Below are 57,671 nucleotides of genomic sequence, written 5' to 3' on the forward strand. Positions count from 1 at the left end.
CAAGGACCTCGGCGTCGTCACCGCCGACCGCGCCGACGTCAACGGCGTCAACACCAAGTGGGTCGGCGACCGCGCCGCCGGCAACGGCTGGATCGACTTCCCCCAAACCGGAACCACCGTCCACAAGAACGGCACCGAGAACCTCGGCACCGTCACCGCCGACAAGGCCGACCTCAACGGCCTCAACACCACATGGGTCGGCGACCGCGACCACGGCAACGGCTGGATCGACTTCCCCCAGGCCGGCGTCAACGTCCGCAAGGACGGCACCCAGGACTGGGGCACCGTGGCCGCCGACAAGGCCGACCTGAACGGTGTCAACACCAAGTGGGTCCAGGGCCGTGACACCTCCGACGGGTGGATCGAGTTCCCCAAGTCCGGCGTCCGCGTCTACCGTGACGGCGGGCACGACCTCGGCGCCGTCGTCGCCGACAAGGCCGACGTCAACCAGCTGCGCGCCGGCGAAGGCCACGTGAAGGGCCTCCTCACCGTCGGCGGGGGGATGAAACTCAGTCACGACGGCGAACGGCTGTTCGTCACCATGCCGGACCGGATCCTGTTCCTCGGGATCAACGAGTTCAAGAAGTGGGTGACCTTCGATCGGGGCCTCGGTGTCGCCTTCGGCAAGGCGAACTTCTCGCTGACCAAGGACTACGGCCTGCTGACCCGCGGATGCGACGTCCAGATCCAGCAGGGGAAGCTCTCCATCTCCACCGGCAACCCGCCCCACGTCAGGGAGCTCTAGGGTCTCCGGCGCGCGTGCCGGTCGCAGTGCCTCGCCGAGGACTGCGACCGGCACTCCGCCCCGTCACGGCCGGTCGGCCGGGTCGGACGTTGGGTCGCCCCGCACCGCCCGACCCCTGATCAGCCCTTCGGCTTGTTCAGACGGGACTTGAGCATCAGCGCGCGGGAGAACTGGTCGGCGGCGGTCGTCGTCCGCTTCGGGAAGTTGGCCTTCATCAGCTTGTCGTAGGCGTCCGGCCGGAACTCCGCCGTGAGCAGCCAGCCGCTGCGGACGTAGCTCGTCGGCGCGCTGTTCCCGGTGCCGTCGGTGCCGTCCACACGCCCGGCGTAGTGGCCCGAGCCGGTGCTCATCACGTCCACGAAGGTGTTCGCCAGCGGCGCCAACTGCTGGGCGGTGATGCCGTACCGGCCGGACAGATAGGCACGGTAGAGGCCCGCGCAGTCCAGGCTGCCGTGGTTGTTGTCCTCCTTGTCCCGGGTCTGCGCCGCGTACACCCAGTCGTAGGCGGTCTTCCCGGCGGGATCCCGGTAGCTGCGGGCCTCCGCGAAGAACCAGTCCACGCTGGCCTGCACCAGCCGGTCGTACCGGGCGACCCGCTTCGCGTCGTCGCCCAGCAACTGGTGGGCGACCGCCAGGTTCTGGAAGGCGTAGTCGAACATCATCTGCTGGTTCCACGGCACCGGCTTGCCGCCCTTGTATGGCGAGTCCGCGGCGAAGTACTGGCGGTCGCCCTTCGAGACGTCCAGCAGCCGGCCCAGGATGTGGCGGTCCACGGCGGTGTCGGCCTCCTTGACGAACCGCTTCGCCCGGTCGAGGTAGGTGGCACCGTAACCGTGCGGGTCGTGGTCGGGCACCTTCGTCTGCCAGAGGGCGGGCGTCCGCAGGACGAGCTGCGCGCAGTAGGCCAGGTGGCCGACCGGATCGCCCTGCTCGCCGCCGGTACCGACGGGCGCGGCCGACACGTCGTTGGGCCAGGCCGGATCGACCTTGCCGGTCCAGAGCACGTGCTGCCCGACCGGCTTCGCCGCCAGGTCGTTGCGCTCGGAGAGGACGGCATCGCAGAAGACGATCATCCGGTCGAGGACCGCCCGGTCCGCGGACACCTCGTACACCAGGCCCATCGCCTTGGTGTCCTCGCCGCTGTGTCCCTGGGCCCACTGGTTGCGGATGTTGTTCGGGGCGGGAGTGAGCGTCAGGGCGTAGGAGCGGAAGGACTCGATCTCCGCCTTCGTGACCGGACCGTCCAGACTGCTGAACGTCAGCACCGGGCGCGCGGCACCGGACGGCCGTTCCGCGGCGGACGAGGTCGGCGCGGGAGCGAGGGTGAGGATCACGGCACCCGTGGCGACGAGCGTCGTGCACCCGATCACCAGCCTCCGGACGGGGATCCGGACGGGATTTCGCTGGGCCATGGCAGTCTCCTGGGCGGGGCGTCGGGGCGTCGGGGCGTAGCGGGGCGGTCCTCCGGGGGGACCGCCGCACGCATCCTGTCGCCCGCCGACCCGGCCGGGCCGCCGATCCGGCCCCACCGGCGGGAGGTCCGCCCGAACGGGCAGCGACGGGGCCGCGTAGGGGTGGGGCCGGTGCGCGGCAGGGCACCGGCGGGCACCCGCCGACGTCGGCCCGGCCCGGGCGCGCGCGGGAAGTCGGCCCGTCCGACGTCCCGCGCGGGACGGGCGGGGGCCGGGGTCAGGGGTTGGACGGAGTGGGCGGGCTGTCGGTCTGCCGCAGGGCGAAGACGGCCTCGGTGGTACGGCAGAGGGAGTCCACGGCGCGGCGCAGGGAGCGCCAGGAGGCGAGGCCGACGAGGATCCCCACCACCGCCGAGGGCCACCACCAGAGGCCGACGACGGCGAAGGCGGCGCCCCACACCAGGCCCTCGCAGGCCGCGTCGTAGGAGTCACGGACCGCGCTCAGCGCCTCGCGGGAAGCGTCGGACGCACCGAGGAGCAGGCCCGTCCACGCCTCGGCGACGTCCGCGCCGGTCGTCGCCCTGATGCGCTCCTCCGCCGCGCGCAGCCGGTCACCCGACCAGGTGGGGCCGGTGGGAGCGGTCGGGCTCGCCCGGGCCCGGAGCGCGTCGAGCCGGGCGGCGCGCAGTTCGCGGCCGGCCGCGCGGGCCCGGACGGCCTGCCGGGCGATCTCCGCAGGCGGCGCCCAGCGGCGTGCCCGACGGCGGGTCAGCCGCTCCCCCAACGGCGTCAGCCACCAGGGCCAGGCCCCCGCCGCCAGCGCGCCCACCGCCCCGGCGGCGAAGGGCAGCAGGAACGCGGCGGCCACCGCGGCCACCGCGAGGAGGGCGAGCACCGCCGCGGTGTCGGACGCGAGTCCGCCGTCGAACCGCAGCACACCGGCGACCGCCTCCCGGGCGAGGCCGCGGTCGGCCCAGTGCCGGTGCCCGAGCCGGCCCCCGACGGCGGCGACGACGACCAGGAGGACGGCGGGCAGCAGGCGGCGCAGGAACCATCCGTCGGGGATGCGTTTCTGGAGTTCGAGGAGCAGGCCCATGCGCGTCTCAGTCCACTCGGCGCAGCGGTCCGCCGCTCAGCGCGCAGACCCGGGCGTCCGGCGGGGCGTTGTCCGGCCCGACGGCGTCCGGCGGGGCGTCGTCCGGCAGGTCGACCCGGGCGCAGCGGCCTGTGGGGCAGATCCAGCCGACCGACCGCGGCGTGGGCCCGCCCGGCCAGTCGCCGACGCCCATCGTGGTGCGCAGGCCGATCCCGCCGGGGATTCCGGCGTCCTCGGCGGCCTCGTGGAGGGCCCGGACGGCGTCGTGCCACGCGCCGGTGGCCGGGTCGCCGTCGCGGACGAGGGCGAAGGGCCCGTCCCAACGGGTCGCTCCGACGAGATCGCGCAACGCCCCGGCGTTGCGGCAGAGGTACTCGACGGCGTCCTCGAAGACCCGCCGCTCCTTGCCCCCGGCTCCCACGGTCCCCCCTTACGGTTCCCCCTCGATGCACTCCTCGCCACGATACGTCAGGTTACGCTGAATACGTGACTGACCTTCACCAACGGTTTACGGCAAGGCTGTTGAGGTACAGGGACACGGGCGACGCACTACCGCTCCGGGCTCCGGAGGTGACGGACGAGGCGTACGCGCTCCTGCGCGAGGCGACGACATGGCCCGAGAGTCCCGTCGATCTCGACAGGGTCTTCGCCGTCTTCCGGACGTTCTGGTTCCGGCACGAGGGGCCGGACGACCCGGAGGCCGCCGTCAACGTTCTCTTCATCGGCGCCACCTCCGGCTTCCTGCAATCCCGCACCCCCGGGGACATCCGGTTCCCGGCCGCGCTGGGCGAGTCCTTCGACCCCGCCGACCCGCTCCACGACGCGCGCTTCGCCCAACTCGCGGGCGCCGCCCACGGCGAGCTGATCGAAGCCCCGGATGTCGCCGAACCCGACCGACCGGCAGCGCTGGGCCGCGCGCTCGCCTGGTCCGCGTTCGCCCGGAGCCTGCTGCCGGAGGGGCCCGACGGGGACATCGGATTGACCATGCAGGCCCTCGTACTGGAGCTGGCCCGGTTCCGGCTCACCGCCGATCCGGGCGCGCTGGCCGTCGCCGGGCGGCACGGCCGGGTGGCGACCGAGGCACTGTCCTCCGTCACCCCCGGCGACCTGGACGCGGCCGGCACCGGCATGGCCGCGCTCGCCCTCGGAACCGTCCTGGATGCGGCGCGAATGCTCGGGGACCCGCCGCTCGCGGAGGTCGACCGTCTGGTCGCGGCGGCTCCGGCCGGCACCCTGCCCCCGGAAGCCCTGGAGGCCCTGCGGACGGTGCGCGAGCTCCAGGCCGATTCGACCTCCTGGCCGGGGCAGTTCGAGCTGCGGATCGGACTCGTCCTCACCGAGGCGGGCACCCGGGAGCACGACGCCTGCCGGATCGCCTGCGCCGTACACCGGCTGCGCTCGGCCCTCGCCGCCACACCCGCCGAGCACCCGGCGCATCCCGTCGTCACCGCCGCCCTGAGCGTGGCTCAGCAGGCGTTCCTCCGGGAGCGAGGTGACGGCACCGCCCCCGAACAGCTCGACCCGGGCGCGGCAGGGGAGCTCGTGAACCAGCTCCGGGAGCTGTACGACCACCAGGGCGCGCCCCCCGACATCGAGCTGGAACTCCTCGCCGTCGCGGACTCGATGAGCACGGGCACGAGGGTCCCCGACGAGCAGATCACCCGGTTCCGCGCCGCACTGGCCGCGGTCCCCCCGGAGGAGCCGCGCCGTTACGCCTACGTTGCCGTCCTGGCCGCCCTCACCGGGCTCGGGGCCGACGAATCGCGGGCGGTCGACCCGGCCGGGGCCGCCCGGGCGGATGCCGACGTGAGAACGCTGACCGAGGAGGTCGCCCGCACGTCACCGGCGGGCTCGTCGATCTGCGATCCACTGCTCGCGGGCCACTACGCGCCGGCCCTGGCCCTCGCCGTGATCGCCGCCCTCCCCTCGGAACCGGCCGACGGCCTCGACGACCCGCAGCTCGCCCGGCCGAGGTCCCTGCCGACCCGGTTCGCTGCTCTGCGGCTCGACCTCCTCGACCCCGGCGACACGGACGGCCTCGACCACGCGATCGCGGAGTTGCGCGCGATCATGGCCGAACTCACCGAGAACGAGAGCCTCCAGAGGGCCCACGTGGCCGCGACCCTCGGTACCACCCTGATGGTCCGGGCCAACACCTCCCAGGACCTCGGTGTCATCGACGAGATCATCCAGCTGCTCCGCTACGCCCGCACCCGTGCCCCTGCGGACTCCGAGGCCACCGACGAGCTCCTCGCCTACGCCCTCACGGCCGTCTCTGCCTTTCGCATCGATCCGGAGGCCGCTCGCGAGGCAGCCGCGGTCATCGCCGAAGCAGCGATCCGCCCCAGGGACCCGCGCAGGGCCACCGGCCTCGCCCAGGCGTTCGTGTCGGCCAACACCGAATACGCCACGGCCGTACAGAACTACCTGCTCGGTCACGAGCCGGACCAGCTGGCCCTGGCCCGCCGGGCGGCGCTGCGGATCAAGGAACTCGGCGCCGAAACGAGCTCGGCCAGGTGGACCGCGCAGCTGCGGCTCGACGCGGTCGGCGATGACTGCCTCAACCTGATCGACCTCCTCGGCCCGGGGGGTCGTCCGAAGGCCGTCCTCACCGACGAGCTGGTCGACCGGTGTCGGACGACGTTCGCCGCGTTCGTCCCCGGTCACCGCCGACGGCTGACGTCCGCGATGACGCTCGTCACCGTCCTCACCCAACGGGTCTGGGCGAACGGGAGCAGCGACCCCGGTCAGAATCGGCGTTTCATCGACGAGATCGAGCGGGTCATCGCCACCGTCGCGCCGGAGGCCCCCGAGGGGTGGGCCGACCTCCTGCGGATCCCCGTCTCCATAGCCGTCGGAACCCTGCGGTTCCCACCAGCGGTGGACTCGACAGGGCCGGCACCCGAGAGCTCGAACCGGCTGGAAGCCGTGGACCGTCTGCTGTTCGAGGGCCTGGTCGCCATCAACCCGCGGATTCCCGGCGGCTTCACGCCCTCCGTGGCGACCAGGGCGCACATCGAGATCTGGGGCGCGCAGGATGCCCTGCGGGCGTCGAGGTCTGGCATCCCCAGAGCCCTTGCGCACGTCGAGGTGGCCGTCGACCTGCTGGCGCAGGTCACCGACCGGGGCAGCTCACAGCCCGCGGCCGAGCACGGGCTGTCCTCGTTCGACGGGGACCTCCGGGGCATCGTCGAGCTGATCCTGTCGGTGGCTGCCGGCCGGGACACCGGCGCCCGCCGGACGGTGTCCGTGGTCGACGGGCCCGACGTCGAGCGGGCTGTCGAGCTGCTGGAGCGCGGGCGCGGGCTGCTGCTGTCGCGGCGGATCGAGGCGCGCGCCGACCTCGGTGACCTGCGGGCCGCCCACCCGGGGCCGGCGGGCGAGTTCGAGCGGCTCACCGGCCTGCTGGCCGATCTGACCACGACCGGGCCGGAGGCCGGGCCGGCCCCCCGTCCGGCCGACGCCGGGCCTCGCCGGGCCCCCGACGTCGTGCCCGAGCGGGCCCGGCTCGACGGGCTCCACGCCTCGCGGGACCTCGACGAGCTGATCGGGCACATCCGTACCCTGCCCGGATTCGACGCCTTCCTCCGGCCGCTCACCGGCGACCGGTTGCGCGAGCTGGCCGTCGACGGGCCCGTCGTCCTCCTCCTCCAGGGCCCGCACTACCTCCACGCCCTCGTGGTGACCGGCCGGACGATCGCCGCGCTGCCCCTCGCGCCGCCGACCGACGAGCTCACCGACACGGCCCACCGGCTGCGCGAAGCCGTCGGCGCCGTCAGCCTCCGGGGCTCCGCCCGGCCCTCCCCGGCCGACCTCGTCGGCGCCGGGGCCACCACGCGTCGCACCCTGTCCTGGACCTGGCACAAGATCGTCCGCCCCGTCCTCGCCCATCTGGGGGCCGACGGACCCGTGCCCGACTCCGGGGCGTGGCCCCGGATCTGGTGGATCCCCACCGGGGCCTTCCACGCCCTGCCGCTGCACGCCGCCCAGTGCACCCTGCCCGACTGCGACGAGCCCGGCTGCGGCGCCGCGCTCGACACCGTCGTCTCCTCCTACGTCCCCGGGTTCCAGACCCTGGCGTACGCCCGCTCCCGGGCCGCCCACCGCGAGGGCGGCGGCCCGGCCGCCGGAGGGACCGCCGCCCTGCTGGTCGCCGCCCCCGAGAACGAGATGCCCGGCGTCGCGGAGGCGGCCCGCTACGCCGCCGGCCTGCTCCGGGCGCCCGCGCCGCTGGTCGGCACCGCGGCGACCCGCGAGGCCGTCCTCGGCGCACTCGGCGGCACCCGGTGGGTGCACTTCGGCTGCCACGCGGCCACCGACCCGGCCGAACCGTCCGGCGCCCGGCTCCACCTGCCCGGCGGCGAGCAGCTCTCCGTCCTGGAGATCTGCCGGGCCCGGCCGCACGCCGCCAGGCTCGCCTTCCTCACGGCATGCGGCACGGCGCGCACCTCGGAGCGGCTCAGCGACGAAGCCATCCACATCACGAGTGCCTTCCTGCTCGCCGGTTTCCCCGCCGCGGTCGGCACGCTCTGGGAGATCGACAGCGCGCACGCGGACCACGTCACCCGCGACTTCTACCGCCGAGTGACGGCCGACGACACCCCGGGGAGCGCCCTCGCCCTGCACCACACCGTCCGCGAACTCCGCCGCCGGATACCCGACCGCCCCCACATCTGGGCCGCCTACGTCCACGCGGGTGCCTGAGGGCGGGCCGGGCAGTCCCGGTCAGGTGGTCGGGAGGCCGGGGAGCCCGGGGGTGAAGCCGTCGAGGGCGTGCGGGCAGGGGCAGGTGCGGGTGGCGGGGAGGGCCTCCAGGGCGGTGAAGAGGACCGTGCGCAGCCGGTCCACGTTTCGGGCGAAGACCTTCAGCACCTCGGCGTGGGTCACGCCCTCGCCGCTCTCCACGCCCGCGTCCAGGTCGGTGACCAGGTTCAGGGAGGTGTAGCAGAGGGCGAGTTCGCGGGCGAGAACGGCCTCCGGGTGGCCGGTCATGCCGACGACCGACCAGCCGTTCGCGGTGAACCAGCGGGACTCGGCGCGGGTGGAGAAGCGCGGGCCCCCGATCACCACGAGGGTGCCGCCGTCGACCGGTTCCCAGGTGGCGGCCCGGGCCGCCGCCAGGACGGCGCCGCGGCCGGCCGGGCAGTAGGGATCGGCCATCGGCGCGTGCACGACGCCCGGGACGGAGCCGTCGGGGAGCGGGACGCCGTCGTAGAAGGTCTGCTCCCGGCCGGAGGTGCGGTCGACGAACTGGTCGGGCACGAGCAGGGTGCCCGGCCCGTACGCGGGGCGCAGCCCGCCGACCGCGCAGGGGCCGAGCACCTGGCGGACCCCGAGGGAGTGCAGGGCCCAGAGGTTGGCGCGGTAGTTGATCCGGTGCGGCGGGACGGCGTGCCCGCGCCCGTGCCGGGGCAGGAACGCGACCCGTCGGCCGCCCACCTCGCCGACGAACAGCGAGTCGCTGGGCGGCCCGTACGGGGTGTCGACGGTGACTTCGGTGACGTCGTCGAGCAGCGCGTACAGGCCGGAGCCGCCGATCACGCCGAGTTCCGCGCGCGGGGCCGGATCGGGTGCGGGCCGGGTGGTCGTCACGTGGTCACCTCTCGGGGGCGGTCGGGGTTGCACCGGCCACCCTAGGAGGGCGCGACGGACGAGGGGTACCCGGCGGCGGTCCGGCCGCGTCGGGCGGGCCCGGCCGGGTCCGGTGGCGGGCCGCGTCGTCAGCGGGGCGGTCCGCCGGCGGTCAGCTCGGCCACCGCGTAGGGGCGGTGACCGAGCATCGGGACGCGCAGGACGGCGGCGGCGATCCGCTGCGCGGGGCCGATCCGTTCCATGACCGGGTGCTCGGCGACGGCCTTCCAGCCGGGTGCGGCGGCGGCGAGCCCGGCGGCGCCGCGCGCGCCGGAGCGGAACCGGGCCCCGGTGGCGCGGGAGATCGGATGGAGGCCGCTGCGGGCCACCCAGGGGTGGAAGAAGTCGGCCAGCAGGCCGGTGCCGGGTCCGAGTTGCCGGTGGACGTCGGTCAGGAAGCGGGACACCTCGGTGTCGGTGAGGTACATCAGCACGCCCTCGGCGACCACCAGGGCCGGGCCGTCCTCCCCCACCAGCGCCTCGACCCACTCCGGGTCCGTGACGGAGGCGGCGTGCAGCCGTACGGCGCTGTCGGGCAGGAGCCGTTGCCGCAGTTCGGCGACCTCGGGCACGTCGACCCCGATCCACCGGACGCCCTCGGGTACGGCGTCCCCGAGGCGGGTGTCCCGGGTGCAGAGGCCGATGCCGACCGACACGACCGCGCCGTCGGGGTGGAGCCGGGCGAACCGCCGCACCAGGGCGTCGAAGACGATCGCCCGGTGGATCGCGCCGACGGCGTTGGACCGGTCGGTCAGCACCTCCTCGGCCCGGAACCCGGTCAGTTCGAGCACGGCCGCCGCGAGCGGGTCCCGGAAGTCCGTGCCGGGGAGCAGCCGGTCGGCGTGGGCGCGGCCGTAGAGGGGGGTGAGCAGCGTACTGGCCACGCCCGAGAGGCCGTGCACCGGGAAGTCATCCGACATGAAGGTTAGCCTTACCTAAGTTTGATGTCCGGTCAAGGCTCGACCATCCGCCGGCGAACCGTCAACTCCCCTGGACGTGACGCGAGAAGGGCGGACGGGTCGAGGGAGCCGCGGTGGTCGGGCCCTACGCTGAGAGCGACTGGAGCGAAACGAGAGGTGGCCGGTGACCGGGAGCGGTGAGCGGGCGTGACGGCGGGCGCGGGGTTCGGCAGGCTGGTGCCGGTCGCGGACGGGCCGGGCGGGTTGCGGGTCTGGGGAGCGACGGAGCCGCCCCGGTGCGCGCGGGGCGGGGAGCCGGTCGAGGTCAACGTGCTGCTGGAGGCAGGCGAGGAGCCGGGGCAGGTGGATCGGACGCTTCTCGGCGAGGTGGTCGCGGAGGTGGACCGCTTCGTCGGGGCGGCGCTCGGGTTCGTCCAGCGGGTGATGGCCTCGGACCCGGGGTCGCTCGGGCTTTCCGCGGAGGAGGCGGGGCACTACCTCGCGGCGCCGGCCGCGGAGCTTCCGCTGGGCGCCCCGCAGGTCGACTTCTTCGTGGACGGGTGGCAGCTGCGGTTCACCGAAGGGAGCCTGCCGGTCTGCGACCCGTACGGCCTGGCCGTGGTGTTCGACGGGCGGCGGCCGGTGCGGGTGGAGGACCTGAGCGACGCCGAACCGGTCGAGGAGTAGGACTTCTCCGGCCGACCGGCCGGCCTGTCGCCGCCGTGGCGGCGGGCAGGGCGTAGCGGCGGGCAGGACGTAGCGAAGCGAAGCGGCCCGGTCAACAGAGTGCGTCCCAGTCGTGGAGCGCCCGCAGCCCCGCCGCGCGTTCCGCCTGCGTGGCGGAGTCCGGGGCCGGGGTGAGGAGGTAGTCGGCGACGGGGGTGAGCAGGAGCGGGCCGTCGGGCACGGGGGCCAGAAGGGCCTCGTCCCAGTCGTGGCGGATGGCCGTACGGCGCAGCAGGGTGCCGTGGCGGGCGGCGGGGCGCAGGGCGGCGGCGGCCTCGGTGCGGCGGCGGCTCTCGGGGGCGAGTTCGGCTTCGAGGGAGGCACGGACCAGGGCCAGCGGGCCGAGCGGGAGGTACGTGGCGGCGAGGTCGAGGAGGGCCGCGGCCTCGGGGGCGAGCCGGTAGGCGGCGACGACGGCGGCGGTCTCGGCGGGTTCGAAGGGTTGCCGGTCGAGGGCCGCGACGTCGAGGACGTCGGCCGGGAGGAAGGGGCGGCGGAGGCCCTCCTCGGCGAGGGCGATGAGGCATTCGACGTGGTCGTCGGCGACCAGGTAGGGGCGGACGGGGACGCCCGCGCCGTCCCCGTCGAGGGCCGCGGTGGTGACGCGGACGCGGTACCACGGGTCGACGAGCGGGTCCTCGGCCGGCCAGAGGACGGTGACGGCGGTGTGGTGGGGGCGGTCGCCGAGCAGCGTGACCTCGATGTGCTCCACCGGGTGGTCGGTGACCAGGCGGACGACGGCCTGCCAGAGGGCGGCCTCGCCGGGGGCGACCAGGTCGAGGACGTCCAGCGGCCTGAGCAGGTCGGCCGGGTAGTAGCCGGCGAGCGGGAGGCCGCGGAGGGCGCGGACGCCGGTGGAGCGCGCGAGGTCGTCGGCGAGGCGGGTGTAGCGGTCGGCTCGGTCGCGGGCCCGGCGGAGTTCGGCGCGGGCGGGCTCGCCCATCCGGACGCCGTCGCCGGCCAGGGCGGAGAGCACCAGGGCGGGCAGCCGGCGGCTGCCGCGGGCGCGGTGGAGCAGTTCGGCCGGCCCGTCGGCCGGGTCGACGTCGAGCAGGTGGTAGAGCAGAGCGGTATTCACGGACGTCCGCCTCCGAAGGTATGGTCGTGGCCCGCGCTGCGGCGACCGACGGCGGGGCCGGAGCACGGGGGTCCCGGCCGTCCGGGCGGAGGCAGGCGCGGGGTGGACCGGCCCGCGGCGGTAGCGGCCTTGGGGGGTAGGGAAGTTCGGGGAGCAGGGGGTTTCCCTGTGCCCGGCGTGCAGGGCGGGACGGGGGCCGGCCGGACCGTCTCCGGTGGCCCCCCGCACGGTCGATTCTGTACGACGGCGTTCAACGCCCGGTCACCGCAGGCTCAACGAAGTCTCGACATCGGGTGCGGCGCTGTGGTTTATAGGTGACACGAAGTCTGACATGTGCACGAGCGGGGCGGGCACTGTCCTGGGGCAGCTGGGGGCAGGATTTGGGCGATCTCCGTTTTTCCTTACTCGGTCTGATGCGGTCGTACCGGGGCGCGTCGGCGCTCAAGGTGGGCAGTCCGCAGCAGCAGGCGATGCTTGCCGTCCTCCTCCTGCGGCCCGGCCACTCGGCGAGCGCCACCGACCTGATCGCGGCGCTCTGGGGCGAGGAGCCCCCGAACGCCGCGATGACCACCGTGCGCACCTACGCGTGGCGGTGGCGGAAGATCCTCGACGGGGGAACCGTCGGCGGCGCGGACGGGCCCGCCGACGGCGGTCGGGGCGGCGACGACAAGGCACCGAGCGTCCTGGTGTCGATGGGCGACGGCTACCGCCTCGTGCTGCCCAAGCTCGCGGTGGACGCGGCCGAGGCCGAGTCGCTGGCCGCCGAGGCGGAGCGCACGGCCCGGACCGACCCGCTGCGCGCCCGCGACCTGCTCAACCAGGCCCTGGAACTGTGGCAGGGCGAGCCGCTGGCCGGCATCCCCGGTCCGTTCGCGGAGCGGCACCGGCAGCGGCTGGAGGAACTGCGGCTGACCCTCCTGGAGGAGCGGATCGGCCTGGACCTGACGCTGGGCCGTCACTCGCGCTGCATCCCGGAGCTGACCGCGCTCACCACCGAGCACCCGCTGCACGAGCGGGCCTACGAGCTGCTGATGCGCGCGCTGTACCAGGCCGGACGGCAGGCCGACGCACTCGCGGTGTTCCGCGGCGTGCGGCAGCTCTTCCTCGCGGAGCTGGGGGTCGGGCCGGGCACGGAGCTGGAGCAGCTGCACCGGCGGATCCTGGAGGGGGACCCGGCCCTGGCCGCACCCGCCGCGCCGGAGCCGGCGGGCCCGGCGGTGGCGGGGAGCACCGGGCCCGAGGCCGCCGCCGGGGCGGGCGAGCCGGAGGAGACGGGCGAGGCCCGCGCGACGGCCCGACCGGCCGCCGCGCCGCCCCGCCCCGCGCAGCTGCCGCCGGACGCCGCCGACTTCACCGGGCGGACGGCGCCGGTCCGGGTGCTGGACGAGGCCCTGGGCTCGCCCTCCCCGCAGGCCCTGGTGATCGCGACCGTGGTCGGCATGGGCGGGGTCGGCAAGACCGCGCTGGCGCTGCACGTCGCGCACCGGGTCCGGGACGCCTACCCGGACGGCCAGCTGTACGTGGACCTGCGCGGGTCCGACCCCGTCCCGGCCGATCCGGAGGCGGTGCTCAGCGGGTTCCTGGTGGCCCTCGGGGTGGCGGCGGACGCGGTGCCGGACGGGCTGGACGCCCGCTCGGCGCTGTTCCGCTCGGTGGTGGACGGACGACGGCTGCTGCTGGTGCTGGACAACGCGAAGGACGCCGCACAGATCCGGCCGCTGCTGCCGGGGGCGGTCGGCTGCGCGGTGCTCACCACCGGGCGCACCCGGCCGGCCGGACTGCCCGCCACCGTCCAGGTCGACCTGGACGTGTTCCAGCCCGCCGAGGCGTTGGACCTGCTGGGCCGCACCATCGGCGCCGAACGGCTGGCCGCCGAACAGGACGCGGCGCGGGAGCTGGTGGTGGCCTGCGGCCACCTGCCGCTGGCGGTCCGGATCGTGGCCGCCAGGCTGGCCGCCAGGCCCGGGTGGACGGTGGAGACGCTCAGCCGCCGCCTCCAGGTGGAGCGGCGGCGGATCGACGAGCTGCGGATCGGGGACCTCGCGGTGGCGGCGGCCTTCGAGCTGAGCTACCGGCAGCTGACCGCCGACCAGGCCCGGGCGTTCCGGCTGGTCGCGTCGGTGGACGGGCCGGACATCGGCCTGGCCTCGGCCGCCGCGCTGCTGGACCTCGACGAGTACGACGCCGAGGACCTGCTGGAGGCGCTGGTGGACGTGGCGATGGTCGAGTCGCCGTTCCCGGGCCGGTACCGGTACCACGACCTGCTGCGGGCGTTCGCCCGGCGGCGGCCGGCGGAGGGTGCGGAGCCGGCCCGGGACCACGGCGAGGTGGTGGCCGCCCGGGACCGCCTGCTGGACCACCTGCTGGCCACGGCGTGCACCGCGTTCCAGCACGCGGTGCCGGGCGACCCGGCGGCCGGCGCGCTCGGCCCGGCCCGCTCCCCCGGCGTTCCGCTGGCCGGCCACGACGCCGCGCGGGCGTGGGCGTCGGCGGAGCGGGCGGGCGCGGTGGCCCTGGCGGCCCAGGTCGCGGAGCAGGCGGGAGCGACCCCGGCGGGAGCGACTCCGGCGGGCGGGGCGGCTGCTTCGGACGGTGGGGCGGCCCACGGTGGGGCGGACGGGTCGGCGCTGCGGGCCGCGATCGACCTGCTGATCGCGCTCACCCCGTTCGTGCTCACCCCGCCGAGCCGCCGGCTGGCAGCCACCGCCGACGCGCTGGCCGAGGCCGCGGCCCGGCACCGGGACGTCCGGGCCGAGGGGCGCGCGCACTTCCTGCGCGGGAACGTCGCCCTCGCCGCGACCCGGCTGGACGCGGCCGAGGCGGCGGCCCGGCAGGCGGCCGGGGCCGCGCGGGCCGCCGGGGACACGGTGATCCTCCGTCAGGCGCTGAACGACCTGGGCCTGATCTGCCAGTTCCTCAGCCGCTACGACGAGGCGGTCGACCTCTACGACGAGGCGCTGCTGCTGGCCAACGCGCTGGGACACCGTTCCGGCGCCCTGGTGACGACGGTGAACGCCGCGCTGGCGCGGGTCCGCAGCGGACGGGCGGACGAGGCGGTGGCCATCTGCCACGAGGTGCTCGCCGAGCTGCGCACCCGGCAGGACGACCCGGGGCGCGCGTACACCCTCTACGTGCTGGGGCTGGCGCTGCACGCGCTGGGCCGGCACGCGGAGGCGGTCACGTGGTTCGGCGAGTGCCTGGCGGTGGCGCTGGGCGCGGGTCTGCGGGACCGGGCCGCGCACGCGCGCTACCGGTTGGCGGACAGTCTGCGCTCGCTCGGCCGGGCCGACGAGGCGTTGGACCACGCCGGGCAGGCCCTGGTGCTCTGCGAGGAGCTGGGGGCGGAACGGGACCAGGCGCAGGCGCTGGTGGTGCTGGGCCGCTCGCTCGCGGACCTCGGACGCGGGGCGGAGGCGGGGGTCAGGCTCCGGCAGGCGTTCGAGATCTTCGCCCGCCTGGGGCTGCCTGAGGCCGCCCAGGTGGCGGTGCTGCTGACGGAGCCCGCGTTCGCGCTGGTCGAGCCGTGAGCCGGCCGGCCGCCGGTGCGGCGGAGGGCTCGGGGCCGTCCGTGCCGTCCGTGCCGTGTGGGCGGGGGCGGAGCAACGGCCGTTGAAGAAACGGTTCTGCACTCGGGGAGGCGGCGGGAGCCGTGCCCGGTACGGGGGTCAGGAGCCGGTGCTGTTCCAGTCGCCGTGCCCGCCGCCGTCGGTGGGGGTCGGGGTCGGGGTCGGGGTGGTCGTGACCACCCCGCCCTGGCCTGCGCCGGTCGCACCGTCGGCCATCGCCGTGCCCGCCGCACCGAGGGCGATCGCCAGACCGAGGCCGGCGGCGGCCAGGCGGATCCGGGTGAGACGGTGGTTCGAGCGCTTCGCCATGACTGCTCCCTAGGGCGTCTTCCCTGGTGGGAAGGGGTTTTCCGGGGTGATGGAATCATCATGGCAAGGCGCGTTCAACGGCAGATCGACGCACGAGCACCGTGCGTCGATCACCGTCGTCGATCCGGTCGTTGATCCGGTCGTCGATCCTGTCCTCGATCCGGTCGCCCATCGCCGAGAGCGGGCGGGGGCGGGCGGGGGCGGGCCGGGTCCCGGTGGCCGCAGCACGCTCTAGGGGCGGATCTCCAGGGTGCAGCACTTCACGCTGCCGCCGCCCTTGAACAGCTCGGAGAGGTCCACCCCGATCGGCCGGAAGCCGCGCTCCCGCAGCCGGGCCGCCACCCCGGTCGCGGCCTCCGGCAGCACCACGTGCAGGCCGTCGCTGATCGCGTTGAGCCCGAACACCGCCGCGTCCGCCTCCTCCACCAGCACCGCGTCCGGGAACAGCCGCCGCAGCACCGCCCGGCTACCCGCGGAGAAGGCGCCCGGGTAGTACATGACCTCGTCGCCGTCGAGCACGCTCAGCGCGGTGTCGAGGTGGTAGAAGCGCGGGTCGACGAGGTCCAGGCCGATCACCGGCCGGCCGAGGAACTCCTGCGCCTCCGCGTGCCCTGCGGACTCGCTGCGGAAGCCCCGTCCGGCCAGCAGGTGGCCGCCGGTCAGCAGCAGGTCGCCCTCGCCCTCGTTGACGTGCTCCGGGTCGTGCGTCGTGAAGCCGTTCGCGCGGAACCACTCCAGGTAGGCCGGGCCCTCGGCGGCACGCTCGACGTTGCGGAACCGGGCACCGAGCACCCGGCCGTCGACGACGGTCGCACCGTTCGCCGCGTACACCATGTCGGGCAGGCCGGGCAGCGGGTCGATCAGGTCGACCCGGTGACCGAGCTCGCCGTAGAGCTCGTACAGCCGCTCCCACTGGGCGACGGCGAGGCCGGTGTCGACCGGCTTGGCCGGATCCATCCAGGGGTTGATCGCGTAGCTGACCTCGAAGTGGGTCGGACGGCACATCAGGTAGCGGCGCGGGCGGGAGGTGCGGGTCATGGCGGGGCTCCGGGAAGTGAGGGAGGTGAGGGAGGTGAGGAGACCGGGGAGACCGGGGGTGAGGGTCCGCCGGGGGCGGGTCAGGAGTCAGCGGGTCGCTCGGGGAAGTTCCGCAGGCCGCGCAGGGGGCCGGCCAGCAGCACCGCGCCGGCCGACAGCAGCACGCCCGCCATGATCCAGATGGTGGTGCGGGCACCGAGCACCTCGCCCAGCCAGCCGCCGAGCAGGGCGCCCACCGGGATGGCACTGAAGTTCACGGTCGAGGCGCTGGCCCGGATCCGGCCGATCATCTCGGGCGGGCAGTACGACTGGTAGAAGCTGCCGGCGATGACGTTCCCGGCGATCACCCCGCAGACCGCGACCGACCAGGCGACGGCGCTCGCCGCGAGCGGCAGCTGCTCGCCGGCCAACGGCAGCAGGAGGATGAACGGCGCGGCGACCAGTTCGCAGAGCAGCAGCCCGCGCGCCGTGCCGAACCGCCGGGCGATCCGCCCGGCCAGCGCCGCACCGGCCAGGCCGCCGATCGACACCACCGCGAAGACCATGCCGATCCCACCGGGCGTCACCCCCACGCTGCGGACCAGGAAGACCGTCTGCACCGCCTGGATGCCGTTCAGCCCGAGGTTGCCGACGGCACCGAAGGTCGCCAGCGTGCGGAGGTACGGGTCGTGCGCCAGGAAGCGGACGCCCTCGCCGATCTCCCGCAGGATGCCGCGCCGTTCGGAGACCGGCGGCGGCGTCTCCTCGGCCTTGATGGTGCCCACGCAGAGCGCCGACACCAGGTAGGTGACCGAGTCGGCGAGCAGCCCGCTGGCCGCGCCGAACACCTGGGAGAGCAGGCCCGCCAGACCCGGCCCGGCGATCTCCGCCGCGGAGTCCCCCGAGCGCAGCTTGACGTTGGCCTCCAGCAGGTCCTGCTTGGCGACCAGCGCGGGCAGGACGGCGCCGTAGGCGGTGGAGAAGAACACCTTGACCGCACCGGCCAGCAGCGCCACCGCCACCAGCTGGGCCATGGTCAGGGCGTCGAACCAGCCCGCCACCGGCACGCTGCCGAACAGCAGCAGCAACAGCAGGTCGCAGACCAGCATCACCTTCAGCCGGGGCCAGCGGTCCACCCAGGCGCCGGCCAGCAGACCGAGGAAGAGCCAGGGCACCCAGGCGGAGGCGGTCAGCACGCCGACCATGAACGGGGAGGCGTCGAGGGTCACGACGGCGACCAGGGCGAGCGCGACGTTGCCGACGGCGGTGCCGAGGCCGCTGGTCGTCTCGCCGATCCAGAGCTTGCGGAAGTCGCCCTGCGCCCAGAGGCCCCAGCGGCTCCTCCTCGGCGGGTCCGCCACGGGCGGCGGGACGGAGACAGTGGTGGTCATGACGGGGTCACTCTCCAAGCTTCTCGGCCAGCACGGCAGCGATCCGTGCGACGGGGTCGGGCTGTGTCATGGCGCCGTGCTCGCAGGCGATGCGGTGGAGCGTGACGCGGCCGTCCACGTACGGCCGCCAGGCCGCCTCGTAGGGCCAGTCCGCGGGCTTGTCGAGGGTGGCGCCGAAGAAGACGGCGTCGCCCCGGTAGCGGTCCGGCACGTGTTCGGCCATCAGCTTGCGGTGGTGTTCGAAGACGTCGGGCAGGACGCCGGCGGCCTCGCCGAGCAGCGCGGTGAGGTCGGCCTGCCCGCGTCCGTCGGCCGGGTCGTAGCCGAGCGAGACGAGCAGCTCGGCGAGGGTGTCGACGGGGTCGTCGGACGGCGGGGCGTCCGCGTACCCGGCGGGGTCGGCCGGCACGCCGTCGAGGAGGGCGAGCAGCGCGACCTCGGCGCCGTCGGCCTGGAGCCGGACGGCCATCGCCTGGGCGACGACCGCGCCGAAGGACCAGCCGAGCAGGTGGTACGGGCCCTCGGGCTGGACGGTGCGCAGCTCGCGCACGTAGTCCTCGGCGATCTCGGTGACGGCAGCCGGGGAGCCGCCGCGCAGGCCGCGGGCCTGGAGGCCGTAGACCGGGCGGTCGGGGCCGAGGTGGCGCAGCAGGCCCGAGTAGACCCAGCTGATGCCCGCGGCGGGGTGGACGCAGAACAGCGGGGCCCTGCTGCCGCCGGCGCGGAGCGGGAGCAGCACGTCGAGGGCGTCGGCGGGGTCCGGGGCGCCGGGGGCGCCGGCGGCGGCCGACGGGCCGTCCGCCGCGTCCAGGCGGCGGGCCAGGCCCGCGACGGTGGGGGCCTCGAAGAGGGCCCGCATCCCGAGGTCGGTGCCGAAGGCGGTGCGGATCCGGCCCAGCAGCTTCATGGCGAGCAGCGAGTGGCCGCCGAGGTCGAAGAAGCCGTCGTCGACGGAGACGCCGGGCAGTCCCAGGACCTCCGCGAAGAGGCCGCAGAGCCGTTCCTCGCGCGGGGTGCGGGGCGGGCGTCCGGTGGGCGAGGCGGCGAAGTCCGGGGCGGGCAGGGCGCGGAGGTCGACCTTGCCGGCGGCGGTCAGCGGCAGCGCGTCGAGGAGCACGACGGCGGACGGGACCATGTGGGCGGGCAGCGACTCGGCGGTGAAGGCCCGCAGCTCGGCCGGGTCGAGGGGGGTGTCGGGCGTGGCTCCCGGGCCGGTGTCCCGGCCGGTTCCCCGCGCGGCGGATCCGCCGTCGGCGACCACGTAGGCGACCAGGCGGGGGCCGGCGGCGCCGTCCTCGCGGGCCGTCACGGTGGCGGCGTGGACGCGTGGGTGACGGGAGAGCACGTGCTCGATCTCGCCGGGTTCGACGCGGAAGCCGCGGATCTTGATCTGCTGGTCGGTGCGGCCCAGGTAGGCGAGGGCGCCGTCGCGGGTGCGGCGGACCAGGTCGCCGGTGCGGTACATCCGCTCCCCCGGCGCGCCCACGCCTGCGGCGAAGGGGTCGGCGACGAAGCGCTCGGCGGTCAGGCCCGGGCGGCCGAGGTAGCCGCGGGCCAGGCCCGCCCCGGCGAGGTACAGCTCGCCGGGGACGCCGACGGGCACCGGGTTCAGGTGCTCGTCCAGCACGTACGCCCGAGTCCCGAGGACGGTCCGCCCCAGCGCGGGGCGATCGGTGTCGGCGAACGGCTGGGTGAGCGCGTCGACGGTGGACTCGGTGGGCCCGTACAGGTTGTACGCGGCCGTGGCGGGGGCCTCCCGCAGCCTGGTCCAGAGCGACTGGCCGACGGCCTCGCCGCCGAGCAGCAGCACCCGCGGCGCCGGCGCGGCCAACAGGCCCTCGTCGAGCAGCTGTTCGGCGTAGGAGGGGGTGATCTCCAGGACGTCGACGCGCTCGGCCCGGACGTGCCGGACGAGGGCGGCGGCGTCGCGGCGGACGTCGTCCCCGAGCAGGTGCAGTTCGTGGCCGGCGACCAGCCAGAGCAGGCCGTCCCAGGAGGCGTCGAAGCAGAGCGAGGCGGTGAGGGCGACGCGCAGGCGGCCGTGGGCGCGCTCGGCCGCGCCGATCGGGCCGGTCGGGGCCCGGTGCGAGGCGAGCAGGGCGGCGATCGAGCCGTGGCTCACCACCACGCCCTTGGGGCGGCCGGTGGAACCGGAGGTGTAGACGACGTACGCGGCGTCCCCGGCGGTGGCGCGGGGGGCGCGGGGGGCCGGGGTCCGGGGGGCCGGGGTGCGGGGGGCGGCCGTCCGCTCGGCGGCAGCGCGGGCGGCGGCGGGGCCGTCCGCCGGGCCGGGGCAGAGGGTGGCCAGGCCGTCCAGCAGTTCGGGCAGCGGCCAGCGGTCGTCGGTGAGGACGAGCGCGGGCGCGGCGTCGGCGAGCATGGCGGCGGTCCGGTCGGCCGGGTACTCGGCGTCCAGCGGGAGCGAGGCGGCGCCGGACCTGAGGACGGCGAGCACGGCGACCACCGTCTCGGCGGACCGCGGCAGCGCCAGGGCGACCACCGACTCGGGGCCGGCGCCCGCCGCGACCAGGCGGTCGGCCAGCCGGTCCGCGAGCGCGTCCAGCTCGGCGAAGGTCAGCCGGGTCCTCCCGGAGACCAGGGCGGTCGCGTCCGGCGTCCGGGCCGCCAGGGCCGCGAAGGCGTCCGGCAGCAGCGGCGACTCGGCCGGCGGCGCCGCCGCTCCGGTGAGGAGTTCCGCGCGCTCGGCGGCGGAGAGCAGGTCGGCGCGGCCGATGGACTGTTCGGGGCGGGCGGCCACCGCGGCCAGCAGCCGGCCGAAGCGGACGGCGATCGACTCGACGGTCTCCCGGTCGAACAGGTCGGTCGCGAAGTCGATCGCGCACTCCAGTCCGGCGGGCGCGCCGTCGGCGTCGAAGGACTCCCCCATACCGACGGAGAGGTCGAACTTCGCCTCGTACCCGCCGACCGGTTCGACGGTGGCCGGCAGGCCGGCCAGGTCGAGCGGTGCGTCCCCGGCGCCGCCCGGCGTGCCGCCCTGGAGCAGCAGCATCACCTGGAAGAGCGGGTGGCGGGCCAGCGAACGGGTGGGGTTGAGCTCCTCGACGAGTCGCTCGAACGGCACGTCCTGGTGGGCGTGGGCGTCGAGTTGGGCCTCCCGGACGCGGTGGAGCAGCTCGGCGAAGGCCGGGTCGCCGGACGTGTCGGTGCGCAGGACGAGGGTGTTGACGAAGAAGCCGACCAGGTCGTCCAGCGCCTCGTCGGTGCGGCCGGCGACGACCGAGCCGATCGGCACGTCGGTACCGGTGCCGAGCCGGGTGAGCAGCGCCGCCAGGCCCGCCTGGAGGGTCATGAACATCGTGACCCGGTGCTCGCGCGACAACGCGACCAGCGCCCGGTGCAGTTCGGCGCCCAGCGGGAGGACCACGCGGTCGCCGCGGTGGCCGCTGTCGGCGCGGCGGGGGCGGTCCACCGGGAGCGCGAGCTCCTCCGGGAGGTCCGCCAGGGTCTTGCGCCAGTAGGCGAGTTGACCGGCGGCGCGGCTCCCGGGGTCGGTCTCGTCCCCGAGCAGGGCGCGCTGCCACAGCGCGTAGTCGGCGTACTGGACGGGGAGTTGACGCCACCCGGGGGCCGAGCCGTCGCGGCGGGCGGCGTACGCCTCGGCGAGGTCGCGCAGCAGCGGGCCCATCGACCAGCCGTCCCCGGCGATGTGGTGGAGGACGAGGACGAGCAGGTGCTCGTCCGGGGCGAGCGGGAGCAGGTGGGCGCGGACCGGGAGGTCGGCGGCCAGGTCGAAGGGGATCGCGGCGCAGGCGGCCACGGCGGCGGCGGGGTCGGCGGGCGGGGCGGGGTGGCGGTCGAACGGGACGTGGGCCCCGGTGGGCGGAACGATCCACTGGTGGGGCTCGCCGTCCTGCTCGGTGACACGTGTGCGCAGGCTCTCGTGCCGGGCCGCCAGGTCGCCGAGGGCCGCTTCGAGGGCGGTCGGGTCCAGTGCTCCGGTGAGGCGCAGCGCGATCGGGAGGTTGTAGAGGGCGCTCGGGCCCTCCATCCGGTCGATCAGCCAGAGCCGTCGCTGGGCGAAGGAGAGCGGCAGCCGCTCCGGGCGCTCGCCGGCCGTCAGGGCCGGCCGGGCGTCGGAGCCGTCCAGCCGCCGGTCCAGGCCCGCCACGGTCGGGGCCTCGAAGACGTCCCGGATCCCCAGCTCGGCGCCGAGCGCCGAACGGACCCGGCTGACCAGCTTCATCGCGAGCAGCGAGTGGCCGCCGAGGGCGAAGAAGTCGTCGTCGATCGAGACGGTCGGCAGCCCGAGGACCTCGGCGACGAGGCCGCAGAGCAGTTCCTCGCGGGCGGTGCGGGCGGCCCGGCCGCCGGCGAAGAGCCCGAAGTCCGGGTCGGGCAGGGCGCGGCGGTCGATCTTGCCGCTGCCGGTCAGCGGCAGCGTGTCGAGGGTGACGACGGCGGACGGCACCATGTGGGCGGGCAGCGACTCGGCGGCGAACCGGCGCAGTTCGAGGGCGAGTTCGGTGCCGGGCGCGGCCGTCGCGCAGTGGGCGACGAGGCGGCGGTCCCCGTCGGCGCTCTCGTGCAGGGTGACGACGGCCTGACGGACGGTCTCGTGGCGGGCGAGCACCTGCTCGATCTCGCCGAGTTCGATGCGGAAGCCGCGCACCTTGACCTGGTGGTCGGTGCGGCCGAGGTACTCGACCCGGCCGTCGCGGGTGCGGCGGACCAGGTCGCCGGTGCGGTACATCCGCTCCCCCGCCGCGCCCGCCCCCGCGGCGAAGGGGTCGGCGGCGAAGGGGTCGGCGACGAAGCGCTCGGCGGTCAGCCCCGGGCGGCCGAGGTAGCCGCGGGCCAGGCCCGCCCCGGCGAGGTACAGCTCGCCGGGGACGCCGACGGGCACCGGGTTCAGGTGCTCGTCCAGCACGTACGCCCGAGTCCCGAGGACGGTCCGCCCCAGCGACGGGCGGTCCGAGTCGGCGAACGCCTGGATCAGGGCGTCGACGGTGCACTCGGTGGGCCCGTACAGGTTGTACGCGGCGGTGGCGGGGGCCTCCCGCAGCCTGGTCCAGAGCGACTGGCCGACGGCCTCGCCGCCGAGCAGCAGCACCCGCGGCGCCGGCGCGCCCGGCGGGACCTCGCCCGGCAGGCCCCCGCCCGGCAGGAGCTCGTCCAACAGGCCCTCGTCCAGGAGCTGTTCGGCGTAGGACGGGGTGACGTTGACGACATCGACGCCCGTCTGCCGGAGGTGGCGGACCAGCGCGGCGGGTTCGCGGCGCAGCTCGTCGTCGATCAGGTGCAGTTCGTGGCCGGCGACCATCCAGAGCAGGCTGTCCCAGGAGGCGTCGAAGCAGAGCGAGGCGGTCAGTGCGGCGCGGAGCCGGCCGTGCCGCCGCTCGACGTCGCCGAAGGTGTCGGCCCGGTGCGCGGCCAGCAGGGCGGCGATCGAGCCGTGGCTCACCACCACGCCCTTGGGGCGGCCGGTGGAACCGGAGGTGTAGATGACGTAGGCGGCGTCGGACGGCCCGACCCGGGCGGGGAGGGCGTCGGCGGGCTGCCCGGCCCACAGGTGCTCGTCGGTACGGAGCTGCGGGAAGCCGTCCAGGGCCTCCGGCAGCGGCCAGGCCGCGTCGGTGAGGACGACCGCCGGGCGGGCGTCGGCCAGCATGTGGGCGGTGCGGTCGAGGGGGTGGTCGGCGTCCAGCGGCAGGAAGGCGGCGCCGGCCTTGAGCACCGCGAGCCGGGCGACCACCGTGTCCGCCGACCGGGACAGGGCCAGCGCGACCAGCGACTCCGGGCCGAGGCCGGCCGCCGTCAGGCCGTGGGCGAGACGGTTGGCGCGGGCGTCGAGTTCGGCGTAGGTCAGCCGGGCGCCCCGGAAGACCAGGGCGGTGAGCTCCGGCGTGCGGGCCGCCCGGTCCTCGAAGACGGCCGGGACGAGCGGCCGGTCGGCGGGCGACGGCCGGGCGCCGCCGAGCAGTTCGGCGCGCTCGCCCTCGGCCAGCAGGTCGGCGCGGCCGATCCGCTGCCCCGGCCGCTCGACCACGGCCGCCAGCAGCCGGCCGAAGCGGGCGGCGATCGACTCGACCGTCTCGCGGTCGAACAGGTCGGTGGCGTAGTCGATCGCGCAGTCCAGTCCGGCGGGCGCGCCGTCGGGGCCGAAGAACTCCTCCAGCGTCACGTTCAGGTCGAACTTGGCGACTCCGGTGCCGGCCGGCAGCGACTCGGCCCGCAGGCCGGCCAGCTCCGGCTCGGCCTCCTCGGTGGACTGCAGGACCATCGCCACCTGGAAGAGCGGGTGGCGGGCCAGCGAACGGGTGGGGTTGAGCTCCTCGACCAGCCGCTCGAACGGCACGTCCTGGTGGGCGTAGGCGCCGAGGCCGGTCTCCCGGACCCGGCCGAGGAGTTCGGTGAAGGTCGGGTCGCCGGAGGTGTCGGTGCGCAGGACGAGCGTGTTGACGAAGAAGCCGACCAGGTCGTCCAGCGCCTCGTCCGAGCGGCCGGCGACGACCGAGCCGATCGGCACGTCGGTACCGGCGCCGAGCCGGGTGAGCAGGGCTGCCAGGCCCGCCTGGAGGGTCATGAACATCGTGACCCGGTGCTCGCGCGACAACGCGACCAGCGCCCGGTGCAGTTCGGCGTCGATCGGCATGGCCACCCGGTCGCCTCGGTGATCGGCGCGGGCGCCGCGCGGGCGGTCCGCCGGGAGGGCCAGCTCCTCCGGGAGGTCTGCCAGGGTCGCGCGCCAGTAGGCGAGTTGACCGGCGGCGAGGCTCTCCGGGTCGGTCTCGTCCCCGAGCAGGGCACGCTGCCACAGCGCGTAGTCGGCGTACTGGACGGGGAGTTGACGCCACGCGGGAGGCTCGCCGTCGCGGCGGGCGGCGTACGCCTCGGCGAGGTCGCGCAGCAGCGGGCCCATCGACCAGCCGTCCCCGGCGATGTGGTGCAGCGCCACCACCAGGACGTGGTCCTCGGGGGCGATCCGCAGCAGGGTGACGCGGACGGGCGGCTCGGCGGCCAGGTCGAAGGGGCGGCGGGCCGCCCGGTCGACCTCGGCGTCGACGGCCCCGGGCGCGCAGTCGAGGAGTTCGACCCGCAGGGGCGCCTCGGCGGGGGTGAGGATCCGCTGGTGGGGCTCACCGTCCTGCTCCGCGATGACGGTGCGCAGGCTCTCGTGCCGGGCCGCCAGGTCGCCGAGGGCCGCTTCGAGGGCGGTCGGGTCCAGTGCTCCGGTGAGGCGCAGCGCGAGCGGCATGTTGTAGAGGGCGCTCGGGCCCTCCATCCGGTCGATCAGCCAGAGCCGCTGCTGCGCGAAGGAGAGCGGCAGCCGCTCCGGGCGCTCGCCGGCCGTCAGGGCCGGCCGGGCGTCGGAGCCGTCCAGCCGCCGGTCCAGGCCCGCCACGGTCGGGGCCTCGAAGACGTCCCGGATCCCCAGCTCGGCGCCGAGCGCGGTGCGGACCCGGCTGAGCAGCTTGGTGGCGAGCAGCGAGTGGCCGCCGAGGGCGAAGAAGTCGTCGTCGACGGTGACCTCCGCCAGGCCGAGGACCTCGGCGAACAGCCCGCAGAGAATCTCCTCGCGCGCCGTCCGGGCGGCCCGGCCCCCGGTCGCGGCGGCGAAGTCGGGGGCGGGCAGGGCGGCCCGGTCGAGCTTGCCGTTGACGTTGAGCGGCAGCGCGTCCAGGGTCACGAAGGCGGCCGGGACCATGTAGTCGGGCAGGGCGGCGGCCGCGTGGGCGCGCAGCGCGGCCGGGTCGAGCTGCGGCGTGCCGACCACGTAGGCGACCAGCCGGGTGCCGGCCGCGCCGTCCCGGTGGGGCAGCACGGCGGCGCGCAGCACGTCGGGGTGGGCGGTGAGAGTGGTCTCGATCTCGCCGGGTTCGATCCGGAAGCCGCGCACCTTGACCTGGTGGTCGGTGCGGCCCAGGTACTCGACCCGGCCGTCGGGGCGGCGGCGGGCGAGGTCGCCGGTGCGGTACATGCGCTCCCCCGCCGCTCCCGCCGCTGCGCCGAAGGGATCGGCGACGAAGCGCTCGGCGGTCAGGCCCGGGCGGCCGAGGTAGCCGCGGGCCAGGCCCACCCCCGCCAGGTACAGCTCACCGGGGACGCCGACGGGCACCGGGTTCAGCTGCCCGTCGAGGACGTACGCGCGGAGGTTGGGCAGCGGGCGGCCGATCAGCGGGCGGCCGTCGGCGGTGAGCCGGTGGTACAGCGCGTCGACGGTGCACTCGGTGGGGCCGTACACGTTGAGGACGGCGGTGTCGGGGGCGGCGGCGAGGACGCTCCAGAGGGACTGGCCGAGGGCCTCGCCGCCGACCATCACGAGGGCGGGCGGGCAGACGGTGAGCAGGCCCTCCTCGACCAGCCGTTCGGCGTGGCCGGGGGTGATGTCGAGGACGTCGGCCCCGGTGCGCGCGAGGTGGCGGACGACGGCGGCGGCGTCGCGGCGCAGGTCGTCGTCCAGTACGTGCAGCTCGTGGCCGGCGACCATCCAGAGCAGCGCTTCGAGTGACGTGTCGAAGGACAGCGAGGCGGTCTGGGCGAAGGTGAACCGCCGACCGGGGCGGGCCTGTTCGGCGACGGTGACGGTCTCGGTGCGGTGGAAGGCGAGCAGGTTGGCGAAGCCGGCGTGGCGGACCACGACGCCCTTGGGGCGGCCGGTGGAGCCGGAGGTGTAGATGACGTACGCGGCGTTCTCGGGGCCGGCCGTGGCCGGAAGGTCACCGGCGGGCCGGTCGGCCCACGCCTCCGGGGCGGCGGGCAGGACGGGCAGGCCGTCCAGCACCTCGGGCAGCGGCCAGTCGTCGGTGGTGAGGACGGCCGCCGGGCGGGCGTCGGCGAGCAGGTAGGCGATCCGGTCGCGGGGGTAGTCGGCGTCCAGCGGCAGGAAGGCGGCACCGGCCTTGAGCACGGCGAGCAGGGCGACCACCGACTCGGCCGACCGGGGCAGCGCGAGGGCGACCACCGACTCGGGGCCGACGCCGGCGGCCCGCAGGCCGTGCGCGAGGCGGTTGGCGCGGGCGTTCAGCTCGGCGTAGGTCAGCCGGGTGTCCCGGAAGACCAGGGCGGTGAGCTCCGGCGTGCGGGCCGCCCGGTCCTCGAAGACGGCCGGGACGAGGGCGTCGGGCGCGAGGCCGTCGGGGACGAGGGCGTCCGGCCCCGGGCGGGCGGTGCCGTGCCAGTCGGCCAGGGCCGCCCGGCCGGCCTCGCCGAGCACGTCCAGCTCGGCGACCGGGAGGTCCGGGCGCTCGGCGACCTGGGCGAGGATCGCGGTGAGGGCGGCGGCGAGCCGCTCGGCGGTGCTCCGGTCGAAGAGGTCGGTGGCGAACTCCAGGCCGCCTTCCAGCCCCGCCGGGGCGCCGTCCGGGTGATGGCGTTCGGAGAGGTTGAGGGTGAGGTCGAAGGCGGTGGTCGGCAGGCCGAGCGGCTCGTAGGCGGTGCGGGTGCCCGGGAACTCCGGACCTCCGCCGCCGGTGGTGTTGTCGAAGGCGATCATCACCTGGAAGAGCGGGTGGCGGGCCAGCGTGCGGGCCGGGTTCAGCTCCTCGACCAGGCGCTCGAACGGCACGTCCTGGTGCGCGTAGGCGGCGAGGTCGGCCTCCCGGACGCGGGCCAGCAGCTCGGCGAAGGTGGGGCGGCCGGCGAGGTCGGTGCGCAGCACCAGGGTGTTGGCGAAGAAGCCGACCAGGTCGTCGAGGGCCTCGTCGAGGCGGCCGGCCAGCGGGGTGCCGATCGGCAGGTCGTCGCCGGCGCCGAAGCGGTGCAGCAGGGTGGCGTACGCGGCCTGGAGCACCATGAACAGGGTCGCCCCGTGCGCGGTGGCCAGGGCGGCCAGCCGGGCGTGGAGGGTCGCGTCCAGCTCCAGCGGGACGACGTCGCCGCGGTGGGTGGCGACGGGCGGGCGGGGGCGGTCCGCGGGGAGCGGCAGCTCGTCCGGCAGGCCGGCCAGGGCCTCGCGCCAGTGGGCGAGCTGACGGCCGAGCGGGCTGTGCGGGTCGGTGTCGGAGCCGAGCAGCCGGTACTGCCAGAGGGTGTAGTCGGCGTACTGGACCGGCAGCGGTTCCTGGACCGGCCGTTCGCCGCCGAGCCGGGCCGTGTAGGCCTCGGTGAGGTCGTGGAAGAGCGGCCGCAGCGACCAGCCGTCGCCGGCGATGTGGTGCAGGACCAGCAGCAGGACGTGCTCGTCCGCGCCTTCGGGCCGCAGGTAGGCGTGCAGCGGGACGTCGGCGGCCAGGTCGAAGGTGTGGCCGGTGAGTTCGTCGACCGGGCGGTCGGTGACGGTGAGCAGCGGGCCGGGCGGGGCGGGCAGCACCCGCTGGTGGGGGACGCCGTCGTGCTCGCCGAAGACGGTGCGCAGGGCCTCGTGCCGGTCGACGACGTCGCCGAGGGCGCGTTCGAGGGCGGCCGGGTCGAGCGGGCCGGTCAGCCGCAGGGCGAGGGTCACGTTGTAGGTGGCGGCGGGGCCCTCGGCCCGGCCGAGGAACCAGAGGCGGCGCTGGGCGAAGGACACCGGCAGCCGTTCGGGGCGCTCCTCCCGGCCCAGCACGATCCGGGCGGGGCCGGCGGCGGACCCTGCGGACCCGGCACGGCCGACGGAGGCGGTGGCGGCGGCGGGCCCGGTCGGGCCGCTCGGCCCGGCGGCGAGGCGGGCGGCGAGGGCGGCCACGGTCGGCGCCCGGAAGAGGTCGCCGATGGCGAGTTCCGCGCCGAGTTCGGTGCGGGCCCGGCCGACCAGGCGGGTGGCGAGCAGGGAGTGGCCGCCGAGTTCGAAGAAGTCGTCGTCGACGGTGATGCCGTCGATGCCGAGGATCTCGCCGAAGAGTGCGCAGAGGGCGCGCTCGCGGTCGTCGCGCGGGGCGCGGCCCGCGGTGTCGGCGGCGAGGTCGGGGGCGGGCAGGGCGCGCCGGTCGACCTTGCCGTTGGCGTTGAGCGGCAGGGCGGGGAGCACGACGACGGCGGACGGGACCATGTACGCGGGGAGCGTCCCGGCGGCGAACTGCCTGAGCTCGGCGGCGAGTCCGGACGCGCCGTCCGGGGCGGCGGCGCAGTAGCCGACCAGCCGGGTGTCACCGGGGCGGTCCTCGCGGGCGATCACGACGACCTGCCGGACGGCGGGGTGGCGGGAGAGCACCGCCTCGATCTCGCCGAGCTCGATCCGGAAGCCGCGGATCTTGACCTGGCCGTCGATCCGGCCGAGGAACTCGACCGCGCCGTCGGCCCGGCGGCGCACCAGGTCACCGGTGCGGTACATCCGCTCCCCCGGCGTGAAGGGGTCGGCGACGAACCGCTCGGCGGTCAGCGCGGGCCGGCGCCAGTAGCCGCGGGCCAGGCCGGCCCCGGCGACGTACAGCTCGCCGGGGACACCGGCCGGGACGGGCTGCAGCCGCGCGTCCAGGACGTGGGCGCGCATGTTGTCGAGCGGGCCGCCGATCGGTGCGCGGGGGCCTGCCAGGTCGGCGGGGGCGAGGTGGTGGAACGTGGCGAACGTGGTGGCCTCGGTGGGGCCGTAGACGTGGGCGAGCAGCAGGTCGGGGCAGCGGTCGAGGACGCGGCGCAGCAGGGTGCCGGAGGCCGCCTCGCCGCCGGTGCAGACGGTGCGCAGGGCGGTGAAGGTCTCGGGGGCCTGCTCGGCGACCAGGTCGAAGAGCGCCTTGGTCAGGAAGACGGCGGTCACGTCGTGCCGGGTGGCGACGGCGTGCAGGGCGGCGGCGTCCAGGGTGCCGGGCGGGGCGACCACCACCGTGCCCCCGTTCAGCAGGGGCGTCCACAGTTCGTAGGTGGCGGCGTCGAAGGCGTGCGGGGAGTGCAGCAGGATCCGCTCGTGCCGGCCGTCCTGCCAGCGGCGGTCGGCGGCGAGGTCGACGACGTCGCGGTGGCGGACGGCGACGCCCTTGGGGGTGCCGGTGGAGCCGGAGGTGAACATCACGTAGGCGAGCCGGTCGGGGTGGACGGGCAGGCCCGGGTCGTGGTCGGGGGCGTCGCGCCCGTCGCCGGGCCGGACCACGGCGGCGGTGTGCGGGAAGCCCGGGTCCGCGCGGTCGGTGAGCAGGACGGGGGCGCCGGTGTCGGCGAGCAGGGCGGCCATCCGCTCGGGCGGCAGGCCGGCGTGCATCGGGACGTAGCAGCCGCCGGCCTTGAGCACGGCGAGGGTGGCGACGACCAGGTCGACCGAGCGCTCCATCAGCAGGGCGACCGGGGACTCGGGGCCGACGCCGCGGGCGATCAGGTGGTGGGCGAGCCGGTTGGCGCGGGCGTCGAGCTCGGCGTAGCCGACGGTGCCGCCGTCGTGGGCGAGCGCGACCGCGTCGGGGGTGCGGGCGGCCTGCGCCGCGAACAGGGCGGGCAGGGAGCCGGTCCGGACCGGGGCGGCGGTGGCGTTCCAGGTGTCGACCAGGAGGGTGCGCTCCTCGGGGCCGAGGACGTCGAGGGCGCCGATCGGGGCCGCGGGGTCGGCCGCCGCGGCGGCGAGCAGCCGGCCGAGCCGCTCGAACAGGGCGGCGACGGTGGCCCGGTCGTAGAGGTCGGCCGCGTACTCGACCGAGCCGGTGAGGCCCGCGGGGGCGCCGTCCGGGCCGTGCCGTTCGGTGATGCCGATGTTGAGGTCGAACTTCGCCACCCGCAGGCCGAGCGGCTCGGGCTCCGACTCCAGCCCGGGCAGGCCGAGTTCGCCCTCCTCGTGGTTCTGCAGGACCAGCAGGGTCTGGAAGAGCGGGTGGCGGCCGAGCACGCGGGTCGGGTTGACCTCCTCGACCAGCCGCTCGAACGGAACGTCCTGGTGGGAGAACGCGTCGAGCTGGGACTCCCGGACCCGGCCGAGGAGTTCGGCGAAGGTCGGGTCCCCGGAGGTGTCGGTGCGCAGGACGAGCGTGTTGACGAAGAAGCCGACCAGGTCGTTCAGCGCCTCGTCGGAGCGGCCGGCCACGCCGGTGCCGAGCGGGATGTCGGTGCCGGCGCCGAGGCGGGTGAACAGGGCGGCCAGACCGGCCTGGAGGACGGAGAACAGGGTGGACCGGTGGCGGCGCGCCAGATCGGCCAGCGCGGCGTGCAGGTCGGCGCCGTAGACGAACGGGACGGCGTCGGCGGCGCCGGTCGGGACGGGGGGCCGGGGGCGGTCGGCCGGGAGCTCCAGTTCCTCCGGGAGACCGGACAGGACTCCTCTCCAGTAGTCGAGTTGACGGGCCATCAGGCTCTCGGGGTCCGACTCCTCGCCGAGCAGCTCGCGCTGCCAGAGGGTGTAGTCGGCGTACTGGACCGGCAGCGGCTCCCAGGCGGGGGCGGAGCCGGCCAGCCGGGCCCGGTAGGCGGTGGCGAGGTCGCGCAGCAGGGGGCCGAGCGACCAGCCGTCACCGGCGATGTGGTGGAGCACGACGAGCAGCACGTGCTCGGTGGGCGAGAGCGAGAAGACCGTGACCCTGAGGGGGAGTTCGGCCGCCAGGTCGAAGGTGCGGGCGGCGGCCCGGTCCAGCACGGCGGGGTAGTCCCCGCCGTCCGGTCCCGGTGCGCAGTCCACCGTCTCGAAGGCGATCGACGCCTGCGCGGACGGCAGGATCCGCTGCACCGGGACTCCCCCGACCACCGGGAACACCGTGCGCAGGGCCTCGTGCCGGGCGACCACGTCCGCCGTCGCGGCGCGCAGCGCGGCGGTGTCCGGCGCACCGCGCAGCCGGACCGCGAACGGCAGGTTGTAGAGCGCGGTCGGCCCTTCGATCTGGTCGACCAGCCAGAGCCGCTGCTGTGCGTACGAAACCGGGATCACGGTGCTTCCTCTACTCACGTCTGCTCACGTCACGGCGTGGGAAATGGGTGGCGGCCTCAGGCCGGGACGGCGGTGGTGGGCAGCACGCCGGGTCGGCAGTCCAGGACGTCGACCGGCCGGCCCATCGCGACGACGATCTTCCGGTCGCCACGGAACGGGTCGCGGCCGTGCGCACAGAGCACGTTGTCCACCAGCATCACGTCGCCGACCTGCCAGGTCTCGCGGACGGTCGCGGCCTCGTACGCGGCGTTGAGCGCGTCCACGTCCTCCCGCGGGAGCGGTTCGCCGTCGCCGAAACCGGTGTTGAACGGCAGGCCGTCCGCGCCGAACTCGTCGACCATGGCCTCCCGGATGTCCGGGTCGAGCGACCACTCGTTCCAGAAGGCCAGGTGGTTGAACCAGACCTCCTCGTCGGTGTGCGGGTGGTGGACGGTGGCCGGGCGCAACTGGCTGGTGCGCAGGTTGCCGTCCGGCAGCCACTCCCAGGAGATGCCGTTCTCGCGGCAGTACTGCTCGACGTCGGCGCGGTCCTCGGTGCCGAAGGCGGTCCGCCAGCCGAGCGAGACGTAGTCGGAGTAGGTGCGGGTGAGCGTCCAGCCGGAGGAGCGCCCGCGCTCCGCCAGGTGCGCGGGCAGCCCGGCGAGGACCTTGCGGACGTCGGCCGTCGGGGTGGCGCCGCCCTCCTCCGGGGCCGTCAGGCAGGCGAAGAGCAGCCGGCCGGGGAAGGTCAGGGTGTAGCTGTTCTCGTTGTGCATCCGGATCGACTGCGCGGGCGGCAGGTCCGTCGACGAGAAGACGCCGTCGCCGAAGTCGCTGCGCGGGGTGGCCTTCTCCCGGTACGGGGTCGGCTCGGGGATCAGCACGTCGCGGACGGCGGCGACGTCCGCGGCGGTGGCCACCGGCAGCCCGCGCAGGAAGATCGTGCCGTGCTCGTGCAGGGCGGCGGTCAGCTCGGCCTCGTGGTCCCGCAGCCAGGCGCAGGCTCCGGCGAGGTCGGCGGCGGCCGGGACGCGGGTGAGGGCCGGACGGCCGGGGTTCAGCTCCCAGGTCGGCATGGCGGCGCTCACCGGGTGCCGAGGGCGGCCACCAGGCCGGCCGGGCGGATGTCGGTCCAGTTGGCCTCGATCCAGTCCAGGCAGTCCTGGCGGGTGGCCTCGCCGTGGACGGTGGTCCAACCGGCCGGCACGTCGATCCAGACCGGCCAGAGCGAGTGCTGGTTCTCGTCGTTGACCAGCACCAGGTAGCCGGCGTTGTCGTCCTCGAACGGGTTGCTCACGGTGGTCTCCTCGAAGGGGGTGTGGCCTGGGGTGTGGTTCGAAGGTATCGGCGCCGTACGGGCCCGGGCGGCACAAGGCCCGGCAGGTGAGCGGCAGTTAGCCACCTGCCGGGCGGGGGCCCGGGACCGGGGTCCGGTCGGTGCGGGAGGAGGGTCGTGGGCGGGGTCGTGGCGGGGTCGTCGGCCGGGTTCGGGAGCGGCAGCGGGGTCGTGCGTGGGGGCCGGGGCGGGGGGCCGGGGCGGGGGCCGGTCAGCGCGGGGTGAGGCGGACCGGGAGGTGGTCCAGCCCGAAGTTGATGATCGACCGGTTGTACTGGACCGGCCCCGCCGGCTCGATCGCCGCGGCCTTCTCCAGCGCCGCCGAGAACAGCGCGCCCAGCTCGGCCTTGGCCAGCGGCGCACCGATGCAGTAGTGGGCCCCCAGGCCCAGCGCGAGGTGTTTGTTGGGCGAACGGTCCAGCCGGACCTCCTCGGGCCGGTCGAAGGTCTCCGGGTCCCGGTTCGCGGACCAGACCCAGACCGCCACCCGGTCGCCGCGCCGGATCTGCCGCCCGGCCAGCTCGATGTCCCGGGTCGCGGTGCGCAGCGTGTGCAGGCCGACCGAGGTCCACCGCAGCAGCTCGTCCACGGCCGAGTCCATCGACACCTCGCCCTGCTGCAACCGCCGCCACAGGTCGGGCCGCTGGACCAGGGTGTGCAGGCCCATCGCCGCGGTGTGCCGGACCGTCTGGACGCCGCCGACCACGATGTTGTCCAGGTTGAGCACCACGTCCTCGATCGGCATCAGCCGCCCGCCGACCTTGTAGGTGGCCATCATGGAGATCAGGTCGTCCCGCGGGTCGGTGCGGCGCAGCATCACCTGGTGCATCAGGTACGGGATCAACTGCTGGTGCCCGGCGCGGCGTTCCTCCGGCGTGCTGCCGAGGAAGGCCACGTCGCAGACCCGGACCATCATGTCGCGGTCCTGCTCGGGGACGTCCAGCAGATCGCACATCACGGCGAGCGGCAGCGCCGAGACCACGTCGACGAGGTCGGCCTCGCCCTGCTCCACGGCCCGGTCGAAGAGCTCCCCGGCCCGCTCGGCGATCGACCGGGAAGCCCCGCGCACCCCGCCCTTGGAGAAGAACGGGTTCGCCGGAGCCCGCAGTTCACGGTGCCGGGGCGGGTCCGTGAGGGCCATCATCCGGCCGGAGCCGACCGGCACCTTGCCCTCGCCCGAACCCAGCAGCGAGCCGGACTCCGAGCTGAACACGGCCGCGTTGCGCAGCACGTCCGCCGACTCGCGGTAGGTCATCACCGACCAGACCGGCCCGTCGTCCATGGTGTCGGTGCGGTGGACGGGCGCCTCGCGGCGCAGCTCGTCGACCAGGGCCGGGGTGTCGGGGCGGGCCCAGAGGGCCGGGTCGGTGAGGTCGACGGCGGTGGTGGTCACCATTGCTGCTCCCTGGTGTCGTGCGCGGGGACGGAGGTCTGGCGGCCCGCCAGGAGGGTGGTCAGGAGGCCGACCGGACCGGGGCGGTCGACGGTGGCCAGGAGGTGCCCGCCGGGGACGACGTGGTGGCCGAAGTCGCCGCGGGTGTGCGCGGCCCAGCCGGTGAGGTCGGTGGCGCCGAGCATCGGGTCGTCGGCGCCGGCCACCGCGTACAGCGCGGAGCCGATCGGCGCGTGCGGGCGGTACCGGTAGGTGGCGCTGACCGCGAGGTCGGTGCGGATGCCGGCGAGTGCCAGGTCGACGAGTTCGGGCTCGGCCCGGACGACCTCCTCCAGGCCGGTGAGCCGCAGCAGCTCGGACGCGTCGAGGTCCCGGGACTCCCGCTCGGTCCACGCGGCGGGGCTGGGCGCGGCGGCGGCCACCACCAGCTCGGGGCGGCGGTCGGCGGGCAGCGCGCGGGCGGCCTCGTAGGCGAGCAGGGCGCCGAAGCTCTGCCCGTAGAAGCCGAACCGGCCACCGTCCAGGTGCGGGGCGATCGCCCCGGTCACGGCCGCCACCAGGGCGTCGAAGTCGGGCGGCATCGGGTGCCGGCTGCGCCCGCCGCGGGCCGGCGGGCGCAGCGCCCAGACCTCCGCGGCCGGGGCGAGCGCCCGGGCCAGCGGGGTGTAGGCGGTGGCGTCGCCGCCGGCGTGCGGGAAGCAGAACAGCCGGAACGGGCGGTGGGGCTGGGGCGCGGGGACGAGGAGCCAGTCGCCCTCGATCCGCGGGCGGGCGGTCGGCCGGACGGCGGTGCTCATCGGACGGCCTCCCGGCGGGCGGTGAGCGCGGGGCGCGGGGCGGCCGGGCCCGCCTCGGTGGCGCGGCGGACGGCGGCGGTGAACCCGGCGAGGTCGTCGGCGTCCAGCAGGTGCCGGAGCTGGAGCTCGACGTCGAGCTTGCGGCGCAGCAGGTGGACGACGCGCAGGGCGGCGAGCGAGTGGCCGCCGAGCGAGAGGAAGTCGTCGGTGGGCTCGACGGAGGGGACGCCGAGCACGGTGCGCCAGACCTCGGCGACCAGCTCGTCCACTCCCCCGGGCCCGTCGGCCGCGGCGCTCCCGGCGGTGTCCGCCGACGGCGCGGGCAGGGCGCGGTGGTCGACCTTGCCGTTGGGGGTGAGCGGCAGCGCGGCCAGCACGGTCACGGTGGCCGGCACCAGGTGGGCGGGCACGGTGCGGCGCAGTTCGGCGAGCAGCTCGGCGGGGCGGGCCCCGCCCGTGACGTAGCCGGCCAGCCGGACGTCCCCGGGGGCGGCCTCGTACACGGTGGCCGCGGCCGCCGTGACCCCGTCCAGGGCGGCCAGGGCGTGCTCGACCTCGCCCAGCTCGACCCGGAAGCCGCGCAGCTTGACCTGCCGGTCGACCCGGCCGACGTACTCCAGCAGCCCTTCGGCGCTGCGCCGGGCCTGGTCGCCGGTCCGGTACATCCGGGCGCCCGGCTCCGTCGTGAACGGGTCGGCGACGAACCGGCCCGCCGTCAGGCCGGGGTGGCCCGGGTAGCCGTGTGCCACGCCCGGCCCGGCCAGGTACAGCTCGCCGACGGCGCCGGCGTCGGTGACCGGGGCGAGCCGGTCGTCCAGCAGGTAGGTGCGGACGCCGGGCAGCGGCTCTCCCAGGTGCGGGCCGGGGCCGGTGATCCAGGTGGTGACCGCCTCGACGGTGCACTCGGTGGGCCCGTACAGGTTGAGCGCCTCGATGCCGCCGTCGGCCAGCTCGCGCCAGGTGCGCCCGGGCACCGGCTCGCCGCCCATGAACAGGCGCGGCACCCGGGCGCCTGCCAGCGGCTCGCGGAGCAGCTGCCAGTGCGAGGGGGTCAGGTCGAGGTCGGTGACGCCGTACTCGGCGAGGAGCGCGGCGAGCCGGAGCGGGTCGGCGCGCCGGGCGTCGTCGATCACCACCAGGGTGTCGCCGCGGCAGAGCCGGGTCCACTGGGGGACGGAGGCGTCGAAGGAAACGCTGGCGTTCCAGCCGACCACGGCCGGCTCGGGGCGGTGGGCGCCGCGCTGCGCCAGGGCGTCGGCGAGGTTGGCGACGCCGCCGTGGGTCACCTCGACCCCCTTGGGGCGGCCGGTGGAGCCGGAGGTGTAGATGACGTAGGCGGAGTCGGCCGGGTGCGGGGTGAAGTCGGCGAACGGCGCGTCGCCCTCCGGTCCGTCGGCGGACGGCGCTTCGGTGTCGGGGCGGAGCACCGGGACGCCGGCCGGGACCGGCGGAGCGGTGTCGGTACTGACCACGGCGGCGAGGCGGGCGTCGGCGGCCATGAAGGAGATCCGCTCGGCCGGGTAGGCCGGGTCCAGTGGGACGTACGCGGCGCCGGCCCGCCAGGTGGCGAGCAGCGCGACCGGCAGGTCGGCGGTCCGGGCGAGGTGGATGCCGACCCGGTCGCCGCGCCGGACGCCGTGTGCCCGGAGGGCGCGGGCCAGGGCGGCGGTGCGGCGGTCCAGGGCGGCGAAGTCGAGGCTGCCGTCGACGCCGTGCACGGCGGGCCGGCCGGGGTGGGCGGCGACCGCGGCGCGCAGCCGGATCAGCAGGTCGACGGCGGCGGCGGGGGCGGCAGCGGGAGCGGAGGCAGCGGCGGGGGCGGGCTCGGTGGGGGCGGCCGGCTCGGCGAAGGTGGTCATGCGGGGGCACTCCTCGGTCAGGTCGGGCAGATCACGTCGGGTGGGGCGCGCAGGCGGGCGCGCGGGAGCGGCGGCAGCGCGCGGCGAAGGCGGGTAGGCGGGGCGGGCGTCAGACGGGCGGGGCCAGCCGGGCCAGGGCCGCCGCGTAGGCGTCGATGAACTCCTCCGCGGTGGCGTCGTCGACCAGCGCGCGCTGGTGGTCCACGGCGAGCAGGACGCGGTCCGAGACCGGGTCCTGGATCAGCGAGGCGCCGAACGCGAAGCTGTTGGGCTCGTGCCGCAGGGTGGGTTCCGAGCCGATCCGGCCGTCCTCGATCCGGGCCGGGCCGAGCCGTCCCAGGGCGTGGAACCGCAGGTAGCCGAACTGGCTGTCGAGCGCGGTGTCGGCCATCATGCGGGCCAGCCGGGCGAACGGCACCCGGCGGTGCGGCATCATGTCCAGCTCCTCCCGGTGCACGTGGCGGACCAGCTCGGCCAGGTCCTCCCCCGGTTCGGCGACCAGCGGCACCGTGTTGAGGAAGAGCCCGTACACCTCGGTGCCGCCGAGCCGCTCCAGGCGGCCGTTCATCGCCAGCCCGGTGGTGACCCGTTCCCGGCCGGTGATCCGGGCGAGGGCGTGCAGGTGGGCGGCGAGGGCGACCGACTTGACCGGGACGCCGAGCGCGTCGGCGGCCCGCCTCAGCTGGCCGGGAGCGTCCGGGAGGACCCGTTCAACGGTGCGCGGCAGCTCGTGGACGTCCTCGCTGCCGGGCCAGAGCTGGCCGGTGGCGCCGTCGAGCCGCTCGTGCCAGTACGCCAGGGACTCCCGGTCACCGGCCGCCGCGCGTTCGACGGCGACGAAGTCGCGGAAGGCGGTGCGGGGCGGCGGGGTGGGCGCGGAGACCGGGTCGGCGGCCAGCGCGGCGTGCCGTTCGAGGAGTTCGGCGAGCAGGGAGGTGAAGCTCCAGCCGTCGAGGATCGCGTGGTGTTCGGAGATCGTGAGCTGGAAGGCGTCGTCCGCCAGCCGCTGCACCGTGATCCGGAAGAGCGGCGGGGTTGCGAGGTCGAACGGCCGCTCGCGGTGGTCGTCGAAGACGGACCGGACCGCCGCGTCCTGCTCCTCCCCGGTCGCACCGCGCAGGTCCGTGAAGGAGACGGGGGCGGGCAGGATCCCGTGCACGAGCTGGAGCGGTTCGCCGTAGCCGGAGATGTCGAGCCCGGTCCTGAGCACGGCGTGCCGGGCCATCGCCTCGTTGACGGAGCGGCGGAAGGCGGTCTCGTCGAGGTCGCCGCCGATCCGGTAGGAGTTGACGTTGTGGTAGCTGTCGGTGCCGCCGGCGACCTCCATGTGGAAGATCATCGAGAGCTGCATGGAGACCATCGGGTAGGCGTCGACCACGTCGGACGGCAGGTCGGCCCGGTCCTCCTCGGTGATGAGCGCGAACGGCCGGTCCGCGCCGGGGTCGGCCGCCGCCGGGCGGGCCAGCGGCAGCAGGGCGGCGACGGTGGGGGCGTTGAAGACGTCGCGCAGGCCGACCTGCCAGCCCCGGTCGTGCAGGGCGCCGGCCAGCTGGACGGCCCGGATCGAGTCGCCGCCGAGGTGGAAGAAGTCGTCGTGCACGCCGATCCCGGGGACACCGAGCACCTCCGTCCAGACGCCGGCGAACAGCTCCTCCTCCGGGGTGCGCGGTTCGACGTGCCGCCCGGCCGCGACGGGCGAGGGGCGGCCCGGGGCGGGCAGCGCGGCCCGGTCGACCTTGCCGTTGACGGTGAGCGGCAGCGCGTCCAGCAGGGTGACGCTCGCCGGGATCATGTACGCGGGCAGCGACCGGCCGAGGAACCCGCGCAGGTCGCCCGGTTCGCGCCCGGTGACGTACGCGGCGAGGCGGTCGTCGTGCACGGTGACCACGCAGGCGTCGACGTCGGGGTGGGCGGCGACGGCGTTCTCGATCTCGCCGAGCTCGATCCGGAAGCCGCGCAGCTTGACCTGGAAGTCCGCCCGGCCGACGTACTCCAGTCCGCCGTCCGCCAGGCGCCTCGCCACGTCGCCGGTCCGGTAGAGCCGGGCGCCGGGCGGGCCGTACGGGTCGGCGACGAAGCGGCCCGCGGTGAGGCCGGGCCGGCCCCAGTAGCCGTGGGCGAGGCTGCCGCCGCCGATGTACAGCTCGCCGGGGACGCCGGCCGGGCACGGGCGCAGCCAGTCGTCCAGCACGAGCGCGGTGAGGTGCGGCATGGGCTCGCCGATCAGGCTCCGCCCGAAGCCCGCGCCGCCGTCGGCGACGTCGTGGGTGGTGACGTGGACGGTGGTCTCGGTGATGCCGTAGAGGTTGCAGAGCCGGGCGGGCGGCAGCGGGTCGAGGTCGTGCCAGCGCTGAACGACGCCGGGGTCGAGGGCCTCGCCGCCGAGCATGATCCAGCGCAGCGCGGGCAGGGCGCGGGGGTGGCGGCGCAGGGCCGGTTCGAGCTGGCGGAGCGCCGACGGGGTGAGGCAGAGGTGGGTGACCCGCTCCTCGTCGAGGAGTCCGGCGAACTCGTCGGGCGAGCGGCTGGTCAGGTAGGGGACAATGACCAGGCGGGCGCCGTGCAGGAGCGCGCCCCACAGCTCCCAGACCGTCCAGTCGAAGGCGTAGCTGTGGAAGAGGGTCCAGACGGAGTCCGGGCCGAAGCCGAAGTGCGGCCGGCCGGAGGCCAGGAGGCGGCTGACGTGCTCGTGGGCGACGGCCACGCCCTTGGGGCGGCCGGTGGAGCCGGAGGTGAAGATGAGGTAGGCGAGGTCCCCGGGGCGGCCGACCGCCGGGGGGCGGCTCGCCGGGTGGGCGGCGATCTCACCGGCGCCTGCGGTGAGGTCGAGGGTCTGCCAGGGGCCGGTGGGGGCGCGGTCGGGCCGGTCCGTGACGACCGCGGTGACGGCGGTGTCGCCGAAGACCAGGGCGGCCCGGTCGGCGGGGGCGGCGAGGTCGACCGGCACGTAGGCGGCGCCGGTCTTGAGGACGGCGAGGATCGCGACGGGGACGGCGGCGGTGCGCTCCAGCAGCAGGCCCACCCGGTCGCCGGGGCGCACCCCGCGGGCGATCAGGGTGTGGGCCAACCGGTTGGCGCGGCGGTCGAGTTCGGCGTACCCGAGGGTGCCGTCCGGGCCCCTGACGGCGGGCCGGTCGCCGTACGCGTCGGCGGCCTGTTCGAAGAGGTGGTGCAGGCAGTGGCCCCGGTCGAGCACGGCCGGGCGGTGCGACGGCCCGGCGGAGGTGAGCCGGCGCACGGTGGCGTCCGGGTCGGTGAGCGCGGCGTCCAGCAGCTCGGCGTAGTCGGCGGCGAGGCGGCGCACGGTCGCCGGGTCGAAGAGGTCGCTGCTGTACTCGGCCTCGCCGCGCAGCTCGCCGCCGGCGCCCGGGCCGCCCGGCGCGGCCGGGTCCTGCGCGGCCGGGTCCTGCTCCGCGCCGCCCCGGGATCCGGAGGTGTCCTCGAAGACGGACCAGGTGAGGTCGAACTTGCTGGTGCCGTTGGAGCGGACGGTGCGTTCGGCGGTGGCGGCGCCGAGGACGAGCGGTGTGCGGTCCTCGCCGTGGGCGCCGAACACCACCTGGACCAGCGGCGGGTGCTGCGGGCTGCGGTCGGTACCGAGCAGGTCGACCAGCCGGTCGAACGGCACGTCGAGGTAGCCGTAGGCGTCGAAGGCGCCGTCCTGGACGTCGGCCAGCAGGCCGCGGAACGTCGCACCGGGGGCGAGCCGGATCCGCAACGGCAGCAGGTTGACGAAGTACCCCAGCAGGTCGGCGAGTTCGGGCCGGTTGCGGGTGGTGACGGGGGTGCCGACGAGCAGGTCGTCGGCGCCGGTCCAGCGGCCGATCAGCAGGGCGAAGGCGGCCAGTTGGACGGTGAACGGCGTCACGCCCTCCTGCTCGGCGAGCGCCCGGACCCGGGCCGCGCTCCCCGCCGGCAGCTCGAACGGCTCGGTGCGCCCGCGCCGGCTCCGCTCGGCCGGCCGGGGCCGGTCGGCGGGGAGCTCCAGCAGGGTGGGGGCACCGTCGAGGCGGTCCTTCCAGTAGGCGAGGTGCTCCTCGTAGGGGGTGTCCTGCTCCTCCAGCGCGTAGTCGGCGTACTGGGTGGCGAGCTCGGGCAGCGCGGCTGCCCGCCGCTCACCCGACGCGCCGTACAGCTCGACGAGTTCACGTTCGAAGACGTCGGCGGACCAGCCGTCCCAGACGATGTGGTGGACGACGAACAGGAGCGTGGTGCGGTCGTCGGCGAGCCGGATCGCCTCGGCGCGCAGCAGCGGGCCGGCGGCCAGGTCGAAGGGTTCGGCGGCCCGGTCGGTGACCAACCGGGCGGCGCGGTCGGCCCGTTCACCCTCGGGGAGCCCGCGCAGGTCGGTGACGGCGAGCGGGACGGCCAGGGTGCGGTGGACGTGCTGGCGGGGGCCGTCGGGGTGCAGCGCGAAGGTGGTGCGCAGCGCCTCGTGCCGGGCCGACACCCCGTCCAGCGCCCGCCGCAGCAGCGCGAGGTCGAGCAGGCCGGTGACGTCGTACGTCCAGGGGGTGGTGTAGGTGGCGGCCTGCGGGTTCCAGCGGTCGAGGAACCAGAGGCCGCGCTGCAGACCGGACGCGGGCGCGGTGCGGACCACGCCGTCGGGCAGGATCTCCGGGGCGGCACCGGCGGGGCGGGCGGCGGCGCCGGGAGGGGCGGCCGGCGCGGCGGCCGGCGGGGCGTCGGACGGGCTCACGGCCTCGTTCCCTTCGGTGGGGAGGGCGGTGGGGAGGGCGGTCGGGCGGGTCGTCGTCACGAGGCCAGCCGTTCGGCGATGGCACCCACGGTCCGGCCGCGGAACACCACGTGCGGCGGCACCCTGGTCCCGGTGTCCTGCGACAGCCTCATGGCGACCCGGACCGCGGCCAGCGAGTTGCCGCCGATCCGGAAGAAGTTGGCGTCCGGCCCGAGGTCGTCGGCGAGCTCCAGGACGGCCCGGACGGCGTCCGCGACGAGCCGCTGGTCCGGGGTGAGCGGGTCGGCCGGGGCGTCCGCGAGGCGCGCGGCGGGGGCCGGCAGGGCGCGCCGGTCGACCTTGCCGTTGGGGTTGAGCGGCAGGGCGTCGAGGACGTCCAGGGTGGCGGGCACCATGTGCTCGGGGAGCAGCGCCGCCAGGTGGTCGAGCAGCGCGTCCGGGTCGGGCGCGGTGCTGCCCGCGGTGACGTAGGCGGCGAGCCGCCGGTCGCCCGGCGCGGGTTCGTGGACGGTGACGGCGGCCTCGTGGACGGCCGGATGGCGGGTGAGGGCGTCCTCGATCTCGCCGGGTTCGACGCGGAAGCCGCGGATCTTCACCTGGTCGTCGATCCGGCCGGTGATCTCCAGCAGGCCGTCCGCGTTCACCAGGCCGAGGTCCCCGGTGCGGTAGAGCCGCTCGCCGGGCGCCCCGAACGGGGAGGCGACGAAGCGTTCGGCGGTCAGCCCGGGCCGGCCGACGTACCCGTGGGCCAGGCCGCCGCCCGCCGCGTACAGCTCGCCGGTGGTGCCGGGCGGGACGGGGTTCAGCCGGTCGTCGAGGACGTGGACGGCCTTGCCGTGCAGCGGGCGGCCGATCGGGACGGAGGTGCCGGCGGCGTCGGCGGCGGTGGCGCGGTGGCAGGTGGTCAGGCCGAGGCTCTCGACCGGGCCGTAGCCGTTGGCCACGACGAGGTGCGGGTACTGCTCCAGGGCCTTGCCGACGTGCGTGACGGAGGCCCGCTCGCCGGCCGTGAAGGCCACCTTGAGGTCGTCGTAGGTCTCCGGCATCTCCTCCAGCAGGAAGTTGAACAGGCTGGCGGAGAGCTGGAGCTGGGTGACGCCGTGGCGGCGGGTCAGCTCCGCGATCGCCTGCGGGTCGGGCCGCCGGCCCGGCTGGAGGACGCAGGCGCCGCCGAACGCCAGCGCGCCGTACAGCTCCAGGGCGAAGGCGTCCCAGGAGACCGGGGAGCACTGGAGCCAGACCTCGCCGGGGCCGAACCGGGCGTAGTCCTGGCCCAGGTAGGTGGTGGTGAGGGCGCGGTGCGGGACGGCGACACCCTTGGGGCGGCCGGTGGAGCCGGAGGTGAACATCACGCAGGCGAGGTCGGCGCCGGTGACCGGCAGGCCCGGGTCGTGGCCGGGGCGGGCCGCGACGGCGGCGGCCTCGGCGTCGAGGTCGAGGTGACGGGCGACGGGGAACGGCGGCTGGGCGTGCCGGTGGGTGACCAGCAGGGCGGCGGCGCTGTCGGCGACCGCGCCGGCCAGCCGCTCGGCCGGGAAGTCCGGGTCGAGCAGGGTGTAGGCGGCGCCGGCCTTGAGCACGGCGAGCAGGGCGGTCACCAGGTCCGGTCCGCGTTCGACCAGGACGGCGACGGTGTCGCCGCGGCCGATCCCCTGCGCGGTCAGGTGGTGGGCCAGGCGGTTCGCCCGGGTGTTCAACTCGCCGTACCCGAGGAGCTGTTCGCCGGAGATCAGGGCCGTGGAGCGCGGGTCCCGGGCGGCCCGGGCCTCGAACAGGGCGTGCACGGGCGCCTCGACGGCGGCGGCCAGGGTGCCGAGCCAGGCGTCGCAGAGCTCCGCCATGGTCGCTTCGTCGAACAGGTCGGAGTCGTACTCGAAGCGGCCGGTGAAGTCGGTGCCCCGGTCGTCGACGGAGATCGACAGGTCGAAGCGGGAGACCGGGTTGGAGTGGAGTTCGCGGGTGACCTCGGTGCCGCCGATCACCAGCGGCCGGGAGTCCAGCGGGTGCAGCTCCAGCAGCACCTGGCAGAGCGGGTTGCGGTCCTCGGTGCGGTCGTCCGGCCGGTCCTCCAGGACGGCGCCGGCGATGTCGTCGAACGGCGTCTCCTGGTGGCGGTAGCCGGCGATCGCCACCTCGCGGACGTGCCGGACCAGTTCGCGGAAGTCCCCTGCCTCGTCGAGCCGCACGCGCAGCGGCAGCAGGTTGACGAAGTAGCCGATCAGGGCGTCGAGTTCGGCCCGGCCGCGGAGACTCACCGGGGATCCGAGCACCAGGTCGCGCTGCCCGGTGCGCCGGTGCAGGGTGAGCGCCAGACCGGCGAGCAGCACCATGAACGGCGTGGCGTCCTCGCTGCGGGCCAGGGCCCGGACTGCCTCGGCGACCGGCCGCGGCATGGCGAACCGGTGGAAGGCGCCGCGGAACGCCTGCACCTCCGGCCGGGGGCGGTCGGCGGGCAGCACGGGCTCGGTCGGCGAGTCCCGCAGGTGCTCGCGCCAGTAGTCGCGGCGGCTGCCGGCGGTGGCGTCCTCGTACTGCCAGGCGCTGTAGTCGGCGTACTGCACCGGCAGTTCGGGAAGGACGGCGGGGCGGCCGGCCGCCAGGGCCTCGTAGAGTTCGGCGAGTTCGGACTCCAGGACGGGCAGCGAGCCCTCGTCCCAGACGATGTGGTGGCAGAGCAGCAGCAGGGTGGACGCGGCGCCGGACCGGTAGAGGTGGGCGCGGACCAGCGGCCCGGTCTCCAGGTCGAACGGGACCAGCGCGGCCCCGGCGAGCAGCTCGCCCACCTGCTCGGGACCGGCGTCCACGACGGTGAACGGCAGTTCCACCGACGGGTGGACCACCTGCCGGGGGCCGTCCTCGCCGAACGTGAAGGTGGTCCGCAGGGCCTCGTGGCGGTCCACCACGCCGGCGAGCGCCCGCCGGAGCAGCTCCGGGTCGACCGGGCCGGCGAAGCGGAACACCCACGGCACGACGTAGGTCGGCGCGCCCGGGTTCCACTGGTCGAGGAACCAGAGGCCGCGCTGGAACTTGGAGAGCGGCGCCTCGCAGGCCCCCGCCCGGGACAGGACCGGGCGCCCGCCGCCCGCCGAGGCGGTGACGGCGGCGGCGAACTCCGCGAGGGTCGGCGCGTCGAAGATGGTGTACGGCGAGATCATGCCGAAGACGTCGAAGACCCGGCCGACCACCCGCACGGCGGTGAGCGAATCCCCGCCCAGGTGGAAGAAGTTGTCGTCGGCGCCGACCTCGGGCACCCCGAGCACGTCCGCCCAGACGGCGGCGATCAGCTGCTCGGCCGGGGTGCGCGGCGGGCGCCGGCCGGCGGCCGGGGCGGCGGGCGCGGTCTGCGGCTCGGGCAGCGCCGCCCGGTCCACCTTGCCGCCGGCGGTCAGCGGGAACGCCTCCAGCGGGGTGACGGTGGCCGGGACCATGTGCTCGGGCAACCGCTCGGCCAGGAAGGCCCGCACCTCGGCGTAGTCGGGGGCGGTCCCGGTGGTGTAGGCGGCCAGCCGGCCCTCGTACGCCACCACGACGGCTCCCGCGACGCCCGGGTGGGTGGCCAGCACCTGCTCGATCTCGCCCGGTTCGACGCGGAAGCCGCGGATCTTCACCTGGTGGTCGGCGCGGCCGACGAACTCCAGCGGCGCCTCCGCCCCGGTGCCGTCCGTCGCCCCGGTGCCGTCCGCCGGGCCGGTGCCGTCCGCCGGGCCGGGCTCCGCCGCCCGCCGGACGACGTCGCCGGTCCGGTACATCCGGGCGCCCGGCTCCGGCGCGAACGGGTCGGCGACGAACCGGCCCGCCGTCAGGCCGGCGCGGCCGTGGTAGCCGGAGGCCAGCAGCGGCCCGCCCAGGTACAGTTCGCCGGCCGCACCGGGCAGCACCGGCCGCAACCGGTCGTCCAGCACGTACGCCCGCCGGTCGCCGAGCGGGCCGCCGATCGGCACCACGTCGCCGACTCCGGCGGCCGGACCCGCCGACGCGTGGACGGTGGCCGTGATCACCGTCTCGGTCGGCCCGTAGGCGTTCAGCAGCGGCACGCCGGTGGCGGCCCACCAGCCGGCGGCGGTGTCCGGGTAGAGCCGGTCGCTGCCGGAGATCATCAGGCGCAGGGTGCGCGGCGCCCGGCCGCGCGCACGGAGGGCGGCCACCACGTCCTGGAAGTAGCCGGCGGCCAGGTTGGCCACGGTCACGCCCTCGTCGTCCAGCAGGTCGAGCAGCGCGGCGGGTGCCACCAGCTGCTGTTCGGGGACGACGACGCAGGCGCCGGCCGTGAGGGCGGCGAGCACCTGCTCCACCGCCACGTCCACGGTCGGGCGGGCGAAGTGCAGCACCACGTCGTCCGCCGTGAGGCCGAACCGTCCGACCGCGGCGGCCAGGTGGCCGGTCAGCGCGGCGAGCGGGACGTGCACGCCCTTGGGGCGGCCGGTGGTGCCGGAGGTGTAGACGAGGTACCCGGCGGTGGCCGACGCGTCCGCTCCCGGGACGCCCGTGCTGCCGGGCGAGCCGCCGGACGCCGCCGGGCCGAGGTCGACGAGCTCCCCGTCGGTGTAGGCCAGGGTGGCGCCGGCGTCCTCGCGGATCCAGCGGTTGCGTTCCTCGGGGGCGTCCCGGTCCAGCGGCAGGTAGGTGGCACCGGCCCGGAGCGCGGCGAGCAGGCCGACCACGTGGTCGAGCCGGTCCCGGCCGGTGACGGCCACCGTCCGGCCGGGGGCGATCCGGGCGGCGAGGGAGCCGCTCAGCTCGTCCAGTTCCCGGTAGCCGACCGTCCGGCCGCCGAGCCGTACGGCCGGCCGGTCCGGGGACCGGCGTGCGACGGACGTGAAGGGGAAACCGCGAGATTCCATCATCCAACCCCGATGAATTAGCGAGTGAATTTGCGACGCTGCCGGTAGTGGTACCGACCTTAGGACGGCTTTTCCGGGCCGATCGGCAGAATGCGCGGAAGTGCATCGGCAGTTTCAACTGCCGCTTCTGGCATGCCTGTTGAGAAACGAAGGCAGCCCGTCGACACGCACGGGGGCGCGTCGGCGGGCTGCCGGGAACTACCGCTCTCCTAACCTGCCGCGGACATTCCGGGGAATACCGCGGACCACACGTCGTCGCCGTCCAGCGCGGCCGGCGTGTACTTCCCGAGTGCGCTGATCAGCAACCGGAGTTCGAGGGCGAGGCAGTCCGCGAACCGGACCAGCCCGGCCTCCGGGTCCTCGGCGGTGGCGAGCAGCGCCGCCCGGCCCAGCCCCACCGCGCGGGCACCGAGCGCCAGGCTCCTGACCGCCCGGCCGCCCTCCCAGATCCGCCCGGACACCAGCAGGCAGGGCGGCGGCCCGGCCAGCGCCAGCCGGCGCAGGCACTCCGCCAGCGGCAGGCCGACCTGCGCGGGGAAGACCCCGGGCGCCCAGCCCGTCCCACCCTCGGCGCCGTCCACCGTGACGGCGTCGGCCCCCGCCCCGGCCGCCACCCGGGCCGCCTCGGCGACGTCCCGGCCGGGGTGCAGCTTCACCCAGACCCGGGCCCGGGGGAAGTTGTTGCGCATCAGCCGGACCTGCTGGCGCAGGATCTCCGCGGTGAAGGTGCCGGGCGTGCTGGACCTCAGCACCCGCCCGTCGCCGAACACCCGGTCCAGCCCGTACCGGTCACCGAGCCGTTCGGCCGCCCCGGCGTCCAGCACGGTCATCCCGCCCAGGCCCGGCTTCGCCCCCTGTCCGACCTTCAACTCGAAGGCCAGGCGCCCGGATTCGAGCAGCGGAAGGGCCGCCGGGTCGCTGTAGACGAGGTTCCACACCTCGGCGTCGGCGTCCTCGGTGGACTGCTGGACGGCGACGCCGCCGAGCCCGTCCGGCAGCTCTCCGGCGTAGGCGCGCAACCGGCCGAGCAACGCCCGGTCGGCCGCCTCGCCGAGCCGGCCGTAGCCGTTCACCGGGACGACGTTCTCCCCGATCACCATCGGCAGGCCCAGCGCCCCGGCCTGCCGGCTGAGCGCGAGGCCGAGGTCCCCGCCGGCCGCCCGGGTGGACCCGAGGGCGGACACGTAGACCGGCAGGGCGGAGGTGAACCCGCCGACGGGAGTGACGAGTTCGACGTCCCGGTAGTCGGGCTCACGCCCCAGGTCGATCAGCTTGGCCAACCGCTGCGGCATGAAGACGGGCGGGACGAGGCGCAGCGCGTCCAGCGGGTCCCGCGGATCCCGCCGCCCGTCGTCGCGCTCGGCGCCGAACAGGACCCGGCCGTACTCGCCGGGCGGGGGGAACGCCGCCGCCGCGCCCGAGCGGGCGCGCTGCCGGACCTCCTCCTCCGGGAAGCCGGGCGCGGAGAGGTCGCTCACGGGGACACCACCCCGGCGATCTTCGGGAAGGCGCTGGCCTGCCAGACCTCGTCCAGCCCGGCGACGTAGCGGGTCAGCCGCTCGACGCCGATGCCGAACCCGGCGCTGCCGGGCACGCCTTCGCGGACCAGGTCCAGGTACCAGCGGTACTTCTGCGGGTTCTCGCCGGTCTCCCGCATCCGGGTGACGATCTCCGCGTAGTCGTTGGTGCGCTGGCTGCCGCTGCACAGCTCGCCGTAGCCCTCGGCCGCGATCAGGTCGAAGTTCCGCAGCAGACCGGGGTCGTCCGGGCTCTCGCGGTCGTAGAAGCCGCGGGAGCCCTTCGGGTAGTCGGTGACGAAGAACGGCCGGTCGCGCCGGGAGGAGAGCAACGCCTCGCCGGCCCAGTCGAGTTCGGCGTCCGGGCTCTGCGGGTGGCCGAGCTCCTGGAGTTCGGCCACCGCCCCGGCGTGCCGCATCCGGCCGAACGAGCCCTTCAGCAGTTCCGTGAACGCGGCGGTGTCCCGGCCGAGTTCGGCGAAGTCCTTCGGCAGCTCGCGGACCGCGCTGCCCACCATGTGCACCACCAGCTCCTCGACGAGCCGGACGGCGTCGTCCCGGCTCGCGCCGGCCACCTCCACGTCCAACTGGTGGAACTCGGCCAGGTGGCGGCCGGTCCCGGCGGTCTCCAACGGCTCCAACCGGACGTTCGGCGCGATGCAGAAGATCTTGTCGAAGGCCAGCAGCGAGGCCTGCTTGTAGAGGATGGCGCTGGTCATCAGCTTGTAGCGGTGGCCGTAGAAGTCGATGTCGACCTGCTTCGAGCCGCGCGAGCCCGGGTCGGTGACCGGGCCGATGATCGGCGGGAGCAGCTCGGTGAAGCCCTGATCCCTCAGGAACTCGCGCGCGGCGGTCAGGAGTTGGTACTGGATCCGGAGCGCGCTGCGGGTGGCCGGGGAGGTCAGGTGCCGCCCGGGGTCGACCGGCCCGGAGGCCGCGGAGGGGGCGGGGGAGGAGGAGGTGGCGGAGGTGGATGGCCCGTGGTCGGTCATGGCGAGGTGAGTCCCAACTCTCGTCGTGCGGCGGGTGTGCGGGGCGTTTCGGGGGTCGTGCCGCCGGAGCGCGCGACGGCACCGGCGGCGGCGCGGGCGTCGTACGTCCGCTGGACGTGGGAGAGCGCGGTGAGCAGCTCGGCCGAGCCGAGGATCGGCGGACGCGGCCCGCCCGACAGACCGGCGATCGGCATCGATCCCACACCCGACCAGGACAGCCGGCCGTCCGGACCGAGCGAACTGCGGGCCCGGCCGGCGTTGTCGGGGTGCAGGCAGTACGGAACGTCCAGGTAGCCGGCGGCGAAGGCCCGGACCAGCGCGCGCCCGACATCGGTGTCCAGCTCCAGCACGGCGCCGATCAGCGCCCGCGCCTCCGCCTCGATCCCGGTGTCCCGGCCGGCGACCCGCACGGCGGTGCTCGACGGTGGGGCGGCCGGGCGCAGGCGGGCGCGCTCGTCGGCGGCGGCTGCGGCGGCCGTCTCCAGCGCGGTGACGTTCTCCCCGACCGTCGGGATCCGGTGCGCCTCGGCGGTGGTCTTGACGATCAGACGGGCCGCCCCGGTCCGCACCGCCAGCCGGGCCGCCTCCTCCAGCAGCAGCCGGGCACCGCCCGGCGAGCGCGGGAAGACGCCCATGTAGGCGTAGAGGACGATGTGCCGGTCGACGTCCGGCAGCAGCTCGTCGGCGAGCCGGCCGAGCACCGTGAGCGCCTCCTCGTCCTGCCGCAGGTCGGCCTGCTGGGCGTAGCTGAGCGAGATGCTGCGCAGCCCGTGCTGCCGGAAGAACAGCCCCTCCAGCACGCTCACCGCGATCAGCAGGCTCGGCGGGCAGAGCTGCCCCATCAGACAGCCGCCGAACGTCTCCAGATGCGGCTCGGCGCCGAACTCGCGGATCGAGGCGAGCAGTTCGCAGCTGCGCTGCCAACAGGCCACCGCCTCGTGCAGCGGCGTCCGACTGTAGGGCAGGCAGTACGAGACGGGGCCGCCCTCGGTGGCGTCCAGACCGACCGCCAGCAGGGCCCGCACGATGTGCTCCGGCATCGCCGAACCGTGCCGGACCTGCACCGGGAAGCCCGCGTCCACGACCCCGCGGAGCACCGCGCGGGTGACGTCCGCCGAGTGGGTGGCGATCGGGTAGCCGTTCAGGCCGACCCCCTCGGCGAGGGCGCGCCGGGCGGCGGCGAGGTCGCCGGTCCGCGTGTAGCTGTCCAGGGTGAGGGTGCCGACCGTGACGGCCGCCGCGTCCCGGGTGGCGAGCAGGCCGTCGCGCATCCGCAGCGGGTCGGCCATGCCCATCCGCGGCTGGACCACCAGGGCGCCGGCCGCCCGGGCCTGGGCCACGAAGGCGCCGAAGCCGGTCACAGCAGCACCCCGATCGACAGCGACCGGAGGTAGGACCGGAACTCCGCCACCGAGCCGCCCTCCTCGAAGACCCCGTCGAACCCGGCGGCCAGCAGAGCCTGTTGCCGGGTCGGGTCCCCCGAGCCGGCGATGCCGAGCTTGCCGCCGATCACGGTCGGCGTGCGGCCCAGCTCCGGGCAGGCCCGCAGGGCGCCGATCACCCGCATGCCGTCGTTGAACCCGTGCCCGTTGACGCTGCTCAGGACGATGAGGTCCGGTTCGGCGCGGCGGCACTCGGCGACCAGCAGCTCGTCCGGCACGCAGGCGCCCAGGTTGGTGACCCGGTGCCCGAGCTCCTCCAGCAGCAACTGGAGGAAGACCAGGTTCCAGGTGTGCGAGTCCGAGGCCATGGTCGTCACGACGACGTCCAGGCCGGCGGCCCGGGCCGTTCCGTGCTGCTTCAGCTGCTCCACGGTGCAAACCTTTGGTGTCGGTAGGTGGTGGGGAGTCCCGGCCGGCGGTCGCGGGTGTCCGGGGCGGTGCGCCTCCGGGGAGGGGCTCGGCCGGCTCGCCCCGGCGACGCCGGGCCGGACGGCCGACCGGGCCGACCGGCCGTGAACAGAACGCTAGGGAGCATCGGCCCTCCGGACCGGCAGCTCGCCCGGCAAGAGACGGGCAGTATCGCCCCGCGCCGCACGTCGCGTCCGGCGCCCGACGGCGTCCCACGGGCGGCGGCCGGTGGGCGCCGGCCGGTGGGCGCCGGCCGGTGGGCGGCGGCCGGTGGGCGGCGGCCGGTGGGCGGCGGCCTGCCGGAAGGCGGCGCGGCCCGACCGGTCAACCCGCCGTCGCCAGCACCGGGTACGCGGCGCCGAAGAGTCTGCGGCAGAGGTTCAGCACGGTGAACCGGACGCCCTCACGGGCTTGGACGCTCCGGATCAGCCCGCTCGCCAGCAGCTCGTGCACCGCCGCGAAGCACTCCTGCGGCGGCCGGCCGGTGAGCTGGACGGCGTCCTCCCCCGACCAGTCCCCCGGCTCCGCCGCCAGCCGCTCCAGGAGGTCCCGCTGGCCGAGCGTCAGCCGTTCCAGTGCCGCGCCCAGCGCCGCCCCGACGTCACCGCGCCCGCCGTACCCGGCGGGCGGCGGCGCCAGGTGGAACGGCCCGTCCGCCAGCCGTGCCACCAGCTGGCGCGGCGAGAGCACCGTCGACCAGCCGGCCGCCAGTTCCAGGGCGCCGGGCAGGCCGTCGAGCTGGCGGCAGAGCGCGGCCACCGCGGGCGCCTCGTCGCGCTCCAGCCGGTAGCCGGGGCGCAGCCGCCGCAGGTGCGAGAGGAGCAGCCGGACGGCGCCGACCTCGGCCAGCGCGACCGGGTCGTGGTCGAGTTCGGGCCCGGGGGTGGGCAGCGGGGCGAGCGGGATCACCTGGCCGCCCGGCAGCGGCTGCGGCACCCTGGCGGTGATCAGCACCCGCAGGCCGGGGCAGTGCTGGAACAGCTCGTCCAGCAGGACGGCGTCCACCCCGGCGTCGGCACCGTCCAGCACCAGCAGCGTGGGACGGTCGCCGATGGCCCCGGCGAGGTCGGCGCGGCGTTCGGTCCCGGCGGCCGGGAGCCGGGCGCAGTCGAGCCACCGCACCGACCAGTGGGCCGTGAGGTGCAGCCGGCGGGCGACCTCCAGGACCAGCCGGGTCTTGCCGACCCCGCCGAGACCGGCCACGGTGACCAGCCGGTCACCGTGCACGGCGAGGGCGTCGGCCAGCACCTCCACCTCCAGCTCGCGGCCGACGATCGCGCCGCGGGCGACCGGCGGTGCGGTCGGTTCCTCCCGGGGCTCCTCGGCGAGCGCCTGGCGGCGCGCGGCCGCCTCGAAGGCCGTCCGGTGGCGGCCCTCCAGCCGCAGCGCGTCGGCCAGCAGCCGGACCGTCTCCTGCCGGGGGCGCTGTACCCGGCCGCTCTCCATGTCCCGGATCGCCCGGACGCTCAGGGTCGCGTGGTCGGCGAGCACCTGCTGGGTCAGGCCGACCCGCTCGCGCCGGATCCTGAGGACCTCTCCGAAGCCCGCCGTCGACTGCAGCGACTGACCGCCGTCCATGCCTCGTCCGCCTTCCGTGGGGTGACCGACTACCGGGGACCGGCGGTCCGCACGGCCGCCGGGCACGCCGGGGGCGGCGCCGACCGGACCGGCCGTCGAACCGTGTTCCCCCCTGGCGCCGATGCTCCACGGCGCGGTTCTACGGCCGATCAACGGCCGATCACCGCATGTTCACAAGACGTCCGCATCGCCCACGAACCCTCCGGGGCCGGGTCCCCGGACCGTGGCGCGCCGCGCGGACCGACGCGACCGGCCCGGCCGGACCGCGGCGGGAGGCTGCGGCGGGCGCGGCCCGCCCGAACGCGCCCGTCCGAGACGGCGTCAGGTACCGCGGGGCGCGTGCCGCCGACGGCCGGACGGCGCCCGCCCGGTCACCGGGAGAGCGAGGCCAGGCTGAGCAGGAGGTGCGCGGACTCGGGGTGCTGGAAGTCCGAGTGCGCACCGGCCGGCGCCAGCCGGCGGCCCGCCCGGCTGCCCCGGTACACCTCACCGGCGTCGATGTTGACGATCGGGTGGTCGAGCGCCTGCCGCGGATAGGGCGTACTCGTCGCCCGCAGCCGCTCGGAGTACTGCGCGACCGGCGCCGACCCCGTCCCGGAGTGCCCGATCCCCGGCCGGCCCTCGGCCCGCAGGTGCCAGAAGCCGGTCGCCCGGTCCCAGCGCGAGTGGGTGAGCACCACCGGCCCGCGCAGGGGCGCCCCCGACCGGCCCGCTGCGGCGAAGAGGCGCGGGAACAGCCGGTCGAAGGCGTCCCGCGGCGCCGCCATCTGGAAGATCAGCGCGCTGTCCGCCGTGAACGGCCGCGCCGGATCGGCCTTCCCGCTCCAGCCCAGCACCTGCGGCCCGGCGGCGGGCCGCTCCGCCGCCCACTGGACGGCCTCGCAGAGGAACCGGCCGCCGAAGGAGTGCCCGACCAGGTGCAGGTACTGCCCCGACCGGTTGGCCAGGACCGCCGGATCGGCCGGGTTCCCCCGCCCCGCGTCCAGGTACCCGAGCAGGTGACCGATCACGTAGCCCGCCTGTCCCCGGCCGGGCCCGCTCATGGCGTGCGCGCGGTCGCGGATCCGCCGGTAGCCGCCGAGCGACGGCACGCTCGACGACGGCCAGCGCACCACCACGCACCACGGCCGGTACCCGCGCGCCAGTCCCGGGTACGCCTCCGGCGCCCGGCCGCGCAACCCGGCCGCCCGTTCGACCAGTCCGGCCGCGGTTCGGGTCGCCGCCGACCGGCCGGTGTTCCAGCCGTGCACGTACACGTAGATGTCGGTCGCCCGTGCGGGCACCCGCAGATACCGGGCCAGGTGCTCGGCGACCCGTGACTCGGGCACCGGCGTCCGCGTCCCGGGGACGAGCAGCCGGCCCCGCTCGTCGAGGTCCACCACGGCGGGGGCAGTCATGTCGTGAGCTCCAGGATGCTGTCGATGCCGCAGTGCAGGGAGTAGGTGAGCGCGAGCGGATTGCCGTAGTCGTCGACGAACCGCCGGGCCAGTTCCCGGGTGATCTCCCCCGCGGTGAACTCGCCGGTGAGGTACAGGTCGAGGAAGGCGAAGGCGTACTCGGCGGCGAACACCTGCGGGATCTCGATCTGCGGTCCGAGCACCCCCCTCGCCCCCAGTTCCACCAGGGCCCGGCCCAGGTGCTCCAGCTCGGCCGCCGCCGACTGCCCGGCGTGGCAGGCGTTGAGCAGCACGAACGGCCGGAACAGCGCCTCCGGTTCGTCGAGGTGCGCGCGCCGCTGACGGCGCACCAGGTCGGCGTCGATGTCCCGGGTGTCGGAGAGCCGGACGGCGAGCTGGGCGAACGGGGTGCCGTTGTCGACGAACTGGCCGTGGCACCAGAAGTACATCAGGTCCTCGTCCAGGACCGCACCGGCGAGCGCCTCCAGGAAGCGGGCCGACTCGGTGCGCACGGTCAGCTCGGTCCGCTCCTCCAGCAGCTTCCGGACCTCCGGCGCCCGGCCGACCGACTCCAGCGTGGCATCGGTGTTGAGGCTGGTCACCGCCCGGGCGCGGGTCGGGTGGGCGACCTGGATGCGCTGGTAGGACGAACCGGTCTGCTCGACCTGGTGCCGGTGGCCGAGGAAGTCCTTCCAGGGCTCGCCCGGGCCGCTGTCCACCGCCATCATGGGCCAGGGCAGGTGGAGGTCCGAGTCGAAGCTGACCCGCAGCGGCCCCTCCTCGGTGAGCGCGCCGACGAGGAACGCCCTGAACTCGGCGAGGTTCCGGTCCGGTCCCTCCAGCATCGTCTCCAGGAGGTAGCGGCCCTCCTCCGCGAGCTCCGTCATGCGGTTCTCGGCCAGCTTCACCTGGTCGGACAGGTCGACGGCCGACGCGAACGGGTACGCCAGGGGCATCCCGTCCTCGTCCGTCGTCTGGTAGTTGACCAACTGGTCCCGCCAGGCCGCCCGCAACCGGGCCGCCCTCTGCAGCAACCGGGTGGCCGGGACGTCCAGGAAGGCGTGATGGCCCCGGGTCAGCGGCGAGCGCTCGCCCGGCCGGTTGGCGGACATGTGCAGGAGGTCGGCGGTGCCGTGCCGCCGCAGCGACACCTCCAGGTCCAGCGGCTCCGGGCCGCGCTGACCCGGCCGGTACCCCGGATCGCCCCGGTCCGGCAGCAGCGGCTCCGGGCCGCGCGGACCCGGCCGGTACCCCGGGCCGCCCTGGCTCGGCAGCAACGTGAAGTCGGCAGAGGGGTTCTGCCGGATCTGGACGACGAGATCCCGGGGCACGGGCTACTCCTGCTCCTCTTCCTGGACGGTGACGGCGGGGGTGACGTCGACGGCGGTCTCCAGGTCCTGGAGGGCGACGCCGTAGCCCCGGTCGTAGACGGTGATCCGGATCCGGTGCCGGCCGGACGCGGCCGGCGTCAGGGCGAACTCGGCGGGCGGACCGGCCGGGTCGTAGACGGTGACCGGCGGGTCGATCACCGCGTCCGAGGCGACGGCCGCGACCAGGTGCAGCTCCGGCAGCCCCGGCGCCCCGCCGGGGTCGGCGGGGTCGGTGGGCTCCGCGCGGTCGGCGGGGTCTGCGGGCGCGGCCCCGGACGGATCCACGTCCGGCTCGAACCTCAGCTCCAGCCGGGCCGGGACGCCCACCGCGGGCTCGTCGAGCAGGGTGATCCGGGGCCGCCAGGCGACCCGGGCGGCCGGTACGCCGACCGGACCCGCCGGGTCGCGCGGGGCGACGGCCGCCCCGAAGGGTTCGGCGGGGGCGGCTTCGGCAGGGGCTTCCTCGTCGGGCACCGCCTCGACGGGGGCTTCCCCGCCGGGCGAGACGAGGCCGGGGGCGGGCCCGCCGGGCGCGACCGGCTCGGACACGGCAGGGCCGGTCGCGGCCGGGTCGGGCACCGCGGGGCCGGGCTGGGCCGGGCCCGGCCCAGCCGGGGCGGTGGGCTCGGCCGGACCGGGTTCGGTCGTGTCCGAGCGGGCCGCCGGCAGAGCGGCCGGGGCCCGCCGGGACGGCAGCGGCGCGGCCGGCTCCGGGGCGGCCCCCGCCCCGGCCGCCGCCCGGCTCTCCACGGCGATCGGGTGCCCGGCCCCCATCACGGCGTCCCGCCCGGCGCGGACGGCGGCGAGCAGGTCCGCCGCGGCCTCGTGCCGCCCGGCCGCCGCCAGCGCCCGGGCCAGGCCGACCGCCAGCGTGGGGAACAGCTCGGAGTCCCCCGTCCGGCGGCCGGCCACGGCCACGATCGGCTCGTCGGTGTCACGGTGCCCGGCCGCGAGCAGAGCGGGGACCCCGGAGGACAGGCCCTCGCGCCGGAGCCCGCGGTCCTCGACCACGGCCTCGTACACCCGCACCGCCCCGGCGTGGTCCCCGGCCCGGTGTCGGGCGAAGGCCAGATCCTGGCGGATGCCCAGGGTGCGCGGGTGGTACGGCCCCCGGTTCCCGGCGCTCTCCTCGGCGAGCTCCCCCAGCAGGACCACCGCGCGGAACGGCCGCGCGCCGAGCGCCAGCAACAGGGCGTGCGCCACCCGGCACTCCACCGTCTCGGTGTGCGCGGCTCCCAGCGCCTTCGCCGCCCGGTCGACCAGGGAGGCGACCAGGGTGACGGCCGTGCCGGTGTCACCGGCCAGATGGGAGGCGTAGGCGAGGCGGCGTCCGGTCAGGAAGACCCCGGGGTGGTTCGGTCCGAGCGCCCGCACCCAGTCGGGCACCAGCGCGGAGAGCTCGTCCACCGCCGCCCGGTAGTCCCCCGCCCTCCGCAGCGTGACGCCGAGGCTCGAACGGGCGTCCAGCACCGTCCGGTGGTCCGGGCCGAGCGCGTCGGCGGCCACCGCCCGCAGGTCGCGGTACCGGGCCGCGGCCTCCGGGTACCGGCCCGCCTCGCGGAGGGTGTACGCGATGCTGTCCAGGACGCCCAGGGTGACGGGGTGGCCGGCCCCTCGCAGCCGCGTCAGGTCGTCCCTGAGGGACTCGAAGAGCTCGACGGCGGCCGTGTGGTCCCCGCTCCAACGCAGGGCGTGCGCCAGGTCGGAGCGCGCGATGAGGCTGTCCAGGTGGTCGGGGCCGTGGATCCGGGCGACGTCGGCGACCAGGAGCTCCCGCTCCGACACCGCCTGGCGGTAGCGGCCCGCCTCCCGGTGCGTGAGGGCACGGTGGCGGCGTTCGTCGAGCGTGGCGGGATGGTCGGGCCCCTGGACCCGGGCCCGGTCCGCGATCAGCGCCTCGTAGAGGTCGGCGGCCACGCGGTACGCCCCGGTGTTCCGGTGGAGGGCGGCCACCCACGACCGTGCGTCCAGGGTGTCGGGGTGTTCCGCGCCCTGGAGGCGGAGGCGGTCCTCGACGAGGCTCGTCCGCTCGGCCAGGGCCTCGCGGACGCGTCCGTTGTCCTCCAGGGCGTACGCCACGGCGGCCCGTGCGCCGAGGGTCTCCGGGTGCTCCGGGCCCTTGAGGCGGATCCGGTCCCGGAGCAGCGTCTCGCGGACCGCCAGTGCCCCCGGCCCGTCCCCCGCACGGCTCAGCGCCCAGGCCAGTATCGAACGGGCCGCCAGGGTCTCGGCATGGTCGGGGCCGTTGATCCGGAGGCGGTCCGCCAGCAGTGCCTCCTGCCCGGCGAGTGCTTCGCGGAACCGGCCGGCGAGAACGAGCGCGTGCAGCAGGCCGACCCGCCCGGCCAGTGTCTCCGGGTGGTCGGGCCCCTGGAGTCTGAGCCGATCCCGGTGGAGGGCCTCGTGGAGCGCGACGGCGCGGAGCGGGTCACCGGCTTCCAGGTGGGTCCAGGCCAGACCGTACCGGGCGACGAGCGTC

Annotated in this window: 29 protein-coding genes (1 of these 29 running past the window's edge); 4 read left to right on the forward strand and 25 right to left on the reverse strand. The window is 75.8% G+C overall.

Features of this window, described 5'->3' with window-relative positions; all coding sequences use genetic code 11:
- Positions 1–745, forward strand: a 745-nt coding sequence (locus tag PUR56_RS06265) for a hypothetical protein (RefSeq protein ID WP_329948160.1), incomplete at its 5' end; no start/stop codon positions are given.
- Between the two features lie 119 nt (positions 746–864).
- On the opposite strand, the gene PUR56_RS06270 is transcribed toward PUR56_RS06265, so the two are convergent.
- From PUR56_RS06270 to PUR56_RS06280, 3 genes are all read right to left on the reverse strand, one after another.
- Complete coding sequence (locus tag PUR56_RS06270; protein ID WP_329948161.1) at positions 865–2,157, reverse strand: hypothetical protein; 1,293 nt, start codon at positions 2,155–2,157, stop codon at positions 865–867.
- 277 nt (positions 2,158–2,434) lie between these two features.
- Entirely contained in the window at positions 2,435–3,253 is an 819-nt protein-coding gene (locus PUR56_RS06275; RefSeq protein WP_329948162.1) for a hypothetical protein, read from the reverse strand.
- 7 nt (positions 3,254–3,260) lie between these two features.
- A complete protein-coding gene (locus tag PUR56_RS06280) occupies positions 3,261–3,674 on the reverse strand; it encodes a hypothetical protein (protein ID WP_329948163.1) in 414 nt (137 codons plus the stop codon).
- 101 nt (positions 3,675–3,775) lie between these two features.
- Here PUR56_RS06280 and PUR56_RS06285 point away from each other — a divergent pair, with 101 nt between their 5' ends.
- Positions 3,776–7,957 carry a CHAT domain-containing protein gene (locus PUR56_RS06285; protein ID WP_329948164.1) on the forward strand — a complete coding sequence of 1,394 codons (4,182 nt, stop codon included), beginning with the start codon at positions 3,776–3,778 and terminating at the stop codon, positions 7,955–7,957.
- A gap of 21 nt (positions 7,958–7,978) precedes the next feature.
- On the opposite strand, the gene PUR56_RS06290 is transcribed toward PUR56_RS06285, so the two are convergent.
- Together PUR56_RS06290 and PUR56_RS06295 are read right to left on the reverse strand one after the other, a co-directional pair.
- Positions 7,979–8,845 carry an S-methyl-5'-thioadenosine phosphorylase gene (locus PUR56_RS06290; protein WP_329880690.1) on the reverse strand — a complete coding sequence of 289 codons (867 nt, stop codon included), beginning with the start codon at positions 8,843–8,845 and terminating at the stop codon, positions 7,979–7,981.
- A gap of 128 nt (positions 8,846–8,973) precedes the next feature.
- The gene (locus PUR56_RS06295) at positions 8,974–9,804 is read right to left on the reverse strand and encodes a class I SAM-dependent methyltransferase (protein WP_329948165.1); all 831 of its coding nucleotides are present in this window, start codon (positions 9,802–9,804) and stop codon (positions 8,974–8,976) included.
- 186 nt (positions 9,805–9,990) lie between these two features.
- Between PUR56_RS06295 and PUR56_RS06300 the strand changes: the two genes are divergently transcribed.
- Positions 9,991–10,470: a hypothetical protein gene (locus tag PUR56_RS06300; protein WP_329948166.1), complete on the forward strand. Its 480-nt coding sequence runs from the start codon at positions 9,991–9,993 to the stop codon at positions 10,468–10,470.
- A 91-nt stretch (positions 10,471–10,561) separates the two neighbouring features.
- Here PUR56_RS06300 and PUR56_RS06305 read toward each other — a convergent pair whose 3' ends face one another.
- Positions 10,562–11,587: a hypothetical protein gene (locus PUR56_RS06305; protein WP_329948167.1), complete on the reverse strand. Its 1,026-nt coding sequence runs from the start codon at positions 11,585–11,587 to the stop codon at positions 10,562–10,564.
- A gap of 413 nt (positions 11,588–12,000) precedes the next feature.
- On the opposite strand from PUR56_RS06305, the gene PUR56_RS06310 reads away from it, so the two are divergent.
- Positions 12,001–15,114 carry an AfsR/SARP family transcriptional regulator gene (locus PUR56_RS06310; RefSeq protein WP_329948168.1) on the forward strand — a complete coding sequence of 1,038 codons (3,114 nt, stop codon included), beginning with the start codon at positions 12,001–12,003 and terminating at the stop codon, positions 15,112–15,114.
- 138 nt (positions 15,115–15,252) lie between these two features.
- Here PUR56_RS06310 and PUR56_RS06315 read toward each other — a convergent pair whose 3' ends face one another.
- The 19 genes from PUR56_RS06315 to PUR56_RS06405 form a co-directional block, all read right to left on the reverse strand.
- Positions 15,253–15,462, reverse strand: a complete 210-nt coding sequence (locus tag PUR56_RS06315) for a hypothetical protein (protein ID WP_329948169.1) — start codon at positions 15,460–15,462, stop codon at positions 15,253–15,255.
- Between the two features lie 231 nt (positions 15,463–15,693).
- Positions 15,694–16,500, reverse strand: a complete 807-nt coding sequence (gene ddaH, locus PUR56_RS06320; protein WP_329948170.1) for a dimethylargininase — start codon at positions 16,498–16,500, stop codon at positions 15,694–15,696.
- 80 nt (positions 16,501–16,580) lie between these two features.
- The gene (locus tag PUR56_RS06325; protein WP_329880699.1) at positions 16,581–17,870 is read right to left on the reverse strand and encodes an MFS transporter; all 1,290 of its coding nucleotides are present in this window, start codon (positions 17,868–17,870) and stop codon (positions 16,581–16,583) included.
- A gap of 7 nt (positions 17,871–17,877) precedes the next feature.
- Positions 17,878–31,584, reverse strand: coding sequence for a non-ribosomal peptide synthetase (locus tag PUR56_RS06330; RefSeq protein ID WP_329948171.1), 13,707 nt, complete (start codon positions 31,582–31,584; stop codon positions 17,878–17,880).
- Between the two features lie 56 nt (positions 31,585–31,640).
- Positions 31,641–32,639: a TauD/TfdA family dioxygenase gene (locus tag PUR56_RS06335; RefSeq protein WP_329948172.1), complete on the reverse strand. Its 999-nt coding sequence runs from the start codon at positions 32,637–32,639 to the stop codon at positions 31,641–31,643.
- 8 nt (positions 32,640–32,647) lie between these two features.
- Complete coding sequence (locus tag PUR56_RS06340; RefSeq protein WP_329880702.1) at positions 32,648–32,860, reverse strand: MbtH family protein; 213 nt, start codon at positions 32,858–32,860, stop codon at positions 32,648–32,650.
- 250 nt (positions 32,861–33,110) lie between these two features.
- Complete coding sequence (locus PUR56_RS06345; protein ID WP_329880703.1) at positions 33,111–34,295, reverse strand: cytochrome P450; 1,185 nt, start codon at positions 34,293–34,295, stop codon at positions 33,111–33,113.
- Positions 34,289–35,089, reverse strand: coding sequence for a thioesterase II family protein (locus tag PUR56_RS06350; RefSeq protein ID WP_329948173.1), 801 nt, complete (start codon positions 35,087–35,089; stop codon positions 34,289–34,291). The genes PUR56_RS06345 and PUR56_RS06350 overlap by 7 nt, the downstream gene beginning before the upstream one ends.
- Positions 35,086–36,948: a non-ribosomal peptide synthetase gene (locus PUR56_RS06355; RefSeq protein WP_329948174.1), complete on the reverse strand. Its 1,863-nt coding sequence runs from the start codon at positions 36,946–36,948 to the stop codon at positions 35,086–35,088. Before PUR56_RS06355 ends, PUR56_RS06350 begins: the two co-directional genes overlap by 4 nt.
- 109 nt (positions 36,949–37,057) lie before the next feature.
- Positions 37,058–41,647: a non-ribosomal peptide synthetase gene (locus tag PUR56_RS06360; RefSeq protein ID WP_329948175.1), complete on the reverse strand. Its 4,590-nt coding sequence runs from the start codon at positions 41,645–41,647 to the stop codon at positions 37,058–37,060.
- 56 nt (positions 41,648–41,703) lie between these two features.
- Complete coding sequence (locus PUR56_RS06365) at positions 41,704–46,488, reverse strand: amino acid adenylation domain-containing protein (RefSeq protein WP_443034443.1); 4,785 nt, start codon at positions 46,486–46,488, stop codon at positions 41,704–41,706.
- A 209-nt stretch (positions 46,489–46,697) separates the two neighbouring features.
- On the reverse strand, positions 46,698–47,966 hold the full coding sequence (locus tag PUR56_RS06370) for a glutamate synthase-related protein (RefSeq protein WP_329948177.1): 1,269 nt from the start codon (positions 47,964–47,966) through the stop codon (positions 46,698–46,700).
- Positions 47,963–48,997 (reverse strand): asparagine synthetase A, encoded by a 1,035-nt coding sequence (locus PUR56_RS06375; RefSeq protein ID WP_329948178.1) that lies wholly within the window; start codon positions 48,995–48,997, stop codon positions 47,963–47,965. Before PUR56_RS06375 ends, PUR56_RS06370 begins: the two co-directional genes overlap by 4 nt.
- Complete coding sequence (locus PUR56_RS06380) at positions 48,994–50,358, reverse strand: methylaspartate mutase (protein ID WP_329880711.1); 1,365 nt, start codon at positions 50,356–50,358, stop codon at positions 48,994–48,996. The genes PUR56_RS06375 and PUR56_RS06380 overlap by 4 nt, the downstream gene beginning before the upstream one ends.
- The gene (locus PUR56_RS06385; protein WP_329880713.1) at positions 50,355–50,810 is read right to left on the reverse strand and encodes a cobalamin B12-binding domain-containing protein; all 456 of its coding nucleotides are present in this window, start codon (positions 50,808–50,810) and stop codon (positions 50,355–50,357) included. The genes PUR56_RS06380 and PUR56_RS06385 overlap by 4 nt, the downstream gene beginning before the upstream one ends.
- Before the next feature lie 361 nt (positions 50,811–51,171).
- Positions 51,172–52,425, reverse strand: a complete 1,254-nt coding sequence (locus PUR56_RS06390; RefSeq protein ID WP_329880715.1) for a helix-turn-helix domain-containing protein — start codon at positions 52,423–52,425, stop codon at positions 51,172–51,174.
- A gap of 371 nt (positions 52,426–52,796) precedes the next feature.
- Positions 52,797–53,822 (reverse strand): hypothetical protein, encoded by a 1,026-nt coding sequence (locus PUR56_RS06395; protein ID WP_329880716.1) that lies wholly within the window; start codon positions 53,820–53,822, stop codon positions 52,797–52,799.
- Positions 53,819–55,153, reverse strand: a complete 1,335-nt coding sequence (locus tag PUR56_RS06400) for a CHAT domain-containing protein (protein WP_329948179.1) — start codon at positions 55,151–55,153, stop codon at positions 53,819–53,821. The genes PUR56_RS06395 and PUR56_RS06400 overlap by 4 nt, the downstream gene beginning before the upstream one ends.
- A gap of 3 nt (positions 55,154–55,156) precedes the next feature.
- Positions 55,157–57,671 carry the 3' portion of a tetratricopeptide repeat protein gene (locus PUR56_RS06405; RefSeq protein WP_329948180.1) on the reverse strand. Its footprint extends 3,830 nt past the window's final position, so the window shows 2,515 of its 6,345 coding nt (coding positions 3,831–6,345); its start codon lies beyond the right edge, outside the window; it ends in the stop codon at positions 55,157–55,159.

It is taken from the genome of Streptomyces sp. BE303, assembly GCF_036290945.1.
In the GTDB taxonomy this organism is placed as follows: Bacteria; Actinomycetota; Actinomycetes; order Streptomycetales; family Streptomycetaceae; genus Kitasatospora.

Bases quoted from the DNA above. Each gene is read 5' to 3' on its own strand.
- PUR56_RS06390 (WP_329880715.1), bottom strand. From the start codon at position 52,425: ATGGACGGCGGTCAGTCGCTGCAGTCGACGGCGGGCTTCGGAGAGGTC.
- PUR56_RS06365 (WP_443034443.1), bottom strand. From the start codon at position 46,488: ATGGAATCTCGCGGTTTCCCCTTCACGTCCGTCGCACGCCGGTCCCCG.
- PUR56_RS06355 (WP_329948174.1), bottom strand. From the start codon at position 36,948: ATGACCACCTTCGCCGAGCCGGCCGCCCCCACCGAGCCCGCCCCCGCC.
- PUR56_RS06345 (WP_329880703.1), bottom strand. From the start codon at position 34,295: ATGGTGACCACCACCGCCGTCGACCTCACCGACCCGGCCCTCTGGGCC.
- ddaH (WP_329948170.1), bottom strand. From the start codon at position 16,500: ATGACCCGCACCTCCCGCCCGCGCCGCTACCTGATGTGCCGTCCGACC.
- PUR56_RS06350 (WP_329948173.1), bottom strand. From the start codon at position 35,089: ATGAGCACCGCCGTCCGGCCGACCGCCCGCCCGCGGATCGAGGGCGAC.
- PUR56_RS06270 (WP_329948161.1), bottom strand. From the start codon at position 2,157: ATGGCCCAGCGAAATCCCGTCCGGATCCCCGTCCGGAGGCTGGTGATC.
- PUR56_RS06375 (WP_329948178.1), bottom strand. From the start codon at position 48,997: ATGACCGACCACGGGCCATCCACCTCCGCCACCTCCTCCTCCCCCGCC.
- PUR56_RS06310 (WP_329948168.1), top strand. From the start codon at position 12,001: ATGCGGTCGTACCGGGGCGCGTCGGCGCTCAAGGTGGGCAGTCCGCAG.
- PUR56_RS06315 (WP_329948169.1), bottom strand. From the start codon at position 15,462: ATGGCGAAGCGCTCGAACCACCGTCTCACCCGGATCCGCCTGGCCGCC.
- PUR56_RS06395 (WP_329880716.1), bottom strand. From the start codon at position 53,822: ATGACTGCCCCCGCCGTGGTGGACCTCGACGAGCGGGGCCGGCTGCTC.
- PUR56_RS06335 (WP_329948172.1), bottom strand. From the start codon at position 32,639: ATGCCGACCTGGGAGCTGAACCCCGGCCGTCCGGCCCTCACCCGCGTC.
- PUR56_RS06275 (WP_329948162.1), bottom strand. From the start codon at position 3,253: ATGGGCCTGCTCCTCGAACTCCAGAAACGCATCCCCGACGGATGGTTC.
- PUR56_RS06295 (WP_329948165.1), bottom strand. From the start codon at position 9,804: ATGTCGGATGACTTCCCGGTGCACGGCCTCTCGGGCGTGGCCAGTACG.
- PUR56_RS06325 (WP_329880699.1), bottom strand. From the start codon at position 17,870: ATGACCACCACTGTCTCCGTCCCGCCGCCCGTGGCGGACCCGCCGAGG.